Origin of the sequence: uncultured Actinomyces sp. (assembly GCF_963526355.1) — a bacterium.
In the GTDB taxonomy this organism is placed as follows: Bacteria; Actinomycetota; Actinomycetes; order Actinomycetales; family Actinomycetaceae; genus Actinomyces.
Genome location: NZ_CAUROW010000011.1, coordinates 1 through 57,671 on the forward strand (window position 1 = coordinate 1; position 57,671 = coordinate 57,671).

Consider the following 57,671-nt stretch of genomic DNA (forward strand, 5'->3'; position numbering starts at 1 on the left):
CGCGCCGCCGGGAACGACCCCGCGACGCCGAGTACGACCGCGCAGGACCCCGAGACGCCGAACCACCGGCACCCGCTCACCCCGACCACGCCCTCACACACGAAGAACCTCAAAACAGAGCGGCGGATGCCCGCCACACTTCCGCGTGGCGGGCATCCGCCGCCGGTCCGATCGCGCAGGATCCGACGCGTGCGTCCGACGTCTATCCGGCGACTAGGGAACGACGACGAGGACGTCGCACTTCGACTTGCGGAGCACCTGGACGGAGACGGCTCCGAAGATGCGGCCGAACAGCGAATCGACGCCTTTGGATCCGACGATGACGAGGTCCGCCTCGGTCTCCAAGGTGACGAGGGTGACGGCATCGACCGCCGTGCCCTCGACGACGACGCCCTGGGCGAGGGCGACGCCGCGCTCAACGGCGGTATCACGCGCCTTCTCGACGACGGCGTAGGCCTGGTCCTCGGTGAGCCGAGCCTCGACGACCCGCACATCGGCGACGGGGGCGAACTCGTTGATGCGAGCCTTGTCCCGCGCCGAGACGGGGTCGAAGCTGGCGACGAGGAGAAGAGCGGCGTCGCACAGGCGAGCCATCTCGCAGGCGCGATCGATGACGTGGGTGTTCGCCTCGACATCGCCGACTCCGGCGACAATGGTGGTATAGGTCACGGATGACATCCTTTCGTGGGGCACCCGGTCAGGCCACGGCAGTCTCAGTTGCGGACACGGCGGCGGCGCGCACCCGCGGGTCCGCGTCCTTGACGGTGTCGATCCACTCGATGAGCAGACCGGCGATGATGAGGAAGACTGCGACGAAGAGCAGGGCGTTAACCGGGTGATCGCCGAGCAGGTGCTTGTAAATGGGACCGAAGGTGAGGGTCTGGATGAACTGGGGGATGACGATCATCATATTGATAACGCCCATGTAGACGCCTCGGCGCTCCTTGCGGATCATCTCAATGGCCATGATGTAGGGTACGCCCGTAATAGAAGCCCAGGCCACACCAATGCCGATCATGGGCAGGTAGAGGACCGCGGTGTGGCCGGGGCTGCCGATGCGGGTGAGCAGGACCAGGCAGACGGCGGCGAGGCACAGCGCCGCGGTGTGGACGTGCTTGGGGCCGATGCGGTTGGCCAGTCGCGCCAGGAAGAGGGCGACGACCGTGCAGGAGACGTAGTAGACGACCATGAGCCCGGTGGCGAAGCCGGAGGCGTTGTTGAAGGCCTCGGTCTTGGCGTACCCCGGGTCGGACAGGTTCACGCCGAAGTAGGTGACGGCGCACATGAGGCCCAGGTACTGCCAGAAGACGTTCATGGCGTACCACTGGAAGAGGTAGACCAGGGCCATCTTCTTCAGGCCGCGGGGCATCTCGACGATGGCGACGCCGATGTCCTTGACGAAGCCGAAGGGGCCCTCCTCCCGCTTCTTGCGCTCGAGCTCGACCAAGCCCTCCGGCGTGGGCGGCAGCTCCTTGGTGGAGAGCACCGAGATGAGCACCGAGCCGATGGAGCACACCGAGCCCACCATGAAGGCGCCGAAGACCCAGTAGGGGATGCCGGCGGCGGTGGCGCCCGCCAGGGTCTTCTCCAGAACGACGAGGGTCCCGGCGGCCAGGGCCGAGCCGGCGCCGATGAACAGGGACTGGGCGAGGAAGCCCTTGGCGAGCTGCTTGGAGGGCAGGAGGTCGCCGATGAAGGCCCGGTAGGGCTCCATGGCCGTGTTGTTCGAGACGTCCAGCAGCCACAGGCACAGCACCGCCATCCACACGGCGGTGACGAAGGGCATGAGGAACAGGAACACGGAGCAGCCGACGGCCCCGATCAGGAAGAAGGGCTTACGGCGTCCCCACTTCTCGCTCCAGGTCCGGTCCGAGAGCGCCCCGATGAGCGGTTGGATGAGCAGGCCGGTGACGGGTCCGGCCAGATTGAGGATGGGGATCTCGTCAGCGGAAGCCCCGAGGAACTGGTAAATGGGCGACATGGCGTTCTGCTGCATGCCGAAGGAGTACTGGATGCCGAAGAATCCGACGTTCATCAGCAGGATCTGAGCAGTGCTCATCATGGGCTTGTGCGCGATGTCCGCCGCGCTATTCTGGGAAGTCTGTGCCATAGGTCATCCTTGTCCTGGGCCCTGTGGAACTCTGTCGACGCCGCCCGAGACGGACGCCGCGCTTCCTGCCCGAGAGAACGCTGTACGGGACGGCGGGGATCTCAGGAAGTCAAGCAGGTCAATGATCCACCCAACATGACTAACGTTTGACAGGTCTTTAGTCGCATTATCGGATCTCGCACAAGCCGGACCGGGTCATGACTCAGGCACGCAGAGCGATCATCCCACGATGCGCGCTGAGGGGCAACTCCAGAGCCAGCGCCTCACCGTCCGGGTCCCCGGTGGGCCCCGGTGACCTGAGGCCCGCCGGGAGACGCACGGTGCCGCCTCCCTCCTCGCCGAGCGCGACGGCGGCCACTCCGCCCTCGAACTCGCGCACCCAGGCGCCCGAGGTCCTCCGGGGCCGTCCCAGCGGGCGCCCCAGGTCGGCGTCGAGGGCGGGGAACCAGGGAGTGCGCGAGTAGTCGTCGTGACCGGTGGCCGTGTAGGCGCCCTCCCCTCCCCCGAAGACCCAGAAGGCCGCCAGCCCGTAGAGGCCGGGGGACGTGCGGGCACCGGACATGGAGCCGCCGCCCCCGCCGTCGGGCGTGCGCACGATGGACAGGCCCGGCCCTCGCAGCTCGTGAATCTGGGCCAGGGCCGTGGCCTCATCGAAGAGGTGATGGTCCCCCCAGCCCAGCCAGCACTCGTCGAAGCCACCACCCCAGGCCGAGTGGCGCTCCCAGCGGCCGGGTTCCCGGCGGGCCTCGGCCACGTTCGGGATGAGGATCTTGCCGACGCCGTTGAGGCCGGCACCGGCCTGGTCCACGAAGATGTTCAGCTCGGCGCGCAGGGCGGCGGTGTCGGCGATTCCGTCCAGGGGGAGGTCCAGGCCGTAGTAGTCGTCGAAGACGTCGTTGTCCGCCATGACGCCGTCGAAGGCGGTCTCAGCGGTGGCCTGGCAGACCTCCTCCACCCAGCGGGCGCGGTAGTCGGGGTCCCACACACGGGCCTGGAAGTGGCCGGGGTAGGTGTTCCACTCGACCAGGTCGCCGTTGTCACGCCTGGCGAGCCAACCGCGGCGGAGGGCCTCGCGGTAGGACAGCCCGGAGGCGCGCATGGAGTCCGGCTCGAAGTCTCGCGTGGAGGACAGGCACCGGTAGGCCAGGACCGTCATGTCCGGTCGCGCCTCCTTGAGGCGGGCTGCTGCCTCGGTCTCCCAGGGCTGGAGGATCGCGGCCCGGTAGTGGGCGATCGCGAAGTCCAGCTCCCCGGGCTCGAGCGGGTTTCCGTAACGGATCCAGGCGCCGACGCCGCCGGTGCTGCTCCTCATGCTCCTCCTCGGTCGGCGCGGGTACCGGTCTGCTCGCCGGCACCGCCCTGACGGTAGATCTTGTTGTAGGAGGCGTTGACCTTGACCAGGTCGTAGGCCGCCTCCACGCGGCCGCGGGCGTTGAGGCTCAGACGCTCGTAGAGATCGACGTCGCTGATGATCTCCTGGACCTTATCCGCCATGATGGCGGGTTCACCGGGCTCGATGATGATGCCGCAGGGGTCCCAGGTCTGCCCATCGTCGGCGACGATCAGATCCTCGACGACGGAGCGCACGGCGCCGACGTCGGTGCTCACCGTGGGGATGCCGGCCCCCATGGTCTCCAGGGAGACCACCGGCAGGCCCTCGTTGTAGCTGGGTAGGACGAACAGGTCGAACTCGGGCAGGAGCTCACGGACCTTGACGGTACCGCGGATGGTGATGACGCTCTCCAGACCCTGCTCGACGATGCGGGTCAGGCACTGCTCGAAGTAGGAGGGCATGTGCTCGGTGGGACCGCACACATCCAGGTGGATGTTCAGTCCCCGGTCCACCATGAGGCGCACCGAGTCGATCATGTCCAGCAGCCCCTTGATGGGAACGACGCGGGCGATGTAGACGAGCTTCCACAAGTGCCTGTCCGCGCCCTCCTTCTTGATCTCCTCAATGGCGGCCAGGCGGGCGGCGTAGGAGGCGTCGAACTCCTCGGTGACGATGCCGTTGGGGATGACGATGGCCCGCCCGGCGTCACCGCCGAGCTCAGTGGCCTCCGTGATGGCCCGCGGGTAAAGGTAGGTCGAGGCGTAGGCGTAGGGGTAGCACAGGCGCCCCATCTCCAGCCACCAGGCCATCCACATGCGCTCGCGCCCGGTGACGTCGAAGGTGCGGTAGTCGGAGAGTGTGACGTTGAGATCCAGCCTGCGTTCCAGGAGCGTGTTGACGGTGTCGCGCACGTAGAGGTTGTGCTCGGTCAGCAGCACCCGGGTACCGTGCTCGCGGGCGGCATTGACTCCCAGGAGCATGGCGTAGCCGGTGGTGTGGGCGTGGTAGACCGAGGCGCGCGGGACCGGCTCGGCCAGGACCGCGTAGGCAAGGGAGAAGAAGTCGCGCAGGCACCAGAAGACGTCGGTCATCGACATCCCCAGGTCCGGCATCATGTCGTGGTAGGCCTCCATGAACTCACGCGTCCCCAGGATCGCCCAGACCGGGTAGCGACGTGAGGCGCTCAGACCCTCGCCGATGATCTCCCACAGCGGCTCGGTGCGACCTTCCTGGGCCAGGGCGAGCAGGGCGCCCAGGATGCGTCGGGACAGCTCACGGCGCTGACGACTGTTCATGCGCAGGTCGCGGGGGCGGGCACGCAGGAAGTCATCCTGGTGCTCCTCCATGGACAGGTAGAGGACCCTGACCCAGGCGACATTGTCCGGCATGCCGTAGAGGTCCTTCAGCGGCGAGCGGGAGTCCCAGGTGATATGGATGATCCCGAAGGTGAGGTCGGGGTTTCCGGTGATGATGTCGTGGACCACCGCGGAGACACCACCCTTGAGGTAGGGGTAGGTCGACTCCATGACGATGGCGACGTCGACGTCGACGTACACGCCGTCCTCGGGGACACCGTCGGGTAGTACCTGGTCGTCGGGCTCCGGATCGGGGTCCTCGGGGAGCTGAACGAGCTCGGCCGCGCCGGCGGGAGACTCCCCGGTGTCGGGCTCCGGCTCAGCGGCCTGCTGGGACAAGGGCGACGCAGCGGCGTCGGAGGCGGCCGAGGCCACCGCCTCCCAGACGATGGCGGCGGGAATCACAGGTTCCGGGGAGTCTGCACCACCGAGGCCCGGGGAGGCGGAGGCACGCCCCTGCGGAGCCAGTACCACCTCCCGGAAGGGAGCGACCGGCTCCGTGTCGGGCGGCGGGGGGCTCAGGCCGGTCTCCGGGGCAAGATCCGCAGCCGTGCCAGAAACGGTGTCCGTCTCCGCGGCAACCGTTGATGACGGCGGGACGATGCCGTGGACCGACTCGGGGGGCATCGACTCCGCGGGCACGGCGTCCGGCGAGCCCGTCGGATCCGCCGACGACGCAGAAACAGCGAGACCCCTGGTCTTAGCCGTCGGCGCCGCCTCCGGCGGGGATGCCGATGGGGATGCGGAGCGGACGATCCCGACGATCGACGAGTCCAGGGCCTTGCCGCCCTCAGCCGGAGCCAACGGCTCCTGAGAACGGGGGCGCGGCTGGACCACGCCGTATCCTGCAGGGGCAGGACGCTGGACCACACCGTAGATCGGTGCGGGCGAAACCTCGGGGGTGGGCGCCGACTCCCCCGCGGGGCGAGTGATGCCAGAGGCCGCCCGCCCCGTGGACTCAGACCCGACGGCTTCGGCCGTACCTGATGTGCCGGGAGCGGCCGAGGCGCTGTGCGCACTGTCAGCACTGGGATCCGACGGACTGCTCGGAGTAGTGGACCCACCGGTGGTGACCACGACGCCGTAGCCGTCGGGACCGACCTTGACTATGACGCCGGTCTCCTGGCCCCTGTCGCCGATGCCCGGTGCGTCGTCGGGACTGGGCATGGGGGCATAGCCCCCGGCTGGGGCCGAGTAGCGTAACGGCAGGCTTTCCAGCCGGGCGCGGAAGGACGACGAGCTCACCAGGACATGGCCTTTCCCCAGAAGAAGGAGTACTCCGGCGCGGCCCACCGTTTGCGGTAGAGCAACAGTCCCAGAGCGCACAGCGCGAGGTCCACGCCGGCCAGTGGCAGGTAGGCGCCTGTACTGGCCACGCGCAGCAGCACGGCTGCAGCGATGGCCACGTGGACGCCGGACAGGAGCAGGGCGGCGGTCGAGTCGCCGATGTGGTCGATCTCGTAGCTCAGAAGCGTCAGCACCGTGAACAGGGTCGAGGAGCCGCACACCTCAAGAACTGTGAGAACCCGCTCCGGGGCGATGAGCGCCATGGAACAGATGACAACGATGACGCCGCCGATGCCTACGACGCAGGCACGGATGAGGCTCGCGTCCAGCAGCCTCCGCAGAATGCGCCCGCGGTCACGCAGGCTGGCCATGCCCTCACGCTTGAGGACCGTCTGGAACATGGCGATCTCGGTGTTGACGCGCGGTGCGGTGACTGCGAAGTAGTAGCAGTAGGCGACGACAGCGGGCTGGAGACACAGGTAGACCAGCGCCACATCGAAGTCGCGACCGGCGCCCAGGAAGAGGAAGTACTTGTCCGACCACAGCACTCCCCCCAAGACCGCCCCCCGAAGCATGTCCTGCACGAGGATGCCGGTGGAGACCGAGCGGGGACGCAGGACCTTACCCAGTGGCCGTCCCATGAACAGCACCTGGCTGAGGGCCCCCAGCAGCGGCGGCAAGTACCACCAGGTGGGCTCAACGACGAGTGCGACGGCGTAGAAGAGCCACCCCACCGACCACAGACGGCGCCGGCCTGAGACGTCGGCGACAATGAGTGACTGGACGAAGACGACGTGCAGAAGCAGCAGCGTCGTGTGCACACCAATGACGTGCGGGTTCCAGCCAGTCACGGCCGCCACGATGAGAACCTCCAGGGCAGTGGGGACGAGTGCCCACAGGAACAGGGCCGGCCAGATGGAGCAGTAGCGCTCCAGGACCGCCCGCGGTCCATGCCCGATCGAGTCACCCAGGAGGCGGTAGACAGGAGTGCCGATGATCTGGCTGAGCCAGGGCACCGCCACCGACACGCTCAGGACGATGACCGGCAGGCCGGTGCCGTCTATCGTGCTGGCGGCCATCTTCTGGGAGACGAAGGGGAAGCTCAGTCCCAGCAGGATCGCGGGAGACATGCCCAAGAGCATCGCGGCACCCCAGTGCAGGCGCGCCCTGGGGGCGATACCACCACGCTTGAGCGCCCTGGTAGGGGGTGCTGTGACGAGGCCCAGGGTGAGGATCGCAGCAACGACAAGGACGCCGACCGTTCCCACCATCGGCCAGGCGCCCCAGGCCAGCACCGCCGTGATGACACCGACGACGCTCAAGGCCACAGCAGTATTGGCTGTCCGCAGGCGCGGGAAACGGTGCTGATGAAAATGTCGCGGTTCGTAGCGGAGTTGTGTCATGGGAGTAGTGGCACCAAGGATGCGAGAGCGCGGGCGATCAGAACCGGACGTTCAGTACCGTGGGCGAGAAACGCAACGGCAACTCGAACGAGGACGAGCGGGTACAGAGAGGTACGGACGAGTACGGGCGGAGACGGTTGAGAAAGTCCACGTTGTGCGTAGAGTGACGACACCGATAACCCCTGTCCGAGGACGATTTTCGCCGGAGCATCACCCCACTGTATCGGGCGGACGATGGACATGAGACGATCAAACCAAACTCTCAGTCAGTTCTTCTGCATCACTCAGGTTTTATTGACTCTTCGGTGCGTGCTCCACCACACTCACGCCCCCTCAGCCTGCAAGCACTCACAGGATGACGCACTGACTCGTAAGAGGATGTCTCACAGCACATGACCGCTGTCAGAAAAAGCAGCCTTGAAGCAACTCTGCGCCATCCTCCCCACTGCAGTTGGCACCGAGGTGGAAGCATTGGCGAAAGGATGTACGGCGATGGGCCGCAACCCAGTGAGGGTTGCGGCCCATCGCATTGAACTGACGGGGGACTCGAAGCCCCGTCCCCATCAACACATCTGCTCAGCGCCCCGGCTCAGCGGCCGGCGAGGCGCCGCCGCTACGACCGACCGGCGTCGAGGGAATGCTCAACGGGGAGGAAGTGCCTCTCCTGGCACCGGCTGCCGCCTCCGCGGCCTCGCGCAGCGCGGCCACCTCGGCCTCGCCCTGCTCCCAGGGCTCACCGCGGAAGACGAACTCACCCAGGATGGACTCGCCCTCAGCATCAACGATGACCTTCTGGCCCCGCTCGATCTCCCCGAAGAGGATCTTCTCGCTCAAGGCATCCTCGATGTCGCGCTGGATGGCGCGACGCAGCGGGCGGGCACCGAGCACCGGGTCGAAACCGCGCTCGGCCAAGAGGTCCTTGGCTGCGTCGGTCAGCTCGATGGTCATCTGCTGCTCGGCCAGGCGCTTATCGAGGCGCACGATCATCAGGTCGACGATCTGGCGCACCTCCTCCTTGGTCAGCTGCGGGAAGACGATGAGATCGTCGACGCGGTTGAGGAACTCGGGCCGGAACTGCTGCTTGAGCTCGCGGTTGACGTGGGACTTCATCTCCTCGTAATCCATGGCGCCTGACTCGGTGGACTGGAAGCCGGTGGCCACTGACTTACCGATGTCCTTGGAGCCGAGGTTGGTCGTCATGATGATGACGGTGTTCTTGAAGTCGACCACGCGGCCCTGGGCGTCGGAGAGGTGCCCGTCCTCCAGGATCTGCAGCAGCGAGTTGAAGATGTCCGGGTGGGCCTTCTCGACCTCGTCGAACAGGACCACGGAGAAGGGCCGGCGGCGCACCTTCTCGGTGAGCTGGCCGCCCTCGTCGTAGCCGACGTAGCCGGGAGGGGCGCCGAAGAGTCGCGAGACCGTGTGCTTCTCGGCGAACTCGGACATGTCGAGCTGGATGAGGGCGTCCTCGTCGTCGAACAGGAACTCCGCCAGGGCCTTGGCCAGCTCGGTCTTTCCGACGCCGGTGGGGCCGGCGAAGATGAAGGAGCCGCCGGGGCGCTTGGGGTCCTTCAGACCGGCGCGGGTGCGACGGATCGACTTCGACAGTGCCTCGATGGCCTTGTTCTGGCCGATGATGCGCTTGTGGAGCTCGGACTCCATGTTGAGGAGCTTGGCGGACTCGGCCTCGGTCAGCTTGACCACCGGGATGCCGGTGGACATGGCCAGGACCTCGGCGATGAGCGCCTCGTCGACCTCGGCGACCTGGTCGAGGTCGCCGGACTTCCAGGCCTTCTCCTTGGCGGCGCGCTCATCGGCCAGGCGGCGCTCGTCGTCGCGCAGGGAGGCGGCGCGCTCGAAGTCCTGGTCGTCGATCGCGGACTCCTTCTCCCGCTTGACCTCGGCGATCTTCTCATCGATCTCGCGCAACTCGGGCGGGGCGGTCATGCGGCGGATGCGCAGGCGGGCGCCGGCCTCGTCGACCAGGTCGATGGCCTTGTCCGGCAGGAAGCGGTCGTTGATGTAGCGGTCGGCGAGCTTAGCCGCGGCCTCGATGGCCTCGTCAGTGATGACGATGCGGTGGAAGGCCTCGTAACGGTCGCGCAGGCCGGTGAGGATCCCGATGGTCTCCTCGATGCTGGGCTGATCGACGGTCACCGGCTGGAAGCGGCGCTCCAGGGCGGCATCCTTCTCGATCTTGCGGTACTCGTCCAGGGTGGTGGCCCCGATGGTCTGAAGCTCGCCACGGGCCAGCATGGGCTTGAGGATGGAGGCGGCGTCAACGGCACCCTCGGCGGCTCCGGCCCCGACGAGCGTGTGGATCTCGTCGATGAACAGGACGATGTCACCGCGGGTGCGCACCTCCTTGAGGACCTTCTTGAGGCGCTCCTCGAAGTCACCGCGGTAACGCGAGCCGGCCACGAGTGAGCCCATGTCCAGGGAGTAGAGCTGCTTGTCGCGCAGGGTCTCGGGGACGTCGCCGTGGACGATGGCCTGGCTCAGGCCCTCGACGACGGCGGTCTTGCCCACGCCAGGTTCCCCGATGAGGACGGGGTTGTTCTTGGTGCGCCGGGAGAGGATCTGCATGACCCGCTCCATCTCCCTCTTACGGCCGATGACCGGGTCGAGCTTGCCCTCGCGGGCGGCGGCGGTCAGGTTGCGGCCGAACTGGTCCAGGATGGCGCTGCCGGACGGCGTGCCCTCCTTGGAGGGGCCGCCGGCGTTGACAGTCTCCTTGCCCTCGTAGCCCGAGAGCATCTGCATGACGGTCTGACGCACGCTGGACAGGTCGCCGCCGAGGTTGGTCAGGACCTGGGCGGCAACACCCTCGCCCTCGCGCAGGAGACCCAGCAGCAGGTGCTCGGTGCCGATGTAGTTGTGGCCCAGCTGGAGGGCCTCGCGCATGGAGAGCTCGAAGACCTTCTTACCGCGTGGAGTGAAGGGGATGTGCCCGGTAGGGGCCGACTGGCCCTCGCCGATGATCTCGATGACCTGACTGCGCACGGCATCCAGGGAGATGTCCATGGACTCCAGCGCCTTGGCGGCGACCCCCTCGCCCTCGTGAATGAGGCCGAGGAGGAGGTGCTCGGTGCCGATGTAGTTGTGGTTCAAGGCCCGCGCCTCGTCCTGCGCGAGCACGACGACACGGCGGGCGCGGTCAGTAAAGCGTTCAAACATCAGTAGTTCCTCCTCGGCACGCACCCGGAGCGGTACCGCTCGTCCGGTGGTGACGAGGGATGTCGCGGCGCCGTGGAGAGATGGCGCCGGGGCACGTGCTGACAAGGCTAACCAGCCGGGTGCCCCGGCCATGCCCCTGTTCGCGGTAGGCGTGAGTCAGGCTTGAGCCGGGTCGGCTCAGGCCTGGTCACGCCTGCGCAGGCCCCGCATCACCCACCCCGGGTCATGAACCTGGCGACAGGGCGCACCGCCCGCACCACCGCCGTCGCGCCCCGGTGGGACGGGTAGCACTCCCGGATCCGCAAACGGCAGTGACTGGAGCCGTCATCATCTGCCCCGCTCCTCACCCCTACCAGCCGCGGTCGTGGAGTGGGTCGCGAGTGCGCACCCTCTACCCCTCGAACGGGAGGCATAAGGCGCGAACCGGCGAGCGACGGCAGGGGCGACATGGGCAAGGCGCGCCGATGCGGCTCAGTCCAGCTCGAGCAGGCCGCGACGCAGTGCCTCGGTGACGGCGGCAGTGCGCGAGTCGACACCAAGCTTGGAGTAGGCGCGCAGCAGGTGGGTCTTGACAGTCGCCTCAGTGATGTAGAGCTCGGCCCCGATCCGGCTGTTGGACAGTCCGTGCGAGGCCGCCTGGAGGACCTGCCGCTCGCGCGGGGAAAGGGTCACAGGTGTCTCCCCCTGGCGGCAGGATCCGACTATGCCTCCCCCGACCCCTCGCGCCACTCCCAAGAGCCGAGTCGACACGGTGGGGCTCAGAACACTGCGCCCCGCCGCGGCAGAGAGCACTGCGGCGCGGATGTCCTCGCGCGGGGAGTCTTTGAGAAGGTAGCCGATGGCGCCGGCCTCGACGGCGCGCAGGATGTCCCCATCGGTGTCGTAGGTCGTCAGAACCACAACGCGAGGCGCACCGGGGCGTGAGGAGATCCAACGAGTCGCCTCAACACCGTCGACTCCGGGCATGCGAAGGTCCATGAGCACCACGTCGGGGACGAGCTCAGTGGTCATGGAGATGGCCTCGGCGCCGTCGGCGGCCTGGCCCACCATCTGGATGTTCCGCTCACCGGAGAGCATCCCAACGATCCCGGAGCGCACCACCGGGTGGTCATCAACCACCAGGAGGCGAACCCGGCGGACGCTCGGGCGCAATGGCGGGCAAGGAGACGGACGATGAAGACCCGGAGGGCTCACTGCGGATGGGACGGCGCTGTTCACAGAGGCATTCTGGCTTCGACCACGGTTCCGACACGCCCGTATTCGTCAGGTTCCTGACGCGGATCGACGGTCAGCGTGCCACCGAGGGCCTCCACACGCGCCCGCATCCCGGTCAACCCCATTCCCTCCGGCGCCGCACCCGCGCCGACGCCGTCGTCGGCGACAGTGACGACCAGCTCGTTTCCCGCAGGGAACTGGAAGACGACGATGTCGACGTGCCTGGCGCGGGCATGGCGCACGATGTTGCTCATGGCCTCCTGAACGATGCGCAGGACTGTCACCTGCAGCGCGGCGACCATCATGACCGGCAGGTCCAGGGACAAGGAGATGTCCAACCCGTGTTGCTCCCGGGACTGGGCCAGACGACGCAACGCGACCTCCAGGCCGTCATCACGCAGGACACCGGGGGCCTCACCGGCCACCAGGGCCCGAGCCTCGGCCAGGTTGTCGCGGGCCACCGCCTCGATCTCGGCGAGCCGCCCGCGCAGAACCCGGGCCTCAGGGGAACCAGCACCCGGGAGATCGGCAAGAGCCGTCTGAGCGAGGGTGACCACGGAGATGAATCCCTGCGCCAAGGTGTCATGCACCTCGCGTGCCCAGTGCTCGCGCTCGGCGGCGATCCCCGCGGCGCGCTCGGCAGCGGCCAGCTCGCCCTGCGCACGGGCCAGGGCCGCGAACGCCTCTTCCTTGTCGGCCAGGGCATGGATGGCCTCGAAGCGGACGGTGTGGACCCAGGAGGCCCATGTTCCCGTCACCAGGGTGATGACGACCATGGTGAGGGCGTTGACCCACCAAACCTCATTGCCTTGGACATACTCGACGGCAGCGAAACCCAATCCGAAGACGACGTGCGCTACGACAGCGGTCCACCACCTGGTGTAGACCCACCAGATCATCGGCAGGATGATGAAGAATCCCACCAAGGCCAGCTCGGTGTAGTAGAGCAGTGCCAGGTCGGCGACCGCCAGCGTCCAGGTCAGAACGCACCAGACCCACCGGGGTAGATCGGCGTTGGCCAACGGGGGGTACACGCCTGTGGGGTGGTCTGTGCCCTCACAGACGAAACGCACCACCCAACGCAGGTCGCGAGGCTGGGCCACCAGCGACTGCGCCTCGTGAGTCATCTATCCACTGTATCGCGGCGGGAGACGACAACCGCCGCGACAACCCCGCCCACGAGCCAGGCGGCCACAACGGCCAGGCCCTTACCGGTCTCCCAGCCCCCGGTGGGTTCTACGGCGGCCGCGGAGGCGGGCAGGAAGGCCTCGCGCATGAGCTCGGCCGACCAGCGCACTGGCAGGACCGAGAAACCGTGGACCATCCAGCCCGGCAGCTGGGACAGGGGCAGGAAGAGACCGGAGACGAACTGGAGGATGATGATGATCGGCGTGAGGATGCCGGAGGCGGCGCGCGAGGAGGGGCAGGAGCGGCCGATGGCCAGGCCCAGGGCCGTGCAGACGCCGACCGTGAGCACCAGGGTCAGCGCGGCCAGCCCCCAGGAGCCGGCCGCGGCAGGCAGGCTCAGCCCCAGGGCGAGGCTGCCGCTGATGATAAGCACGACGATGTTGAGCACGGACACGGCGACGTTGGCCAGGCACTTGGCGGCCACGTAGGCCCAGGCCGGTACGGGCAGGACGGCCAGACGCTTGAGCTCTCCGTTCTCACGCTCGGCGGCCACGGAGATGGCCAGGATCTGCGTGCAGTTCATGAGCACCCCCATGGTGATCATGGCCGGCAGCATGTACTCGCCCATGGTGATGCCCCCGCTCATCTCCCCAGGGAAAACGGCGTTGAACAGGATGAGCATGAACAGGGGGTAGAAGAGCCCCATGATGAAGGCCATGGGCTCACGTATGAAACCGACCAGGCTCTTCCAGGTCAGGGTCAGGACGGCGGCCGATGCGCTGCCGGGGTGCTGGACCGTCCGGGCCCCCCGGGCGGCGGAGGTGTGCGGGTTGAGGGTGGCGGTAGTCATGAAGGCTCCTCATGTCAGAGGCTGGTGGACGGTTCAGGCGGTGTGGTGGTGGGAGACGAGCTCGAGGTAGTGGTCCTCGAGGCTCGGGGTGTGAACCCGCAGTCCGGGGATCTCGCCATCGGGACCGGTCACTCGGTCCATGAGGCCTCGAATGACGGCGGTGGGCGCGGTGGTGGGCTCGGTGCGCTCAACACCGTTCTCGATCCAGCTGACGGTGCACTGGCTGCCGGCCTGGCGTGCGAGAGCCTCAGGCGTGCCGTACTCGACGACGCGTCCTCCCAGGATGATGGCGACCTGGTCAGCCAGCTGGGCGGCCTCGTCGAGGTAGTGGGTGGTCAGCAGGACGGTGGTGCCGTCGGTGCGCAGGTCCTTGACCAGATCCCAGAAGACATGACGGGCCTCGGGATCGAAACCGGTGGTGGGCTCGTCGAGGAACAGCAGCTCAGGGCGGCCGATGATGGCCAGGGCGACGTCGAGACGGCGGCGGCGGCCTCCGGACAGGCGCGCTGCGCGGGTGCGGGCGTCATCGGAGAGTCCCACGCGGTCGATGGTCTTTGCGACGTCGGCCGGGTGTGAGAAGAATCGGGCCACATGCCCCACCGCCTCAGTGACAGTGAGGTCCTTGAAGTCGGCGGAGGTCTGGGAGACGACGCCGATGCGTGCGCGCCACGCGCGGGAGGCCCTCCCGGGGTCCTCCCCCAGAATGGAGACGGTGCCGCCGTCGCGGTGGCGCAGGCCCTGGAGGATCTCCACGGTGGTGGTCTTGCCGGCGCCGTTAGGCCCCAGGAGGGATAGGACGGTACCGGCTGGGACGGTGAGGTCCAGACCTTGCAGGACCTGTTTGTTCCCGTACGACTTGGTCAGGGCGCTTATCTGGACGGCGGGGAGCTGCGACATGGCTCTAGTTTGTGAGCCGGTTCGCGAAGCTGGTAGCGACCAATCGGGTCACCGGGCTGTCCACCGTTCGGATGACATGCATATTCCAGCACAAACAAGGCTAACGAGAACTCCGTGCCAAGAGCCCGGAGAAACCGGTAAGCAGCACCTGCCGAAGGCTCATGATGCAGCAGTGCGCTGGATACCCTCACCGGGGCCGGCGCAGCCTCGTGCGGCGCGCCGCCGTCCGGCACACCTCCACCAGGACGTCGATGGCCAGCGGCCGGGGCCTCTCGGCGCGGGCAACGACCTCGACCCGCCGGCGGTTGCGTGCCAGCGGGAGCACCCGAACCCCCTTGTGCCGGTAGGCACTCAACGCCATCCCGGGTAGCAGGGCCGCCCCCACCCCAGCAGCCACGAGCGCCTGCGCGGCCACGTAGTCGTCTGAGGTGTAAACGGTCTTGGGGGTGAAGCCGTTGGCCCGTCCCACGGCGATGAGCTCCTCATGGCAGCGCGCGCAACCGGACACCCACCGGCACCGGGCACCGTCGGCGATGCGTGTGATTCCGCCGGGGTGGGTGACCAGGTAGAGGACGTCGTCAAGCAGATGCACCGACTCCAGATCCTCACCGATACGGTCGTCGGCGTAGGAGAAGGTCAGAGCCGCGTCCACCCGTCCCCGCCGTAGCGCGTCGAGGGCCTGAGGCGGTTCGACATCAACCAACTCGACTTCCAGGCCCGGATGCTCACGGCCGATGATGGCGAGTACCCCCGGGAACGAGTGAGGCCACCGCTGACGGAAAGGCGGCCAGGCGCACCCGTCCCGACTCCGCGCGTGCCATGGAGACTGCCTCGCGCTCGGTGCGATCCAACAGGTCGAGAATCTCTTGGCCGTGGACCGCCAGCACCCGCCCCTCCTCGGTGAGCCGTACCCCGCGTCCGGCTCGCGTCAGGAGCACCGCGCCTGTCGCATGCGACAGGGCAGCGAGCTGGTGAGATACGGTGGACTGGCTAAAACCCAAGGACTCGGCGGCGGCCGAGACGGTTCCGAGCCGGGAGAGCTCCACGAGTGCCCGTAACTGCTGCACATCGATCACACCATTAAGTATGTCTCACAACGATGGATATACGTCAAAATATTCACCAGGTCGATAGCCCAGCTGTCATCGTCGAATCACGATCGTAACCGACACCACGACACCAGCACCCGCCGGCTCTCAGACCGATCTCGACCTCACCCCTCCCCTTCAGCGCACCTACGAAGCCGTCTCGTGCACCTCACCGAGCCTTCCCCACCATCACCGGCAACGTAACCCCGGCCCGCTGAAGCCGGACTCCACCCGTCGGACGGTTTTGGGGAATACTCCCCGTTGAGCCAGGTCAACCGGCCGCGAGAGACTCAGGTGAAGGTCGGGAAGCGCAGTCGGGGGCGCACACCCGACCTTCACCTGTTGACCCTGCTGGTGGTTCCCCATGGCATCCGTTGGCATCATGGCGACGACCACCGCCGCCCACAAATGCCCCGTCGTCTCAGCTCCCTTGGACCTACTCGGTTTCGGCCGCCGCATCGCAGCGTCGGCCTCCGCGGGGCCCATCCAGGCCTACTCCGCTTCCACGAGAATCGTCACCGGGCCGTCGGCCTCCATATCGATCACCATGTGGGCGCCGAAGCTCCCGGTGGCCACCTCCAGGCCGCGTCCGCGCAGGTCCTCGGCAACGGCCTCCACCAGTGGCTCGGCCACCTCACCGGGAGCCGCCTTGTTCCAGGTGGGGCGTCGTCCCTTACGCGTATCGGCATACAGGGTGAACTGGGAGACGATAAGCACCGGCGCACCGGCGTCGGACACCGACAGCTCGCCCTCCATGAGCCGCAGGTCCGCGATCTTGCGGGCCACCGTAGACACCTGCTCCGGGCCGTCGTCATGGGTAACCCCCACCAGGACCATGAGGCCGGGACGGCCGATCTCCCCGACCACCTCACCATCGACTCGGACAGCAGCCCTGTTGACCCGCTGAATGACCGCACGCATCAGCGACCAGGACTCCAGTCGCGCGGGCCACGGCCACTGCCACGCCCCGGTCGGCGCTGCGAGGCCCTCCCCGGGATCCGGATCGAGGAGCGCACCCGCACCGGTGCCAACGCCTGCAGCGCAGGACGCACGTCCGCCAGGTAGACAGCGCTGGCCACCACGGCCAGCAGGCCAATGAATGACACTCCCGTCGACGCCCCCGCGATGTACACCGCCAGGAGGGCCTGGTAGGCCAAGAAGATCCCCACCACGGCCGCCACCGCGTTAACGGCGACCCAGAAGTTCTTGCTGCGTTTGTCCGCCGCAGCGTAGTACTGAGCCGGCCTCAGTCCCGAGTCGATAAGCGCCCAGACCCCGAGGGCAGCAGAGATGACCTGCGCCGCGCACCAGAGCATCGCGACTGCAAGGGCGAGGTAGTAAGCAATGAGAAGAAGGACGCTCACGAACCCCAGGCTACCGGCCAGTGACGCCCGATCCCAGTGATACGGCCACGCCCAGCGAGAACAGTTGACGTCTCGTGCGCCGACGCTGCTGGCTGACCGCGAGGCACTCGGCCGCCGTGAACGACACAGCCCTCGGCGGCAGACGGGAACAAAACTTCGGCGCGTAGCAGACGGCATGGTTCCAGAGTGCCCGGAACCGCCCGCAAGGCAACCGGCCGGTCAGAGCCGCAGACCTTTGCGCAGTCCGGAACCGGGGCGCTCGACGGGACTGGCCTGGGCGCGTCCCTCGGGTGAGACCAGTGGTTCCTGAGCGGCATCGACCCGGCCGACGGCGACCATCTCGCCAGTGGCCTCATCGACCTCGGTGATCTCCACGGTCAGCTGCTCACCCGAGGGCACGGCACGGCGCAGCAGGGCCAGGGCGATGGGGCCGAGCTCGTGGTGGCGAGCCACGGAGGTCACGGCGCCCACGACCCGTTCCCCCATGCGCACGCTCGCACCCGGCCGGGGCAGGTCACCGCCGAGACCGTCGAGCTGAAGCACCGTCAGACGGCGCGGCGGCCGCCCCAGGTTGAGGGTGCGCGCGATCGTCTCCTGACCCGGATAGCAGCCCTTCGTCAGGTGCACCGCCGTGCGCAGCCAGTCCAGCTCGTGCGGGATCGCGCGGGCGTCGGCCTCGCGGGCGCGGCGCGGACGGCCGGCCTCGATGCGCAGCGCCTCCCAGGCCAGGGCGCCGGCCAGGCGATGGCTCGGCTCGGCGGCGAGGAAGGTTCTCACCACGGCGTCCACGCTCTGCGCGGGCACCAGGACGAGGCCCGCCCGGTAGCCCTCACCGGGATGCGACCGCTCCAGTCCGACGTCGTAGCTCGTGCCGCCCTCGACGACACCCGGCCACGGGTCGCGCCACAGACCGATGAGCGAGCCCCGCCCCTCGACGACGGCCGTCCCGGCACTAGCCGCCTCGGCGGTGTCAACGGCCTCAGCGGCATCGGCCTGGGGGCCCGATGAGTCGGGGGGATCCGGCGCGGTGCCGCGCGCCGTCTGCGCCAGGACGTCGACCCCCTCCCCGAGAGCGCCCAGCGCCATGACGTCGGGCCGCTCGGCAACCTCGACGCGCAGCATGAAGCGCATGGAGTCCAAGAAGATCGCGAGACTCTCACCGCCGCCGGCCTCGACAACGAGCCACAGCGTGCGGCCGTCGTCGAGGGCCGCGAGCGCGTGGGTGATGCGCCCCTGGGCGTCGAGGAGCAGCGACTCCGCGCCGCCGTCGCCGGGTTCCAGGGTGGTGAGGATCTGACTGGACAGCGTGGTCAGCCAGCTCAGGCGGTCCGGGCCGGTGACGGCGACGACGTCGCGCGCCAGGGCGCAGGTGGCCCGGCCTTCGGCCAGGGCGGCCTGCTCACGCCCGGGGTCGCCGAAGTGGGAGGGAACGGCCTCGTCGGGGTCACCCAGGGCGGAGGCGACGGCGCCGGGGCGGGTCAGCAGTGGGGAGGTGAGCATCAGGCGGTCGGCTCGGTGTCGTCGGAAGCGGACTCGGAGGACTCGTGGGAATCAGCGGGGGCGAGGCCGGAGCCGGGCTGGGCGGCGGGGTCACCAGGGTCGTCGACGCGACCGAGCCGACCGGAGGCATAGGTGGTCACCTCGCTCTGACCGAAGGCGGCCATGTCCTGGGTCCACATGAGGTCGCCACCCACGAGCCCGAACATGCGGGTCATCTCCTCCACGGGGACGGCGGTGCGGGCCCGACCCACGGCCTGAGTGCCGACCTGGGCGCGCGGTCCCTGGATCCAGCCCTCCCAGACGGCGACGTGGCCGGCGGGGTCGGCCGAGACGAGCTCGAGTCGGGTGACGGGGGTGATCGGGCCACCGGCGCTCTCGGCGTCGGCGGTGGAGTCATCAACGTCGCCAGGGATCTCGCCGGCGCCGTCGGGCTGCTCCTGGCCAACGGGCCGCCAGTAGACGGTCTCGGTGGACCAGATCTGGGCGGGGGTCAGAAGAGAGGCCCCGTGGAGGCCGGGCATCTCGAAGTCGAGGTTCTTGGAGCGGGTGGAGTCAACTGTCCAGACAGTAGTTGTCTGACGCAGGTAGGGGCCGCCATCGTGGTCGAAGGTCATCTCCTGGTAGACGGCCTGCTCGGGCACGGTCTCGCCGTAGGTGAGAATGCCGTAGCCGCGCCAGGTTCCGACCAGCCATGCCAGCGGGTAGAGCTCGGGGGCCAGGTCATCGGGAAGCGTGAATGCCATGTTCGCAGCCTACGACGTCACCTCAGCCCCGGACACACGTTCCACCGGCCACACGCAGCCCCGCCCGTTGTCGGAATCCCGACTCAGCGCGACAAGGCAGCCGCAGTGGCCGACGACATCGGCTCGCGCCCCTCGGGGCGAGGGGTTGATGAGACACCGCTCATCGTCCCCTTCATCCCCTCGGGGTCCATGCCCCGTCGCCCCAGCGACACACCGCTCCCCGCCGAGCCGGCTCAGACGCCCTCATTCACCGACGCCGCCCATCTCGCCACCCCTGACATCATCACGACCAAATTTTAAGGAAAATTAAACTAATGCGCTCATGACATCCAACCTCGGCCCTAGCATGCCATTTCGACATAAAACTACGATCACACCCTCGGTACCACACAATTTTTTCCAGTTTTGGGGTAGATTACTAATAAGCCATCCATCCGCCCGAGCATGAACAGGAACAACATGTCAGACCGCTACCAACTCTCCAGCAACAACAGTTCCACCTACAGTTACACCCCAGAAACACCGACAACACGTTCCAGGCAATCCGGTTCCCGAGCGTTCCTGTGGACACTCGCGGCCATCCTGGCGATCGCTAATGGCGCCTCAACCGCCAGCGGCATGAGCATCTTGGTCAGCGCCTCCCTTGGCGTACTCACCGTAATTTGCATCGTGTTCCTTGTCCGGAGCTACTTAAGAAAGAACCACTGAGGCCGCTCGGCGACCTAGTCCACACGACTCCCGGTGGATGCCAGGTGTCCAAGGAGGCTTCCTGTGCTCGATAAACTGTCGTCATTGCCCGCCCTGTTCAACCAACTAACCATCAGCAGCCAGGTCCCCGGCGCGCAATTCACCCTCTACCACAACGGACAGCTCATCGAGCTCGCCACCGGCGTGGAGCACATCCATTTGGGAACACCGGTGACAACGCGTTCCCGCTTCGCACTCGGTTCTGTATCCAAAGTCGCCACAGCAACAGTCGTCATGCAAATGCTTGAGGACGACGACATCAGCCTCGACGACCCAGTGGCGCATTACCTGCCCCGCGCCATCAACAGCCGCACGCACACCGACTCAATCACGTTGAGACAGCTACTGAGCCACACTTCAGGACTGATCGTCGACCACGACGAGGTTGACATGTCCGACTCCTCACTTCGCAAATCAGCCGTATCAATGCTCAGCAAGGACCTCGTGAGTCGTCCTGGTAGCGTCTTTTCATATTCGAACAGCGGGTACGCACTCATCGGCTACGTCATCGAAGCAGTGTCGGGCCAATCATGGTGGGACACCATACAGTCGTATCTGTTTGATCCGCATGACTTGGACTTCACGTTCATCAACGACCCCCGCAGCAATCCTCTTGCCAAGTCGATCGTTGCCGGCCACGCCGTGGACGCCTCGTCCAGCAGCACCGTTCCCGTGGATTTCTACTGCGAGCGCGGTATGGCACCCGCAGGAGGACTCGCGGCGAGCGCGACCACACTGGTCGACCTCGCCCGTTCGTTCATGGTCTCACCGGAGCATCGCTCCAACAACCCGGTGGCCGATCTGGAAGTGCTCAGGCACATGTGGTCCCCGGTGCCCGCAGTATCACCCTTCGGCTTGGCGGACAGTTGGGGAGCCGGCTGGGGGCTGCATGAACGTCGCGGTCGCCTCTGGGCCGGACACGACGGAACACTCGACGGCGGCACATGCCATGTGCGTCTCGATCCCGACGGAGGCACTGCACTCGCGTTGACCACCAACTCAACGAGCGGACTCACCATGTGGCCTCAACTGGTGGACGTGCTCGACAGCCTCGAACTATATGTCGGGAACTACCGGACACCCGACCTCAGCATCAGCCGCGGCTCGACTTCAACAGGATTGGACATCAGCGGGCATTACACCAACGGTGATCTCACCGTCACTATTGAGCCCACTCCGGACGGCAACTATCAGCTCAAAATGCCCAATGGTGTTCAGGGCGCCCTCCTGTTAAGCGACGGCCTGCAGTTCAACGTGAGAATCAATCAGTTCGGGGGCGATTTAGATTTTGTGGGAAGATTCAGCACCGGATTGAGCAACGGATCCACTATCGACGCCATCGAGTACAACGGACGCTACCTGCGTCGGGAAATGAAGGTGACCCCCACCTCCCCCCTCCTCCTGACCGCATAAGAGGACCCATCCCACCCCCTCCTTCCTCTTTTATCGATCCCTTTTCCACTCACTCCTACTTCAGTCTAGGGGAACTTCAGCATGCCTGCTTCTGCCAACTCAGCGACCTACCGCGAAATACTCGACGCCACAACGAGACGCCATCCGAAGTCCATCGCGATCGAGACACCGGATGCGCAACTCACCCACGCAGAGCTGACCGAGCGAGTTGCGAACCGAGCACGACGCCTCGCAGCCGTCGGCGTGGGCCGGGGCGACATCATCGGCATCTGCCTGCACCCCGGACTCGAGATGGTGGTCAGCCAACTGGCTGTGATGTACGCAGGTGGCGCATATCTTCCGCTCGATCCGAATTACCCCGCCGAGCGACTGAGTTACATGGTCGAGGACTCGCATACGACGACGGTTATCGTCGACAACGACACCCGGGAGTACCTTCCTGCCGGAATCCGATGCCTCAATGTGAACTCTCTGCCTGAAGCAGAAGCTGAGCCCGACTCCCCCACGGTGGACGATCTCGCCTACCTCATCTATACGTCAGGCTCCACCGGCATGCCCAAAGGCGTCATGGTGACGCACGTCGGCCTCACCAACATGATCGATGGACAGCGCCGGCATATGCAGGTCAATTCCGCCTCACGCGTCCTGCAATTTGCCTCTCCGAACTTCGACGCCTCAGTGTTTGAGACCGCGATGGCATTGGGCACAGGAGCCTGCCTCGTGATCCCACCGCGTCACGAGATGTTGGGTGACGCCCTTGTCACCACGTTGAAGAATGCGGGCATCACCCACGCGACGTTGCCTCCGGCAGTTCTTCCGGGTCTGTCCCCAGAGTCACTTGATGAACTTGAGTGTTTGATTGTTGCCGGTGAGGCGTGCCCCGGGCCCATTGTCGATCAATGGTCTCGTGGGAGGCTCATGCTCAACGCCTACGGACCAACAGAGACGACTGTGTGGGCGACAGTCAGTGGGCGCCTGTCAGGCTCCGAAGCGCCTCCGATAGGTCGACCGATCGAGGGAACGCGAACCCTCGTGCTCGATGACGAGTTGCGCCCGGTAGGCCCGGGAGGCATGGGCGAGCTGTACATCGCCGGCCCCGGCCTGGCCCGCGGCTACCACGACCGCCCCGGCTTAACGGCATCGCGCTTCGTCGCCGCGCTGGAAGGCGCCCCGGGCGAGCGCATGTATCGCACAGGCGACATCGTCCAGATCCTTCCCGATGGCCAGCTCACCTTCTGTGGCCGCAGCGATGATCAGGTCAAGCTTCGCGGTTTCCGTATTGAACTGGGAGAAGTGGAGGCCGCACTGCTCAACGTCCCCGGAGTGAAGCAAGCAGCAGCGCTCGTACGTGACGACCACGCGGCACGTCGCCTCGTGGCTTACGTCGTCCCTCAGGACGCGACGGCCTCCCTGACGCCGGAGGATGTCCGCTCCGGGGTCGAAGCCGTTCTCCCCTCACACATGGTGCCGACAGTCATCGCGACCATCTCGGAGCTTCCGCTCACACCGAATGGCAAGGTCGATCGAAAGGCGCTTCCAGCCCCCGAGACCCTCACGCCTCAGCAGGATTACGTTGCCCCGCGCAACAAGGCGGAGGAGATCGTTGCTGCTGCATTCGCAGAACTGCTCGGCATCGAGCACGTGGGCATCACGAACGACTTCTTCCAACTGGGAGGAGACTCGATTCTCGCAGTTCGACTTACGTCAAAGCTGGAAAGCATTCTTGGCGTCGTACTGGAACGTCGTAGCGTTTTCACGCACCGGACGCCCGCTGCGCTCGCCGAGGCGGCGTCAACCGCTGGCGCAGTTCACGGTTTGCACCGGGTTGATCGGGGGCGGCCGTTGCCGCTCTCCACTGCGCAGCGTCGGATGTGGTTCCTGTACCAGCACGATCCGCTCAGCGCCGAGTACTACACCGGCGCAGCATACCGGTTGACCGGCCCCTTATCCGTGGAATCCTTGCGCAAGGCCCTTCGCACCGTGCGATCGAAGCACGAGTCGCTCCGTACCCGTTACATGAGCACCGCCGATGGACCGGTCCAAATCATCATGGATTCGTCCGCTGACGCCTCGATGCTGCATACGAAGGATCTGAGGACGTCGTCTGATGCGGATAAGGACGGCGACCTGCGATCAGCACTCATCGCCGAGGTCGAGAAGCCCTTCAACCTTGAGCACGACGGTCCTTTCCGCGCGCTCCTCGTGCAACTTGAGGAGGATCAGCACATCCTCGTCCTCAGCACGCACCACATCGCGTGTGACGGATGGTCCCTTGACATCATCGTTAAAGATCTCGGAGATGCTTATTCTGCTGACGAATCGTTAGACGTCTCCAGCCGCATCGATTATGCCGACTATGCCGCATGGGACGGTCAGCGCTGGTCACTGGAAGTTCTCGAGGAACGCCAGAGCTTCTGGCGCAGCGAGTTGGAGGGTCTTCCTCCGTTAAGCATTCCGACCGACTATCCGCGCCCGGCGACGCGCTCCAGTGCGGGATCTATCGTGACGGCCGACCTCGGTCGCGAGATGTCAGAGATGCTCGACGCAACCGCACGGCGTTACGGAGTAACACTTTTCACACTGCTCACCACCGCTGCGCACCTCGCTCTGGCAGGTGCGTCAGGCACCTGCGATGTCGCCTTGGGAGCGGCCTCCGCGGGCCGCGATCATCGCGACCTCGATGACGTGGTCGGCTTCTTCGTGAATCCTGTTGTTGTTCGATCCTCGATCGAGTACGACGACAATCTTGAGGAGTTAGTCGGCAAAACAGATGCTCGTATCCGTCGGGCTCTCGACAAAGAATTGCCCTTCGAGCTCGTCGTCGACGCCGTCAGCCCGGACAGAGACCCTTCAAGAAGTCCGATCATTCAGGCTCTCATCGTGCTGCAAAACGCCCACACCGGTGAGTTGAGACTATCTGACGTCGAGGTTTCACAATTCTCCTTGCCTCGAACCAGCGCCCTGTTCGACGTGGTAGTGGAGTTCGCCGTGCGGGACGGCTCCCTGCAACTGTCGATTGAATACAGTACGGCGCTCTACACACAAAGTCGTATCGAGACGCTCATCGCCTCGCTGCGTTCTTGCATCGAAGCCCTGGTCGACTCTCCTCGCACAGAGGTACACGAACTCGACCTCCTTCCGCCTGCAGAGCTGCTCCGGCTCGATCAATGGGAGGGGAACGCTCCGCCAACGTCACGACGCTCTGTCGTTGGCTTGCTGATCGCCCAGGCATCACAACACCCGGACGCCCTGGCCCTCGATGGACCTTGCGGTGCGATGACCTATTCCGAGCTGGTCGGCCGGGCGGCAGCGCTCAGTGATCGGATCGTGGAGGAGAACGTCTCCGACGAGCAACCAGTACTGCTGATGATGGAGCGCGGCAATGATGTTATCGTCGCCATGGCAGCCATCCTCATGGCGGGTTGCGCCTATGTCCCCATCCATCCTGACGATCCCAAGGAACGGGTACAGGACATTGCGGCCGACCTCGGTGCCACGCTGGCAGTCATCGGCGGCTCCGGCGCCCCATACGTGCCCGAAGGGGTCGCAGCACTGACCATCGACGCGGCCACCGTCACCCCGGAGACCGCTGTGGGGCGCATTATGCGCAGATCCGACCGGCCAGACGGGCTCGCTTACATCATGTACACCTCGGGCTCCACCGGACGCCCCAAAGGTGTCTGCGTCGACCAGAACGACATCGTCGAACTCGCCGACGACTCCCACTGGCAGGGACACGACCGCGTGTTGTTTCATTCGTCACATGCTTTTGACGCGGCGACCTACGAGATCTGGGTCCCGCTGTTGACAGGCGGTACCGTGGTGGTTGCCAGCCCCGGCCATCTCGACGCCAACGAGTTCGGGGCGCTGACGCGGGATCACAACGTCACGTCCGCGTTCGTCACATCCGCCCTGTTCAACCTCTACGCCGCGGAGAACGCAACCTGCTTCAGAGGTCTCCTCCATCTCATGACGGGCGGGGAAGCCGCTAATCCGGATAGCTTTGACATTGTCCGACGCAGTTGTCCCGAGACCCTGGTGTCGAACATTTACGGGCCGACAGAGACAACGACGTACGCCACGATGCAGTCGCTTCCGGGTGATGAGCCTGTGTCGGCTGTTGTTCCCATTGGTTGTCCTTTGGATGGTGTGGTTGCGCGTGTGCTGGACGGTGCGTTGCGTCGGGTTCCGGTGGGGTGCGTGGGTGAGTTGTACCTGGGTGGGGCGGGCGTTGCTCGTGGCTACCTGGGACGGGCAGGGCTGACGGCGGAACGTTTCGTCGCCGACCCGTTCGCTGAGGGCTCCCGCCTGTACCGCACCGGGGACCTGGTGCGGTGGAACCACGACGGCCAGCTGGAGTTCATCGGACGCGCCGACTCCCAGATCAAGCTGCGCGGATTCCGGATCGAGCTCGGCGAGATCGAGGCCGCACTGCGCTCCCTGCCAGGCGTTCGTAACGCCGTGGTCGTGGTCTCGTCTCAGGCACCGGGCGGCGCCGCTCTTGTCGCCTACGTCGTCGGGGACGACGAGTTGGCCGAGTCCTGCGACTCCGAACTGCGTGAGTCACTGGTGGGACGGCTACCGGCTTACATGGTTCCCGCAGTGATCATGCCGCTGGAGTCACTGCCCTTGACAGTCAACGGCAAGGTCGACCGCCGAGCGCTCCCCGAACCGGAGTTCACCACGACCACGGACGCGGAGCTCACCGAGCCCCGCACCGACACAGAACGGGTTCTGGCATCGGTGTTCTGCGAGGTCCTGGGCCTGGAACGAGTCGGTGTCCATGACGACTTCTTCGCTCTGGGCGGGGACTCGATCCTGAGCATCCAGCTGGTCTCACGCGCCCGTCGCGAGGGCCTGAAGATCAACACGAAACAGGTCTTCTCCCACCCCAGCGTCGCTGCCCTGGCCGAGGTCGCCACCACCACCGCCACCCCCCGCACGAGCGGCACCACCGCGATCACCGGCCCGGTCAACCCGACCCCGATCATGCGTTGGTTCCACCAGAACCACCCCGTCGGCCCCGACCAGTTCAACATGTCGATCCGCCTCGAGCTGACCAGCGCCTTCTCACCCGAGCACCTCCCCAGGATCGCCCAAGCCCTCGCCGAGCACCACGACATGCTACGTCTACGGATCCTGCCCGACGGCACCCACCTCATCCTGCCGCCCGACCAGGCAGACCTACCGGTCGAGACCGTCGATCTGACCGGCCTTGACGAGGACACCGCCACCACCACCCGCGACCACCGCATCCACCACCTCCAGACCAGCCTCAGCCTCACCAACGGTCCAGTCGCCCGCATCGCACTGTTTACCGGCCACGGCCCAGACCAACTGTTCTTCGTCGCCCACCACCTCGTCGTCGACGGCGTGTCCTGGCGAATCCTCGTCGAGGACCTGACCACCTGCCACGAACAGGCCCGCACCGGCAAACCCCTCGACCTCGGCGCCCGCACCACCAGCTTCCAGGCCTGGGCCGACCAACTCGCCACCGCCGCCCAAAACGGCTACTTCGACGACGAGATCGACCACTGGCAACAACTCACCGACATCCCCACCGACATCCCCCGCGACCACAACCACACCGGCAACGGCACCGTCACCACCCAAACCACCACAACCACCCACCTCGACCCCGACACCACCCACGCCCTCCTGCGCGAGATCCCCAACGTCTACCGCACCCAGATCAACGACCTCCTCCTGTCCGCCCTCACCCGAGTCCTACACACCTGGACCGGCCACCACACCCACCTGATCGACCTCGAAGGACACGGCCGAGAAGACCTCTTCGACACCACCGACCTATCCCGCACCGTCGGCTGGTTCACCACCATGTTCCCCGTCACCCTCACCCACACCCCCGACTGGGACACCCAGATCAAGACCACCAAACAGACCCTGCACACCATCCCCCGCCACGGCATCGGTCACGGCCTCCTGCACCACCACACCCACCACAACATCCCCGCACCCACCCCCGACCTCAGCTTCAACTACCTCGGCCGCTTCGACCACAACGGCCCACTGCACTCCCAACTCATCTTGAACAACGGAAACGAGTACCACCCCGACGAGGAAAGAGCCCACCTCCTCGACCTCGTGGCCTACATCGACCAGGACGACACACTGGCCCTGTCCTGGATCTTCTCAACCACACTCCACGACCCCAAGACCATCAACCACCTAGCCGACTCACTACTCCACGAGCTCAAGGAACTCGTCACCTTCTGCCAATCAGAGCACGCCGGCGGCGCCACCCCCTGCGACTTCCCCCTCGTCGACATCGACCAAGCCACCACCGACCGCCTCGCCACCACAACCACAGCAGACATCTGGCCCCTGACCCCCATGCAGCAAGGCATGCTGTTCCACTCCCTGCTCCACAACGACAACGCCTACCTCGAACAGATCACCCTCACCATCGAAGGCCTCGACAACCCCGAACGCCTCGCCCACGCCTGGCAACAAGTCATCGACAACACCCCCTCACTACGCGCCATCCCCACCTGGGACAACCTCACCACCCCACTACAAATCATCACCACCCACACCACCATCCCCACCACCATCCACGACTGGCGCCACAAAGACCCCCACACCCGCCAAACCGACCTCGACCAACTCCGCCTCACCGACCAAAACACCCCCCTCAACCTCACCACAGCACCCCTGATGCGACTCAACCTCATCCGCATCACCGACAACACCACCACCCTCATCTGGACCTTCCACCACATCCTCCTCGACGGCTGGAGCCTGCCCCTCGTCCTCGACGACGTCTTCACCACCTACACCGGCAACACCCCCAACCCCCGACCCAGCTTCCGCGACCACCTCGCCTGGATCACCCACCAAGACCACCAACAAGGACTCACCTACTGGCACAACACCCTCGCCAACATCGAGTCCCCCACCCCCCTGCCCTACGACGGAGACCCCAGCACACGCAGAGAAGCACGCTCACACCAACGCATCGAAACAACCCTGAACCACACCCAAACACACACCATCCGCACATTCGCCCAACAAGAAAAACTCACCATCAACACCATCATCCAAGGAGCCTGGGCCCTCCTCCTCGCCGCCCACAGCGGACACACCGACATCATCTTCGGCGCCACCACCAGCGGACGACCCGCCGACCAACCAGACATCGAAAACGCCATCGGCATCTACATCAACACCCTCCCCGTCCGCACCACCATAACCCCCCAAACCCCCATCACCACCTGGCTACACAACCTCCAAAACCACCAACTCACCGCCCGCCAACACGACTACCTCCCCCTCAACCGCATCCAAACCCAAGCCAACCTCCCCGGCAACACCCCCCTCTTCGACAGCCTCGTCGTCTTCGAAAACTACCCCGTCGACCCCAACCACCACGACAAACACGGCCTCACCATCACCCACGTCACCGCAGAAGAAGCCACCAACTACCCACTCACCCTAAGTGTCTACAGCGACAACGACATCCGGTTGATCCTCGGCTACGAACCCACCTTGCTCGAGGCGAGCACAATCCACGGCCTTCTCAACGACTTCGAGCAGATCCTTGTCTCACTGACTCAGGACGGAGATCGGCCGCTTGCCCAGGTCACTGGTGTGTCCGACGACCGCACAGCCACCTTCGCCGATGGTGGTTGCACGCCCATTGCTCATCGCAATGTTGTCGCGCTTCTCAAGGAGCAGGTCCGCCGCACCCCCGACGCACCAGCACTCATCACCACCAGCGGCACCCTGTCCTATCAAGAGCTGTACGACCGAGCAGCCCGAGCAGCCCACGCACTGGCGGCGAACGGCTCAGTACCCGGCTCGAGAGTCATGCTGGCCATGGGCCGAGGCCCCCGCGTAGTAGTCGCCATGCTCGCAACACTGATGGCGGGCGGAACTTACGTCCCACTGCATGACGCAGTTCCAAGCGATCGCATCGCCCAACTCGCGCAGACACACGACGTCTCCATCGCGATCGTCGGCACGGACAGTGAAGATCGTCTTCCTCCCGATATGGCAGTCGTCGAAATGGCTGAGGACGGGACGGTGCATGGCACCTACGAGGACAGCCCGCTCATGGGCACCACATCTCACCCGAACTCACCGGCCTACATCATGTTCACCTCGGGCTCCACCGGTCGGCCGAAGGGAGTCGTGGTATCGCACCACAACATCGTTGCACTTGCTAGTGACCACCGTTGGGCCGAGGAGCACGAAAGAGTACTGTTCCACTCCCCGCACGCCTTCGACGCGGCGACCTATGAGATCTGGGTCCCCCTGTTACGAGGAGGGACCATCGTGATCGCCCCTCCAGAGGGACTGTCATCGCAGTCACTCAGCGAGCTAGTCACCCATCACGACATCACAGCAGCCTTCCTCACGACCGCACTGTTCAATCTGTTCGCTCAGGAGCACCCCTCCTGCTTCGCAGGCCTGCGCCAGGTCTGGACAGGTGGGGAAGCAGCGGATCCCCAGTCGTTCGTCCGTGTCACGGAGGCATGCCCGAACACCGTCGTACAACACGTCTACGGACCGACGGAGACAACCACGTTCGCCACCACCACCCGCATCACCCGGGATCAAGCCGCCACCGGCTCCTGCCCCATCGGAGTCCCCATGGACAACACGATCGCCCGGGTCCTCGACACGAGCCTACGGCAGACCCCGATCGGGGCGATCGGTGAGTTGTACATCGCCGGCGCAGGCAACGCGCTGGGATACGACGGCCGTCCAGACCTCACCTGCGAGCGTTTCGTCGCCGACCCGTTCGCTGAGGGCTCCCGCCTGTACCGCACCGGGGACCTGGTGCGGTGGAACCACGACGGCCAGCTGGAGTTCATCGGACGCGCCGACTCCCAGATCAAGCTGCGCGGATTCCGGATCGAGCTCGGCGAGATCGAGACCGCACTGCGCTCCCTGCCAGGCGTAGCACTCGCAGTTGCCTCGGTCGTCACCCAGCCGTCAGGAACCAAGGTCCTCATCGCACACGTAACGCTCGACCACGGGGACGACGCCGATACACAGGCCATGCGCGCCGCTCTGGCGGTGGACCTGCCTGAGTACATGGTGCCGACTGCAATCATCGTGACCCCCTCCTTACCTCTGAACGCCAATGGCAAGGTCGACCGCCGAGCCCTGCCGTCCCCGGACTGGGACAGCTTGGGAACAACCGACTTCGAGGAACCGGAGACGCCGACTGAGGAACTTGTGGCGGAGATCTTCTCCCGAATCCTGAACCGCGAGCATGTCGGCCGACATGACAACTTCTTCGACATCGGCGGCGACTCCGTGAAGAGCATCCAGGTAGCGAGCGAGATCCGCCAAGCATTGGACGTATCGATGCCAACGCGCGCCCTGTTCGACAGTCAAACAGTCACGTCCTACGCGGAGGCCGTGGAGGACCAACTTCTGAGCAACCTTTGAGAGACGTCTACCAACAGGAACCAGAGACATGAGCGAGATGCCAGGCAGAACCACCGACCGATCCGGAGTTCGGGACGAAATCATGCGCAGGCTCAAGGGCCGCGCAGAACGCCGAGACGAGGTAGCTGTCTTACCGCGTTCAGGCCCACTGGCACTGTCCCACGCCCAGCAACGTCTATGGGTGCTCGACCAGATGGAGCCCGGGCGCACAGACTACAACTCAGGATTCGCGCTCGACCTCAGAGGCCAGTTAAATGTATCGGCGCTCAGCCGGGCAATGACAGCACTGGATTACCGCCACGAATCACTGAGAACCACCTTCACAGAGGTGGATGGAGAGGCGTATCAGATCATTGGCACACCTTCACCAGTCGTTTTAACACCTGTGAATATCGAACCGTCCCAGGTCGCGGATGCCGTCGCTGAGGCCTACAGCACCGCATTCGACCTGACATCGGGACCGTTATGGCGCCACCATCTCTTCCGTACGGGGGATGACCATCACGTCCTGCTCGTCGTCATTCACCACATTGTCACCGATGGATGGTCGATGGGAATTCTCCAGCAGGAGCTGAACTTCCTGTATCGCGCTGCGATCGCAGAGACGGACATCGGCACCGCTGATCTTGCCGCGACCCTCCCGCCCCTGCCGTTCCAGTATGCCGATTATGCCGCTTGGCAACGCGCTCGTCTGTCCGGTCCGGCTTTCGACGCCTCGCTGCAGTATTGGAAAGACAAGCTCGCAGGGGCACCGACAGTTATCGATCTGCCACATGACCGCCCTCGCCGCAGCCCACGCATCGCGCGCGGCGCCAGCCACCGCATAAGAATCGGAAGTGACACGACAGCCCGACTACATGCTCTCGCAGAGGAGGAGAGCGCGAATACCTACATGATGCTCCTGACTGCGACATGGATCGTCATGTCCCGATGGTCTCGTCAGAGCGAGATCGTGCTCGGCACCGTCGCCTCCGGTCGCAATGACCCCCGACTGCAACCACTCGTGGGGTTCTTCGTCAATACGCTCGCCCTGCGAGGCATCGTCGACGAGTCGCAGTCTTTCCGCGAGAACCTACGTCGCACGCGCGAGGAGGTACTCGAGTATTTCGACCATGCCGATATCCCCTTCGATGCTGTCGTGGACGCGGTACTCGACGACCGGGATCCAGCTATCCCCCCGCTTGTGCAAGTAGCGCTCGTCCTCCAAAATGTTGGTGGCGTCACTCCTGAGCTCGGCGACCTCGACGTCTCAACCTTCCCCGTGCGCCGAGAGCAGTCCGTCTTCGACATCACAATCGAGGTTCTCGAGTCCGACGGCTGCCTCGACGTGTCATTCGAGTTCGATCTCAACTTGTTCGATGAGACCACGATCGGGAGGATGGCTCACGACCTTGAGACTGTCCTGCGCCAGGCTCCCGTCCCCTCCCCCCTACGAGCACAACCGCTCGGCACCGGAGGGTCCACCCCACTGTACGGACCCGAGGCACCACCCCCCGCCACCCTGACTGAGTTGTTTGCGGCTCAAGTGGCCGACTCACCGGATGCGCCAGCAGTCGTCGGAACCGACACGGCACTCACCTACTCCCAGCTCGATGAGCGAGCAGCCTGCCTCGCAGGCCACTTTCTGGCTCAGGGCCTCGAGCCCGGCGACCACCTCGGAGTCTGCCTACCGCGCAGCCCTGAGATACTCATTGCGTTCCTCGCCTGCCTCTACGCGAAGATCGTGTACGTTCCCCTGGACCCCGAGTACCCAGAAGACCGTCTGGCATTCATGACGGCCGACGCCCAGATGTCGGCGGTGCTCACATCTGACGACCTGGCAAGCAAGCTCCCACAGGACGTAGACCGCATCCAGATGGGTGAAGGTGCGCCGACACGCATGAGCAGCCAGGTGGATCAGCCCGCCTATATGATCTACACCTCCGGATCCACGGGTCGCCCCAAGGGTGTGCTTCTCGGTCATCGCGGCTTCGCCGCTGCGTCCGCGATGCAGCGGGACACATGGGGCATTGGCCCCGGCTCACGGGTACTGCAATTCGCCTCGCCCAGTTTCGATGCGTCGGTCTACGACTTCGTCATGACGCTGACTCGAGGAGCAACCCTGGTGGTTCCAACGCAAGCGATGCTCGAAGGGTCTTCCCTGCGCTCTACGCTCACCGACTTTGAAGTGACGCACGCGACTATCCCTCCGGCGCTCGTCGCGGCCCTGGAGGACGAGGATCTCGCCGGGGTCACCACGCTGATCCTGGCAGGAGAGTCCTGGGCCGGTGAACTCGTCGCCCGATTCGGCTCGACCCGTGCAGTCCACAACGCTTTCGGTCCGACCGAAGCCACGGTCTGCGCCTCAGTGTCGGCGCCCCTTCAAGGACTGTCCGGCAGCGATGTTCCGCCACTTGGTGAGCCGATACCCGGATGCCGCCTGCTTCTCCTGGACCGCTGGTTGCGCCCAGTGAGCGACGGAATCCCCGCCGAGCTGTACATCAGTGGCGGCGGTCTCGCCCTGGGCTACTGGGACCGAGCCGGCTTAACGGCAGAGCGTTTCGTCGCAGACCCTTACGGTCCGCGCGGGAGCAGGATGTACCGGACCGGCGACTTGGTGCGGCGCCGGCCCGATGGAACGCTCGAGTTTCTGGGACGCACCGACGACCAGGTCAAGATCCGCGGTTACCGCGTCGAGCTGGGCGAGGTCGAGGGCAGACTGTCCTGCCTCGACGGAGTCGACCGTGTCATCGTCACTCTGGCTAGTGGCGCCAGCGGCAGTCATCAACTCGTCGCTTACGTGCTGCCATCACATGACAGCGAGGTCGCCCCCGACTCTCTGGCGGCGGCGGCCGCCACGATACTGCCCGACTACATGGTCCCCACGGCCTTCGTCGTTCTATCAGAAATACCATTGACGCCCAACGGCAAGGTGGACAAGAAGGCACTTCCAGCCATCAACTGGTCAGGACTCGACAGCGAGGAATTCATAGCACCGTCAACCGACACCGAGCGAAGGTTGGCAGCGGTATGGTGCGATCTGCTGGGCCTTGACCGAGTGGGGACGCAGAGCAACTTCTTCCGAATCGGAGGAGACTCCGTCACCGTGGTGCGGTTGGTCGCGAAGATCACCAAGGAGTTCGGGGACCGGCTCCCGGTGCGTGCGATATTCGACAACCCGACGATCAGCGAGATCGCCGTTCTGCTGGAACAACGAGGCGACGCCTGTGCCGAGTCGACGCCCGCCCTCAAGCGCGCCGACGACGCCGAGCACCACCCCCTCTCCGCCGCTCAGCGCCGACTGTGGTTCATGCAGATGCACGACCCCGACGACGTCTCCTACAACTCAGGCACCGCGCTTCGATTGCGCGGTCTGGATCCCCTCGTGCTCGAGAAGGCTCTGCAAGGCCTACTCGCTCGACATGAGTCACTACGGACAGTGTTCACCAGCGACAAGAGCGGTCGCCCCTCGCAAGTCGTCCTGCCCGTGCCCACGAGCGCGATTCTCCAGCACACCGACCTCAGTCACTTAACCGCCACCAATCGTGACGAAGCCGTCGCACGTCTTGTCGAATCGTTCATGTGCGAGCCTTACGACTTGGCCACCGGCCCTTTGCTCCGTTGCCTGCTGGTCCAGACGGCACCCCAGGAGCACGTCCTCGCCATCGGCATGCATCACATCATCATGGACGCTTGGAGCTTGTCAGTCATCACGCGCGACCTTATGAAGTTGTACGCGCTGTACCGCGATCACGACACCTCCCTCACGCTGCCGCCCACATCACTGAGTTACGTCGACTACGCCGCTTGGCAAGAGCAATTCATGAGGTCGCCGAAATTTGACGAAGGGATCAAATTCTGGCAGGAACGGCTCGTCGACCTCGATCCCCTGGAGCTCCCGACCGATCATCCCCGCCCCAGCGTCCGCGCAGGCCGAGGAGGGACTCATGTCTTCAACATCCCAGTCCCGACCGTCGCAGGCCTGAAAGATTTGGAGCAGGAGTCGGGAGCCACACTCTTCATGCTTCTGTATGTTGGAACGCTCCTGACCTTCGCGCGCCACTCCGGACAGAAGGACATTGCTCTTGGAACCGTGACCTCCGGCAGAGACCACGTTGAGCTTGAGCACTTAGTCGGCTTCTTCGTCAATACGATCGCGCCTCGGGTATCAATCCACGAGGACGAGGATGTGTGTACCTTGGTCTCAAGAGTGCGCGATCACCTGCTAGATGCGTTCCACTACGCCGACATTCCGTTCGACGCCGTGGTGGACGCAGTATCACCTAAACGTGACCTATCCCGCCCCACATTGGTACAGGCCCTTGTCTCCCTGCAAAACACGCCGGCGGAAGAGGGCTGGGTCCTGGACGGCGTTGATGTTGAGGAGTATCCAATTCCTCGAAACTACTCCTTATTCGATCTCAGCGTCGACTTCATGGAAACCAACGGAGAACTCACCGGCGTCGTCGAATATGACGCGGACCTGTTCGACCTCGAGACGATCACTGACTTCGCAGAGCATCTTGTAACGGTTTTACAGGACATCTCCGCACACCCGGAACGACAGGTTCGCAATGTTCCTCTCATGTCCCAGAACAACACAGCAGATGTTCTCGCAGCCAGTTCCACTCCAGCCACCGAGGACACGTCACCTCTTCCCGATCTCCTCCTTTCACGATGCGCCGAGGAGCAGCCGGACAAGCCCGCTGTGACAGCCAATGGAGAGACGGTGTCGTTCAGCGATCTCACTGCACGCGTCCGTCGTGTGGCCGCCGGGCTCTCAAGGAGAGGTATCGGTCCCGGCGATCGGGTCGCAACCGTGATGTCACGCTCTGTCGACGCGGTGGTCGGCATCTTAGCCGTTCTGCGGGCCGGAGCAGCATACATACCCGTCGACCCCAAGGGGCCTGCCGATCGGGTGCACCACATCCTCAGACAGTCTAGAACAGGTGTTGTACTCACCGACGTGAACGACCAGGTGGTGCGCGCACTCGTTGGTGGTGACACGTGTGTTCTGCATGTCAGCCGGCTTCAGAACGAGGAAGAGGATATTCCGGCCACGACGCGCCGGCCACTCCCCTCCGACGCCGCGTACATCATCTACACGTCAGGGTCGACCGGCAAGCCGAAAGGCGTCGTAGTCACCCGAGCCAATGTCGCCGCCATGCTCGCAGCGTATCGCAGCGCGATCCTCGATGAGGTTGACAGTCTCGACCCGGACCGTGAGCTCACCGCGGCTCACCTGTCGTCCTGGACCTTCGATGCCTCCTGGGACCCACTGGTATGGCTCCTCAACGGCCACCACCTCCACGTCATCGACGAAGACACTCGAACCGACCCCGAGGCGCTGTGCGCCTATCTAGATCATTCCCGCATCGACTACTTCGACACCACCCCCTCGTACCTGGGGCAGCTCGTCAACGCAGGACTTCTCGACCAGGACCACCACCGTCCGACCGTCCTCACCGTCGGCGCTGAGGCTCTCGACAGCGCGCTATATCAAAAGCTCGCGTCCACCGGCATCACCGCCGTCTTCAACTTCTATGGGCCGACGGAGAGCACAGTCAACAGCACTGTATGGCGAGTGACCGGAGGACAGAGACCACTGATCGGCCGTCCCGTATCCGGCCTCACAGCCTATGTACTCGACGACCAGCTCCGGCCTGTGCCGATCGGCGTCCGCGGAGAACTGTACCTACATGGAGCCAGTGTTGCCGCGCACTACGACGACGCACCACGATTAACGGCAGAGCGTTTTGTTGCGTGTCCATGGGCGATAGGTGAACGCATGTACCGCACAGGCGATGTTGTGCGCTGGACAAGAGAAATGCAGCTCGAGTTTCTCGGGCGCAATGATGACCAGGTCAAGGTCAGAGGATTCCGGATCGAGCTGGGTGAGGTCGAGAACGCGTTATCGACGTTGCCAGACGTGGCGAGGGCGGCAGCAATGGTGCGTGAAGACGTCCCAGGTGTCCAACGCCTCGTGGGATACATCGTGCCGGCCCCTGGAAGTTCTCCAGAAGTCAGCGAGATGAAGAGGGCGCTACGTGAGATCGTGCCCGAGTACATGATTCCCCATGCACTGATGAGTCTTGACTCCATCCCCTTGAACTCCGCCGGAAAGACTGCGCGAAATCTGCTTCCCCCACCGCCAGATGCGGCATTCGACACCAGTGCGTTCGTCGCCCCCGAAGGCGAGACGCAGACCCGACTAGCAGCCATCTGGGCAGAGCAGCTGGGGATCAGCCGTGTCGGAGTGCGGGACAATTTCTTCGACCTCGGAGGCGACTCCATCCTGAGCATTCGCCTGGTGTCGCAGATTCGCGCCGCAGGCTGGGAGGTGACCACCAGAGATCTTTTCACCAATCAAACCATCGAGTCACTCGCCGCCATACTTGACGGCCGCTCTTCAGCTATACCGAGCAGCACAGAACATGAGGAGGTCAAAGGCCCTGTGCCCGCGTCACCGATCAGCCATTGGTTCTTCGACACGCATACACAGGCCCCGCAGCACTTCGACATGTCCTTACGTTGCGAACTGGCGGACGGTCTCAACACCGAGCGCCTGCAGGAGTCCCTTCTGAAACTAGCCCACAATCACGATATGCTGCGAATGCGCGCCTATCGAGATGATGACGGTTGGCATCAGCACCTTGATGGTCCCGCAAGCCAGACATTGGTGAGCATCATTGACATTGGTGAACATTCTGCTGATGACGTGGCACGCGAGTGCGCGATGAGAGAGCGTCGCCTGGACAGACTTGAGAGCGGGCCCTTGTTCGAGGCATTCATCCTCGTTCATGACAGGCACCCCCGCGAGCTCATCCTCAGTGCTCATCATTTGGTGGTGGACGCCGTCTCCTGGCGGATCCTCCTGGACGACCTTCAAGAGATATACACCAACGGCACAACCGGACACCCGCCAACCACATCGTTCTCCGCATGGATGGAACATCTTGTCAACCACACGCGCGCTGGAGCATTCGAGGACGACGTTGACGACTGGGTCGACATCGTCGATCGAGTCCAGCCGATTCCCATCGACATGGACGGCGGACCACATGATGTCGCCTCCGAACGCACTATCACTGCATCAGTCCCACTGGACACGACCGATCATCTTGTTCGAGAGGCACCAGGAATTCTGCGCTGCAAAGTCGACGACATCTTGTTGGCCGCCCTAGCCCGCGTAATAACCGAATGGACACAAAGAAAGGAAATAGTTATCGAGAAAGAAGGTCACGGTCGGATCGATCTATTCGATGACGTCGACCTGTCCTGCACAGTGGGATGGTTCACAACACTCTACCCACTCGCCATCGAGCTGCCGACCTCCGAAGCATGGCGCGACATCGTCAAGAGCGTGAAGCGACAAACCAATAGGACTCCAGAAGGAATCAGCTACGGAGCCCTGCGCTACCTACGGGACGAGCAAGATCCCGCTCTCATTCCTCAGACTCCCATTCCCATCGCATTCAACTACCTGGGACGTTTCGGCGGACAAGATCAGGGGGATGGGATCGTGACCCGAATGCTGCCATCACCGGGATTCGACCACGATCGAAGTGAAAGGCGATCGAATCTTCTCGACATCACTGGCGCGCTCACCGATGGCGCTCTCATTTTCAACTGGACCTACTCGGCATCCCGCCACCACCAACGAACGATCCAGCGCCTGGCTGACGACTACGTAGCGGCACTGACCGAGCTGGCCGACTACACAACCGCCCTACGGCGCCCACGGAACCAAAATTGACCCACCCGACACAAGAAGGAAGTACCACATCATGAGCACCAACCCATTCGAGAATGATGACGCTCTCTACCACGTGCTGGTCAACGACGAGGGCCAGTATTCACTATGGCCGAACTACGCTCCCGTCCCCGCAGGGTGGAAGCAGGTTCTGAGCGACGCATCACGCTCCGACGCGCTGGCCTATGTCGAGGAGAACTGGACCGACATGCGCCCGAACAGTCTGATCCAGGCCACTATGGAATGACCCCACCATCCGGGCAGTGGGGCGAAGGATTGACATCCTCCACCATATCCCTGGCCCACGAATCCAATCGCAAACGGTTCGTTGTCACGCCCCAGGGACACCGTGGGATTTCCCGCCGAATCAAACGGCTGAGCCTCCACCACACCCATCAGGCCCCCGGCCACCACGCCACCTGCCCCGATTCCGCCTACCACTCGTCCTGCCCCCTGCGGCCACCTTTGATTGCTTCACAGCACATCACGACGCGACGTTTTCATATCTCATCCGAGATACGTCCCCACCATATTCAGCCTGTGTTCCGGGTTGCCGGTTCCATCAGCATCAACGGCGACATCACTCTGGAGAAGAAGTATGGATATTCATGTGAGAGCCGAGAATATCGTTAAGACATTCGGCAGCACGCGCGCCCTCAATGGTGTCGATCTCACGGTTCCCAGCGGATCCGTACTGGGCGTACTCGGCCCCAATGGCGCCGGTAAGACAACGCTGATCAGAATCTTGGCAACACTGAGCCGACCAGACTCCGGAACAGTTGACGTAGCTGGGTGCGACGCCCTGAAGGATCCTGTCGCAGTACGAGCCAGGATCGGGCTCACCGGACAGTACGCCTCCGTCGACGAGGAACTGACTGGACGAGAGAATCTGACTCTTATCGGCAGACTGCTAGGGATGAGATCCGCCGCATGTCGAGCCCGGGCCGACGAGCTCCTCGACAGGTTCGGCATGCAGGAGGCCAGTGGACGAGCCGTGAGAACCTACTCAGGGGGAATGCGACGCCGTATCGATCTGGCCGCGAGCCTTGTAGGCAGCCCCGAAGTGCTGTTCCTCGACGAACCAACAACTGGACTCGACCCTCGTAGCCGCGAGGAGCTCTGGTCGGTCGTGCGCGAACTGCGTCGCGAGGGAACAACGGTGTTGCTGACCACCCAGTACTTGGAGGAGGCCGACCAGCTCGCCGACCGGATCACCGTGGTTGACCACGGTGTCGTCGTTGCCGAGGGGACTCCGCAGGAGCTCAAGCGTGACACCGGCACGCAGACCCTCGTCGTCAAACCGAGCGATCCGGGTCATGTCAACCAGACGATGCAGATCCTGCGCGACGCGCACGGGACCGAACCGGTCCTGTCCGCTGATGGAGTCACCGTCACGGTACTGACCGATGACCCGCTGATGCTGTCGATGGTTGTCAGCCGCTTAGCGACCGCCGGCATCGCGGCCGACGAGATCTCCCTCCGGCTTCCCAGCCTCGATGACGCCTTCTTCGCACTGACTGGAATCACATCACCTGATTCCTTATCCGAATCTCGTTCCGCCACAACCAATATCGAGAGTGCTTCCGCATGATTCAGCAGCAAGATAAATTCGCGGCCAGTACAGACGCAGCATCACCGGACCGGCGGCGTCGTATGAATCGACCCCAGCGCCCACCTTTGTCCAAAGGGCCACTTTCGGCATTTACGGAGAGCTTCGTTCTCGCCGGACGGAATCTTCGTTACGTACTTCGGACCCCAATGACATTGATTGACACAGTGATTCAACCCATCCTTTTCCTCGTCGTCTTCGTGTTTCTCTTCGGAGGGGCGATAGCCGGAGGGTGGCGGGCCTATCTTCAACTGATCGTGCCTGGATTGATGGTACAGATTATGATGTACGCCTCGATGGGTACCGGCACTGCACTAAGCACCGACATCAGTAAGGGAGTTTTCGACCGATTTCGCAGCCTCCCAATCAGCCGCTCCGCCCCCTTGGTTGGTGCGGTTCTAGGCGATGTGGTACGTTACGTTGTCGCCCTCGCAGTACTCCTTGGCCTCGCGTTCGCGCTTGGATTCCGAATTGACACAGATCCACTGTCCGCACTGCTGGCATGCGTGCTAGCGATTATCTTTGGAATCACTCTTTGTTGGCTGTCCGTGCTCGTAGGCATGATCGTCTCAAGTCCGCAGGCGGTGCCAGGAATAGCCACCGCAGTCATCCTCCCTCTTACCTTCGGTTCCAATATTTTTGCCGACCCGTCCACAATGCCGGGCTGGCTCGAAGCGTGGACCAAGGTCAATCCTGTCACATACTTTGTGGACACTGTCAGGGCACTCATGCTTGGTGGCGAAGTCGTGCATCCTCTGTCGATCAGTCTCGCCGCAGTCCTCGTACTTCACCTGGTACTGCTCCCGCTGGCAGTGCGTGCTTACCTGCACAGAGTACGTTGATGGACCGTCGCACTCGGAGGTAGGTCACGGGAGCGGGGCAGGCCGTGAGAGGTATTCGCAGGCATGTCGGCCATCTGCGCACACCCAGCTCGAGCCTGTTTCAGTGGTCGGGCACCGCCGGATGATCAAGACGGAGACCCGCACTCAGCATCTGCTGGAAGGAGTGCCACCGAGCCTTGCTCCCACCATCCCGTCCTCAACCACAACGAACCACCCCGCACCGCTCTGCGGCTCTCAGAGCGGGCGGACCACTGCGCGCGACCGGCATGCTCACGCCGCAACCCACTCGGGCCCCCTGTAACGCAGCCCTGAATGCTTGCGACCCGCTCGAGGAGCTTAAACGTCGCATAGCGGCTGGCCGACGCGGGGCACATCGAATAGGGGATGATCGCTTCTACCCGGAAATTCGACTGAGAAGCAGTTCAACCACCATCACCGGGAGCACCACTCGGTGCATCAACCAGGTCAGGTGCGTCGTCGAACAAGTAGAAGTCAGCACCGTGGCATGGGCTGCCCTCCGGAGGGACTGGCACCTCGATGAAATATTCCTACGAACCATCACATCCACCCTCAGGACATGCGTAGACGTTTCCGCCCCTCTAATAATATTTAATAAATCAAATTCATTACATCAATCCACATCCACTCTCCAAGAAACTCTTCCACAACCTTCAGCACCTCCATGATAGGCTGCGTATCATGCTGAGCGAGCACCGTTCACCTACTGATGCACCTCAGGGTGACCGGCAGCGGTTACCTCACGGACTCTCTTCTCCTCCTCTCGAATATCGCGAGGGGATGGCTCGTGCACTCACGGCGAAGGGGCTCTGTGCCACTGACGCTCCTCAGCGACTGCTCCTGCCTGAACGATGGTGCAGACCTTCCCAGTCTCCTCCGGCACGTCTGACGGCACTCCGGGGTGCAGCGACCGGCGTCCCGGAACCCGCTGCGCTGCGGCACCCGGTCCTGACTCAAACGTGACCCGGGATCGCCGTCCCACCGAGGAACAGGAGCTGCACGACGTCACACGTGTGAGGGTTCTTGGCCCAGTTCACGTGCTTGATACGGAGGGGGCTCCGGTTCCGTTGTCGGGCTCCCGCACGGTTGCGCTGATCGCCCGACTAGCGCTCACAGCAGGAGCCTGTGTACCCGCGGAGGTACTCCTTGACGATATCTGGGAGGGGCGGTTTCCCGAGGGAGGTGTTGCGACACTACGCAGGCTCGCCTCGCGGACCCGCACACGTCTCACAGAGCACCACCTGGACATCGGCCCCATCCCCGACGGCGGTGGTTACCAACTCATGCTCGAACCGGAGCAGGTTGACGCGCTCCGGTTCGAGCGTCTTGCGGAGGAAGGTGCTCACCTTTTGCGGGAGAACCTACCGACACGGGCGTACGACACGCTGACCCAAGCGCTGTCGCTGTGGGTGGGAACGCCACTTTCCGGGGTTGAGTCGGAGTTCGCCCTGCGTGAGGCCGCGCGTCTGGAGGAGCTGCACCTGCAGGTTCAGGAGGACCGTCTGCTCACGGTGTCCGCCCTTGAGGGCCCTGATGCGGCGGTGAACGGCCTTCAGTCCCTTGCACACTCGTTCCCGCTGCGTGAACGCACCCACTCTTTGCTCATGAGAGCGTTGCACGACTCGGGCCAGCGCGGCGCCGCCCTCGCCGTCTACGACAAGCTGCGCCACTCACTCGCGGAAGAACTCGGTGTGGCTCCCGATCAGCGGATCACCACGCTGCGAACGGAGATCCTACGTGACGACCAGGCCGCACCGTCAGGCTGGAGAAGCCCGTACCTCACGCAGGCAGTGGGCAGGGACCGTGAGATGGGCCAGATCCGGGAGTGTTTTGAGCGCACCCGCCTGGTTACCCTGACCGGCACCGGCGGCGTCGGGAAAACACGCCTGGCCGCCGAGTACGCAGTACGCATCACCGAGGGCCCCCCGGGGCACGATCCCACACGGCGCGTCTGCTTCGTCGAACTTGCCGCCCTGCAGCATGGGGATAGCCTCATCGAGGCCGTGAGCGCCTCCCTCAGTACCCATGACGCGTTCCTGTCGTCGCGTTCAAACACCCATGTCGCCCGCATCACCTCAGCATTGTCCAGTACACCGACGTTACTGATCCTCGACAACTGCGAGCACATAATCGAGCCGGCCGCCGTCCTGGCTGCCAAGATACTTGCAGCCTGCCCTCATCTACAGATACTGGCCACCAGTCGGGAACCCCTCATGACACCGGGTGAGGCAGTGCTCAGGGTGCAGCCGCTTCCACTGACCGATGGGGACGAGGACGGCGGCGCAGTCGAGCTCTTCGCGCAGCTCGCAGGTCTGTCGGACCTGGACTTCCGTCTTCACAAGGGCAACCGCGCCCTCGTGAAGGACATCTGCCGACGTCTCGATGGGCTCCCACTCGCAATCGAACTGGCAGCCGCTCGCGCCGGCTCAATGGGGCTTGAGGGTATTGCCAACCATCTGGATGAGACATTCCAACTCCTGTCGTCGACTCGGCGCACCGGTTCATCTCGCCACCGTAGTCTCAACGCGGTTCTGGACTGGACATGGAATCTGCTCAGTCCTGAGGAACGGGTGCTCGCACGGAGGGTCGCCTGGCTTCCCGCTGGCGCGAGCTCACAGACCGCGAGGCACGTCTGCGCGAGCCACGGCCTTGCCGAGGAGGAGATCCCATTCCTGCTCTCATCCCTCGCGGACCGGTCCTTGCTCACAGCATCGACCTCGGCCGGGGCTCCATCCGACTATCGACTGCTCGATACCACACGGAGATACCTACTGCGCCGCCTCGACGAGGCGGGCGAGACAAGCCTCACGGCGCGGTCTGCTGCGGAATTCTTCCAGGCAAAGATCCAAAACGCCTTCCAAGGCCTGTTACACAGTCACCAAACCGAGTCGCTCACCTGGTTGGACACCGAGCACGACAACATCGTGGAGGTCATGCGCCATCTGGACCGGGCAGAGGACCTGGTGCCATTCGTGCTCCCAATGTCGTGGTACTGGATCATCCGAGGCCGTGTCGACGAGATGTCGCGGTGGCTGCGCGAGCTCATGTCGGCACGAGACACGTTGCCAAGTGACATCGTCGCCATCCTCGATCTCATCGCGTCGCTGTGCCCAGGCGAGAAGCCTTCGACCGAGCCTCCTCCGTGGTCGGCCATCAACGCGGATATGCTCGGCATATTCCCACCCCTGGTCATGATCGCGAGTAAGTTCGCCCTACTCGCCGACGACACCGCCACAGTCGCCTGGCTGGTCGACATGACTCAGGACCACGAGACCGCGTGGGTCAGGGCCGCCGGTCACGCGGTCCGCTCCCTCGCGGCGGAGCGGTTGGGAGACACGGAGTCGGCCGAGGAGCACGCACAGGTGGCGGCGAACGAGTTCGACAGAATCGGTGAGCGCTGGAGCGCCAGCCACATGGTCACCCTGATCGCGGGACACCGCTCACGTCGCGGCGACCTGGAGGGCGCCATCGACGCCTTGCGCGACGCCGTCGCGATGGAGGGGCACTCGGGAGTCGTCACCTCCTCGGCCCAGGTCGAGTTGGGCAGGCTCCTGGTGCGAGCCGGTCGGACTGAGGAAGGCCGACACGAGTTGTTGCGTACCCTTGGGCCCGCCCGCAACACCTCGACCGAGTATCAGATCCTCGCCTTCGTAGGACTGATGGACGCCGCTTTGAACGCCGGAGACACTCACGCTGCGGAGAAATGGCTGGATAAGGCCCGCGAGGTGATGACTCGGCCGGTCGTCGATCCAGGCTATCTGAAGGCCGAACTGGAACTCGCCATGGCACGGCTGTATCTGCGACGCGGCCAGACCAAGCTTGCCGAGGAGGCCACCCACCATGCGGCCACCGCGGTTGATGGCATCGGGGATCCCGCCCTCACAGCCGAGGTCGTCGAGATGACCGCTTCTGTTCTCGATGCGGTCAGGACATCACAGGCGGGCATCACTGGTCCCGGTCCACGCGCGGTCGAGGAGTAGACCGCACGCGTCTGGACCGGAGCCGACCTACGTCCCATCCTTGTCCAGTCGTTGTCCATAACCTCTTGCTATGTTGTATGCGTCACGAGCATCACCTTCGTTGAGGAGACTGCCTTGATGATGCGATCGTCCCGTTCACACGATTCTCACACCTCCTCCCCCACCGCGGCGCTGGAACTCATAAAGACCACCAAGATCTACCCATCTCCGGGTGGGGACGTGCACGCGCTGCGGGGCATCAGTCTGCGGCTCGAACCAGGCACCTTCACCGCTGTCATGGGGCCGTCCGGATCAGGAAAGAGCACCTTCCTCCACTGCGCCTCGGGGCTGGACACCCCCACCTCAGGGCAGGTCATGATCGGCGGTCATGATCTCTCGGGCTACTCCGAGCGCCGTCTTACGCTCTTCCGCCGCGAGCACGTGGGATTCATCTTTCAGGCGTATAACCTCATCCCCACGCTCACGGTCCAGGACAACATCACCCTGCCGCTGCGTCTGAGCGGAAAGCCCGTCGACCATCAGTGGGCGCAAGAGGTGATCGGCCAGGTCGGCATGGCCGACCTGCTGCAACGACGTCCGAGCGAGCTCTCCGGCGGGCAGCAGCAACGCGTGGCCATCGCCCGCGCGCTCATCGGACGCCCCGATCTGCTCATGGCGGACGAGCCCACCGGCGCTCTGGATCTGACGACCGGAACACAGGTCCTGGAGCTTCTGACCATCGTGACGTCACGCATGGGGCAGACAGTGGTGATGGTGACGCACGACGCCCGCGCGGCGGCCTATGCCGACGAGGTCCTCTTCCTGGCCGACGGGCAGGTGGGGGGCAGACTGTCAGGCGCTTCGGTCGAGACCATCGCGACCCGGATGACCCACCTGGGGGATAAGTCGTGATCTCGCTCGCACTCTCAACCGTACGTGGCAGGATATCCGCGTTCACAGGCGCCCTCATCGCGCTGCTGTGCTCGGCAATCCTTGTGTCGGCAGCGGCATATCTCGCTGAGTCGGGTCTCCGGTCAACAACACAGGCTCAACGTTACGCCAACGTTGACGCCGTCGTCGTCGGGGACCAGACCATGCGGATCCCCGGCAGCGACATGCTGTCGAGCGTCCGGCTGCCCGAGACCGTGCGAGTTCCTCAGACGGTCGTCGAACAGGTCGAGGCGCTCCCGGAGGTCGGCTCAGCAGTGGTGGACGACCGGGTCACCATGCGGGTGACGGGCAAGGCCGCCGGAGCATCAGCAAGTAGCGACGGCATCGAGGCACGCCGGTGGTCCACGGCGTCCCTGGGAGGTTTCCATGTCACCGAGGGCAGAGAACCACAGGCCGACCATGAGCTAGCGCTGACCACTGACGAGGCACGTAGTCGTCACCTCGCCCTGGGGGACGTGATCACTGCGTCAGTCAACGGAGTTCCCCAGGACTACAGCATCGTCGGGCTGGTCGCGATCGACGCCGCCCAGGATGTTCCCACGGCATTCCTCACCGAAGCGCAGATGGACTCACTGCTAGAGGACTCCTCCACTCACGACGCCCTTCTGCTGAGCGCGGCGGACGGCGTGAGCGTCACTCAGATGGAGACCGCGGTCTCAGGCATGCTGTCTGATGGCTTCGTCGTCGGCACGGGCCAGCGAGTGGCGGATGCCGAGCACCGGGAGGTGGCGGAAGGCCAGTCATTGCTCCTTCTTCTCGCCACCTCGTTCGGCGGCATGGCCGTCCTGATCTCCTTCTTCGTCATCGCCTCCACGATGGGCCTGGTGCTTGGCAGCCGCCGGCGCGAGTTCGCCACCTTCCGTACACTCGGCGCCACGCCGTGGCAGTTGATCTCCATGGTTTTCACCGAGGTGAGTCTTCTGAGCCTGGTGGCGGGCGCCATTGGCGCACCCCTGGGCATCTGGGTCGCGTCCTTGCTGCGGAGCGCTTTCGTGGCGATGGGGGTCGTGCCATCGTCCCTCCAACTGGTGGTGACACCGTGGGCTGGTGCTGCCGCCGTTGCACTCATCGTGCTCTGCGCCCTGGCCGCCTCATGGGCAGTCACCTACGGGGCTGCGTTCATGAGCCCGGTCTCCGCGTTACAGGACGCGGCTCCGAGCAGGCGCCCAGTGGGCGGCTGGCGTCCAGTGGCAGCAGGGGTCACGCTGATCCTGGGAGCCATGACCACGACCGTTCCCCTGTTCCTGCACGACGACATCGGAGCAGCAGGCACCAGTAGCGCCGCCCTCGTACTGGTCGTCGCGGTTGCCATGGCCGGTCCTTACCTCCTCGGGCCAATGGTGCGCGTCATCTCGGCACCCATACGACGCATGGGTGCCAGCGGGTTCTTGGCGGCCGAGTCCTCACGCGCCGATGTTCGCCGTATGGGAGCAGTGGTCACCCCTCTGGTCCTGGCCGTGGGCTTCACCCTGGCGATGGTCTACAGCCAAGCGACCCTTGCCAGAGCCGTCTCAACGCAGGTGGAACGCGGCGTGGTGGCGGACGTGGTCGTCGTCGGCTCCGGCGGCGACCCGATCGACTCCCAGGTGTCCTCAGCGGTCCAGAACGCACCCGAGACCGACAGCGTTGTGGGTGTCAGCGACAGCAAGATCTTCGTGCCCGTCACCCTCCTCGAAGACGTCGAGGTCGCCGAGCTCAGTACCTCCATCCTCTCCGGCCAAGACGTCGACAAGGTGCTCGACCCGGATGTGGTGGAGGGATCGTTGTCGGACCTGAAGGGTGAGACCATTGCCCTCGACCGTTCGACCAGCACGACGCTGCGTCGAGGGGTCGGGGACGTCGTCGAGGCCAGGCTCGGCGACGGCACATCCGCACAGTTTCGGGTCGTCGCCTTGTACGAGCGTGGGCTCGGCCTCGGGCAGGCACTACTGCCGCAAAGCGCGGCCCAGGGACACGTGTCCCCACCGACGCGTCTCCTCGCCTCGGCCGCTGAAGGCCTCTCACAGGAGGATGCGGCCACGGGGGTGAGCGCGTCCCTCGCGAGCTACCCCGCGATGACGACGACGGACAGTTCAGGATTCGCCGCATCAGCGCGAGCCGAGGCGACAATGGCCGCTTGGGTGAATCTCCTCGGTCTGCTGGTGATCATGGGCTACCTCATCATCGCAGTCGTCAACAGCCTGGTAGTCGCCACTCATGTGAGGCGCCGCGAGATCGCACTGCTGCGGTTGGTCGGAGTGACGCGGGCACAGCTCCTACGCGCCATGCGCTGGGAGGTTCTCATGACGATCGTGTGCGCCGTGCTGCTCGGCACAGTCGTCGGAGGTCTGCCCCTGGTCGTCCAATCCATCGGTTTCCTCGGATCGGTCATCCCAGCGGGCTCACCACTCATCTACGTCGCCATTGTCGTTGGTGCCGTTCTGGTCAGTGTGCCCTCGGTCATGCTGCCGGTCAGACTGGTGCTGCGGAGAAATCCCGTCAGCCTGATCGGGCAGAGAGAATGACGACTATTCACCTGTCACCTCTGACGAGTGCTCAGTGACTGCAGTCCCGGCTGACGTGCTGCAGGGCCGCGCCCCTGCCACTGGAGCGGTCCTGCTCCAGGTCGGCGCACCAGTCCTGTGCCAGCCCCCGATGGGTACGACCAGGGAACTTGCAAGGATACCGTCGACGCAGTTCCACCGTCCCGCGTACCAAGCGCGTTCCACCCCGGGGGTCCTCACGATGACGCCGAAGGCACCCTCCGGGTCGATCGTGACATCGGCGTCCTCGAAACCGAGCCACACCCCCTCTCTGGGAAACCACGCCTTGTACATGCTCTCCTTGATGGAGAAGAGCAGGCAGTCGAAGTGCACCCCCGGGTGCTGAGCGGACAGAAGGGCACACCTGCGGGCCTCCTCGGGCGACGCCACCAGCCTCAGTACATCGTCGGAGAGTGGAGCATTGGGCTCGGCGTCGATGCCGATCGCGTCTACAGCTGCGTCCAGCGCCACCGCCACCGCCCGGTAACCGGCGCAATGGGTCATGGAGCCGACCACGCCCTGGGGCCAGGCCGGTTCACCGCGCGGGCCCGGGACCTGGACCGGGCGCGCATACCCGAGAGCACCCAGCGCCCGTTCGGCGCAGTACCGCACCGTAGTGAACTCTGCGCGCCGCTTGCGCACAGCCCGGGCGATATAGTCCCGCTCGGCCGGGTATAGGTGCCCCTGGATGTCGGATCCGGTCTCAACCACCACCACCGACGACGGCACGATCGAGCTCAGCAGCCGCAGCACCGCTCCCATCAGGTCTCCACCAGGTTAATGACGGGTTCGTCGGTCTCCGCGTCGTTCATCGTGCGGGTACCGAGTCTCTCGGCGCTCACTTCCAGATGGCACGCGCAGCCATCCGCAACGGTCAGCAGTTCGAGCAACGAGGCCGCCCTACGGGGACGATGAGCGCGCCAGCCACACCCATGGCACTCGGTCGGCTCCCCTATGCGCATTCGGTACGCTCGGCCGGGCGCAGAAAGGCGCCGAGGAGCGCCCGCGGCCCCAGAGCACCGGCAATGACACGTACAACCGCCCCGCTCCCCGAGCATACGGTCAGGATGACACACAACGACATGTCTCCATGATGGTCACTTCCCCACCCTATCCGATGAGGTGCTCCCCCACCGCTCAGCCGCTCCGCTCTGTGCATCTTCTGACGTGTCGCTGAGCGCCGAAGGGGCTTCCCCCCTTGTCAGTACGACGGACCGGACCGCAGCCCGGCACCCGGGCACCGCGGCAGCACCAGAGCCGGCGGGCAGTCGTCATGATCAAAGACCGCCCCGAACCACGGTCTGCTCGCGCGTGATCCTGCAACCTCAAGCGCGCACCGTGAAGTACGGTCTCGTGGGCCCAGAGGGCTAGGCGCTCCTCTTCGGATACGACAACGGGCACCGGGGTAGCAACGACCGTCATCCGGCGAGGAAACCACCCATGAGCCGGGCGATCGAGTAGACCGGGACTCCTACCGACAGGATCGGCACGAGCGCGGAGGCCACTGCCGCCCGCCCACCGGGCACCCACCGGTGGGTCCACAGGACCCGGTTGCCGGCCGCCATGAGTACCCCGGCCACGAAACCGACGATGACACAGGCAACGGCGCTTTGCAGTGCCGTCGTCGTGCTGATGTGGGACAGCCCGAAGAAGCCGGCCGCGGCCAGCACGTAGCCGGCGCCGCCGGCGAGCAGCGCCGGGAGCGTGACGGTGAGCGCCTCCAGTATCCGTGCACGCACGTTGAGAACGGTCAAGATGGCACCAACGAACAGCGCCAAGCAGGTGGGCACGACGACGGCGGGGTCGGCCAGCCCCGGCTCCAGAGCGCACCAGGCCGAGCCGGAGACCACCACGAGGCAGCCCGCGACCGTTGAGGACAGGTCCTCCACAAGGTCGTGCCGGCCGTCGCGCCGCAGCATCTGGCCGACGAAAGCCACCAGGATCGAGAAGGCCATGACCAGGCCTGCCATCCCCATGTCGTCACGGAGGTGGACACTGGCTGCGGCGGACAGTCCACTGATCGTCATGACGATGGTGGCCCCGAGATCGTGCCGGGCACGCACGAGCGCGGGCCAGCCCTGGGCGGCGACCGGAACCAGGACGATCATGAGGATCATCCTCACCCAACCGGGCAGGACCGAGCCGACCGCCAGCAGTAGCGGTACCAGCCCCGCGAAGGCCAGCCGGGTCCAGGCCGGGTCCACCAGGCCCGGATCCTTAGGCCGATTGGAGGCCCGGCGGGTGGCATAGCCGAGATCCTCGGCGATGTCGAGGGTGTCCTGCGAATCTGCCGAACGGGCCGAAGCCGGGGTGTCGGGAGAGTCGGCCGAGTCACCAGAGCCGGCCGAACGGGCTGAGCGCGCCGAGCCGGCCGACCGTGTGGAGCCACCGGAGTCGCCCCCGCCGATGACGCCGGCCCAGTCCATTGGGCCACGAACGTCCACGGCCGTCGTCGGCACGACCGCATCACTGGGATCAACGTGAGAGTGGCCGACGGCCCCGCGGGTGCGCGCGGCCGGCTGGGCTCGTCGGTGGTCGGTAGTCACAGCACGCATCGTCGCACACCCGGGCGGCGGGTGACCTCCGGCTCCGACGTCTTCCTATCCGGTCAGTTCTCACTCTGAGGATCTCACCTTTGGCTGGGTGTGGTTGACTTACCCCCGACAGAATCGCCGTTGCTCAGTATCGTCTGCACCGGTGAGACCGGTCGAGAGCCCCGGAAAGGAGCAGCCATGCGGATCATCATGTTCACTCATGACAACGATGCCACCGACGTTCTTCCCGCGGCCTCCTTCCTCGACTCCCAGGTGGAATGCCTTCCCCCGATCCCGGCCTCCTACGTGGAGGTGGACAACGCCGACGTCGTCATGATCGATGCGCGTGGGGACCTGACTCGGGCTCGAGCCCTGTGCCAGCTTTTCACCGGCCCCATGGATTGCCCGCCCATCATCCTCATCCTGGAGGAGGGCGGAGCCGCGGCGGTCCAGATCGACTGGGGAGCCGCCGACTTCGTCATGTCCAACGCCGAGCCCGCAGAGTTGTCGGCCCGGCTGCGGCTGTTGCGCGCCCACGTCCCGGTGGTGTCCGAGGCCGACGACGACCGCATCGACATCGGTGACCTCGTCATCGACGTCACCGCTTACACGGCCCGTCTGCGCGGGGCGATCCTGGACCTGACCTACAAGGAGTTCGAGTTGCTGAGGTTCCTGGCCGCCAATCAGGGACGGGTATTGACCCGCGACGCGCTCCTCCACCAGGTATGGGGCGAGGACTACATCGGCGGCTCTCGCACGGTGGATGTCCATATTCGCCGGCTGCGAGCCAAGCTCGGCACCGAGCACGACCATCTCATTGGCACGGTCCGCAATGTCGGCTACCGGTTGGACGCCCCCGAGGAGACCTGACAGCACTGGCCTCGGAGAAGACCGGGAGCAGGACGGGTCAGGGGCCAGGTCTCAGGCGGATGAGGGGCACCCGACCCTTGGACGGAGACCGGCGCGACCGACATGGAGCGGACCTGTACACTTCTTGGCGACGTCGGGTCGTGACGGGCCCCGGGCTCCAACTCAAGCCGCCGCGAGCGGCATTCGCGCCGACTGGCGCTCTCCGGCCCGACGTCCTCACCTCCTCCTTGCCCCACCCTCGACGCCGAGCCGGGCATCTCTCGCGTGACCGGGCGGAAAACGGTAGGGCTACGCCAAACGCGACCGGCTCGGCGAGAAGGCCGGGAGGGCTCAGCCGAAGCGGCCGGAGATGTAGTCCTCAGTGGCCTGCTGGCTGGGTGCGGAGAAGATCTTGTCGGTGGAGTCGTACTCGACGAGGTGGCCCGGCTTGCCGGTGGCCTCCAGGTTGAAGAAGCCGGTCATGTCGCTCACGCGTGAGGCCTGCTGCATGTTGTGAGTGACGATGACGATCGTGTAGTCCGTCTTGAGCTCGGAGATGAGGTCCTCGATGGCGAGCGTGGAGATGGGGTCCAGGGCGGAGCAGGGCTCGTCCATGAGCAGGACGGCGGGCTTGACCGCAATGGCTCGGGCGATGCACAGGCGCTGCTGCTGGCCGCCGGACAGGCCCAGTCCGGGACGGTCCAGGCGTTCCTTGACCTCGTCCCACAGGTTGGCCCCGCGCAGGGAGGCCTCCACCAGATCGTCGGCGTCGGACTTCTTGATGCGGCGGTTGTTGAGGCGCACCCCGGCCAGGACGTTCTCGGCGATGGACATGGTGGGGAACGGGTTGGGCCGCTGGAAGACCATGCCGATGGCTCGGCGCACCTGGACGGCGTCGACGCCGGGTCCGTAGAGGTTGACGCCGTCAACGATGACCTGGCCCTCGACGCGGGCGCCGGGGATGGTCTCGTGCATGCGGTTGAGGGTGCGCAGGAAGGTGGACTTCCCACAGCCGGAGGGGCCGATGAGGGCGGTGACGGACTTGGGCTCGATGACGACGTTGACGTCCTTCACGGCCAGGAAGTCGCCGTAGTAGATGTTCTCGCCGATGACGTCGATGCGCTTGGACACGTCGGTTCCTTTACCTGAGGTGAACGGTGGTGGGCTCTGGTGGCGCTGCGGGCTCGGTGGGCCCGGCGACTCCGGCGGGGCTCAACGCCTACCGCCCTTGGGGCTGAAGTACGTGGAGATGAGGCGGGCCGCGAGGTTGAGCAGCATGACCAGGATGATGAGAGTCAGCGCCCCGGCCCAGGCCCGCTCCATGGCGGCGGCCTCCCCGCGGGAGTACTGGTCGTAGACGAGTACCGGCAGGGTGGACATGGAACCGTCCAGCGGGTTGGTGTTGGTGCGGATCGTCAGACCCACGGTGATGAGCAGCGGGGCGGTCTCGCCGATGACGCGGGCGATGGCGATCATGACGGAGGTGGTGATGCCGGCCACCGCGGTGCGCAGCACGACCTTGACGATGGTGAGCCACTTGGGCACGCCCAGCGCGTAGGAGGCCTCACGCAGGTGGGAGGGGACGAGCTTGAGCATCTCCTCCACGCCGCGGATGACCACCGGCGTCATGAGGACGCTCAGGGCGACGGCCCCGATGATGCCGGCCTGGTAGCGGGGGCCGGCCGCGAGGAGGAAGATCGAGTAGGCGAACAGCCCGGCCACGATCGAGGGAATACCGGTCATGACGTCGACGAGGAAGGTGATGGCCCGGGCGATCCAGCCGCCGTTGTACTCCACGAGGAAGACGGCGGTGAACAGCCCCAGGGGTACTGAGATGAGGGTGGCGATCCCGGTGATCTGGAGGGTGCCGACGATACCGTGGTAGAAGCCGCCGTTGGAGGCGTCGGCGCCACGCATGTTCGTGGTCAGGAAGTCGTAGCCGAAGCGGGCCGAGCCGCCGGACAGGACCATCCACACCAGGGAGACCAGCGGCACCATGACGATGGCGAAGGACAGGTAGATGAGGAGGGTCACCAGGGTGTTGCGGCCCCAGCGATCGCCCTCGCGCACCCAGGAGACGGCCGTGGCACCCACCACCCACACCAGGGCGGTCAGGGTGACGACGGCGGCGATGCTCCATCCGGCCAGCAGGCCGATCCCGCCAACGACGACGAACGCGGCTCCCAGCGCCGCCCAGATGAACCAGTCGGGCAGGCGGTATGAGGTCAGGGGCACGCCCTCGATGGAGGGCGGGTCGGCCAGAGGGTCGACGGGAGCGGCCGGGGCCTCGGCGGCCGCGAGCGCTGCCTTGAGGGACGTGGGCGCGGGGGCGCCGGAAGCGCCAGCGGAACCGGCGGCCGAGTCGGGGTGGGAGGCCGCGCCGTCGGAAGCGGCCTTGGCGGTGGGCTCGGGCGTGTTCGTGGGCGTCATGTCAGCTGGCTCCTGAGAACTCGGAGCGGCGTGCGATGATCCACCGCGCCAGGGAGTTGACCGCGAAGGTGATGATGAACAGGACCAGGCCGGTGGCGATGAGCACGTTGACGCTCAGCCCGTAGGCCTCGCGGAACTGCGAGGCGATGTTGGCGGCGATGGTCTGGTGCTGGCCGGCCTGGAGGACACGGAGGTTCAGCCCCATGCCGGGCGAGAGGATCATGAGGACGGCCATGGTCTCACCCAGAGCGCGCCCAAGCCCCAGCATGGAGGCGGAGATGATGCCGGAGCGGCCGAAGGGCAGGACGGCCTGACGGATCATCTCGTAGCGAGTGGCGCCCAGGGCCAGGGAGGCCTCCTCCTGAAGCGTCGGCGTCTGGAGGAAGATCTCGCGGATGGTGGCGGTGATGATCGGCAGGATCATGACGGCCAGGACCAGCGAGGCGGTGGTGATGTTCTTGGCCGGGGCCGTGTAGTCGGCGAACAGCGGGATGAAGCCGAGGGTGTCGCTCAGCCAGGTGTTGATGGGGTCGAGCAGGGGCACCAGCCACAGGAAGCCCCACAGGCCGACGACCACCGAGGGGATCGCTGCCAGCAGGTCCACCATGTAGCCCAAGGCCTGGGCCAGACGCCGCGGGGCGAAGTGGGAGATGAACAAGGCCACCCCAATGCTCAGCGGCACCGCGACGCCCAGGGCGATGGTCGAGGACAGCAGCGTGCCGAAGACGAGTGGGGCCACGTAGCCCCACAGGCTGCTCTCGCGCATGAAGGAGACCGACTCCAGCGTCTCGCGCGAGGCCGTCAAGGCAGGCAGGGCCTCCCGGATGAGAAAGGCGGCCACGAGGGCGAGCACCACCATGATGAGGGTGCCGGCCCCGAAGGACAGTCCGGTGAAGATCCGGTTGCCGGTCTGCCCGGGGGCCTTCCCGGGCTGGATGGCGACGTCGTCGGCGCTGCTGGGCGCGGTCGTGGCACCGGGCGGTGGGGCCGACGACGACGGTGCGGTGGTGCTGGCCACGGCTGACCCTCCTCGGGGTGTCTGGGGCGGCGGCTGGGTGGGTGGATGCTGGCTGGACATGTGCGGTTCGGTGCGGCGTCGTGGCGGTTGGCCGGCCGGCTCAGGCGCCGATCCTGTCGATGGCGGCGTTGATCGTCTCGCGCATCTGGCGGGTGATGAGGGCGCAGCCGGTGGCCTTGGACGAGGCGTCCTGCCCCTTGGTGGAGGCAGCGAAGCGCAGGTACGCCTTGACGACGGCGGCGACCTGGGCGTCGGTGTAGCTCAGGCGGGCGGCGAGGTAGGAGACCAGGACAATGGGGTAGGCGCCGTCGGCGTCGTAACTGGGCGTGTAGAGCAGGCGGGTCTCGTCGGCCTCGGCGCCCAGGGTGGCGGCGTCGAGGGCGGTGGCCGCGGCGTCGGCGGAGACGGGCACGTAGGCCCCGTTGCTGCCGACGGCAACGGTTCCCAGGGTGGCGGGGACCTTGGAGGCGTCGGCGTAGCCGATGGTGCCAGTGGCCGCGGAGACGGTCTGGATCATGCCGGCCGTGCCGTCGCCGGACTGGCCGCCGCGCAGCGGCCAGGTCTCCTCGGGCTCGTGGGCCCACACCTCGGGGGCGACGGTGGCCAGGTAGGTGGTCAGAGCCTTGGTGGTGCCGGAGTCGTCGGAACGGCCGACGACGATGATCCGCTGATTCGGCAGGGCGGCACCGGGATTGAGGGCCGTCAAGGCGGGGTCGTTCCAACGGGTGATGGCGCCGGAGAGGACCTTGGCGAGGACCTCGCCGGTCATCTTGACGTGAGACTCCCCGGTGAAGCCGGGTAGGTTGTAGGCCACGGCGATCGGGGAGATGTAGAGGGGCAGTTCGACGACGCCGCCGATCCTGCTGATCTCGTCAGTGGTCATGGGGGTGTCGGTTCCGGCGAAGTCGACGGCGCCCTCGACGAGCTTGGTGCGTCCGGCCCCGGAGCCACCGCCGGCGTAGTCGACGGTGGCGCGCAGGTTGGCGCCCATGAAGGCGTTCATCCAGGCGTCCTGTGCGTCGGACTGGGAGGTGGCGCCCGCGCCGCGGATCTGCCCCACCAGGTCGCTGGAGGCGTTGGGGTCGGCAGCACCGGCGTCGCGCCCGCAGGCGGTCAGCACGGTCAGGGCGGCCGCGCTCAGGGCGCTCAGGACGCCGCGACGGGTCAGGAGCACAGGCTCTCCTCGCTCAGTCAGAAGGGGTCGAAGGGGTTCAGTCGGATACCGGGTGATTGTCAGGCAGCGGTCACGATAGGCGCCCCGGATGAAGGTTCCGGGTGACCGGGGTAAACGGTTGGTAAACACCCTCTGTGAGGAGCGTCACCATTTGATACGGTGCGTGATAGGCGGCAACTCACGAAAAGGGATATCAGCATGGCGCACGACAAAAGCCTCACTATCTCTTCGCGCACGGCGTTCTTCTGTGCGCTCACAGCGCTCAATGTCGCAATCATCAGCTTCTACGTGCTGTGGAGCATTGCTGACAGCATTACGGTCAACCGTGCCGAGGAGCATGGTTTCGACCCCAATCAGTTACTGCCCCACGCCATTCCGCTCTGGTTCGCCGCGCACGCCTCGCTGCTCGGCCTCCTGGCCCTTGACGTTCTCGTCTTCATGGCATGGCGCAGGCCCCGCTCGCAAGCGGAGTGACCACGGCATGCCCCTGGGCATCGGTCAGCGGCCCTCGGACAGGACGGGGCGCTGCTTCTCGATGGCGACGGCGCGGATCCTGCCACGAGGGCGGCGGGCCATGTGGACCACGAGGATCTCCCCGGTCTTGAGCCAGGGGTCCCTATCAGGCACGGAGCGCAGGAGCTTGCCGGGGGCGTACTGGGAGACGACCTCCATGATGGTGGGCAGAACGGGCCGGTGAGTGCACAGCGCCGTCGGCTCCTCGCGCACGCTCAGGACCTTCTTGACCACGGAGCGCACGCCCTTGGGGTTCTTCGCGTGGGCCATCTCGGTCAGGGCACCGGCCTTCTCCAGCGTGAGGCCTGAGGCCTTGGCATAGGGGGCGACCGTGTCCATGCAGCGTTTCCAGGGGCTGGTGATGACGCGCCCCGCCCCGTAGGCGGACAGGATCGGGACGAGGGCACGGGCCCGGGTCTCGCCCTGGTCGTGGGTCAGGGGGCGGGTGGCCTCGTCGGTCTCCTTGTCCCGCTCCTTGGGACGATCC

At 65.1% G+C, this 57,671-nt stretch carries 36 protein-coding genes (1 of these 36 running past the window's edge); 12 read left to right on the forward strand and 24 right to left on the reverse strand.

Annotated elements, in window-relative coordinates:
- Positions 1–213: 213 nt before the first annotated feature.
- The 16 genes from RWR81_RS04415 to RWR81_RS04490 form a co-directional block, all read right to left on the reverse strand.
- A complete protein-coding gene (locus tag RWR81_RS04415; RefSeq protein WP_075405747.1) occupies positions 214–669 on the reverse strand; it encodes a universal stress protein in 456 nt (151 codons plus the stop codon).
- A gap of 28 nt (positions 670–697) precedes the next feature.
- Positions 698–2,110 (reverse strand): MFS transporter, encoded by a 1,413-nt coding sequence (locus tag RWR81_RS04420; RefSeq protein WP_314454991.1) that lies wholly within the window; start codon positions 2,108–2,110, stop codon positions 698–700.
- A 202-nt stretch (positions 2,111–2,312) separates the two neighbouring features.
- On the reverse strand, positions 2,313–3,422 hold the full coding sequence (locus RWR81_RS04425) for a putative glycoside hydrolase (protein WP_070659720.1): 1,110 nt from the start codon (positions 3,420–3,422) through the stop codon (positions 2,313–2,315).
- A complete protein-coding gene (pelF, locus tag RWR81_RS04430) occupies positions 3,419–6,046 on the reverse strand; it encodes a GT4 family glycosyltransferase PelF (protein WP_399498017.1) in 2,628 nt (875 codons plus the stop codon). The genes RWR81_RS04425 and pelF overlap by 4 nt, the downstream gene beginning before the upstream one ends.
- The gene (locus RWR81_RS04435; RefSeq protein ID WP_314455000.1) at positions 6,040–7,488 is read right to left on the reverse strand and encodes a hypothetical protein; all 1,449 of its coding nucleotides are present in this window, start codon (positions 7,486–7,488) and stop codon (positions 6,040–6,042) included. Before RWR81_RS04435 ends, pelF begins: the two co-directional genes overlap by 7 nt.
- 576 nt (positions 7,489–8,064) lie before the next feature.
- Positions 8,065–10,665: an ATP-dependent Clp protease ATP-binding subunit gene (locus RWR81_RS04440; RefSeq protein WP_314455003.1), complete on the reverse strand. Its 2,601-nt coding sequence runs from the start codon at positions 10,663–10,665 to the stop codon at positions 8,065–8,067.
- A 471-nt stretch (positions 10,666–11,136) separates the two neighbouring features.
- The gene (locus RWR81_RS04445; RefSeq protein WP_314455006.1) at positions 11,137–11,817 is read right to left on the reverse strand and encodes a response regulator transcription factor; all 681 of its coding nucleotides are present in this window, start codon (positions 11,815–11,817) and stop codon (positions 11,137–11,139) included.
- A 62-nt stretch (positions 11,818–11,879) separates the two neighbouring features.
- The gene (locus RWR81_RS04450; protein WP_314455010.1) at positions 11,880–13,007 is read right to left on the reverse strand and encodes a sensor histidine kinase; all 1,128 of its coding nucleotides are present in this window, start codon (positions 13,005–13,007) and stop codon (positions 11,880–11,882) included.
- The gene (locus RWR81_RS04455) at positions 13,004–13,858 is read right to left on the reverse strand and encodes an ABC transporter permease (RefSeq protein WP_314455014.1); all 855 of its coding nucleotides are present in this window, start codon (positions 13,856–13,858) and stop codon (positions 13,004–13,006) included. The genes RWR81_RS04450 and RWR81_RS04455 overlap by 4 nt, the downstream gene beginning before the upstream one ends.
- Before the next feature lie 33 nt (positions 13,859–13,891).
- Positions 13,892–14,755 (reverse strand): ABC transporter ATP-binding protein, encoded by an 864-nt coding sequence (locus RWR81_RS04460; RefSeq protein WP_314455017.1) that lies wholly within the window; start codon positions 14,753–14,755, stop codon positions 13,892–13,894.
- Between the two features lie 187 nt (positions 14,756–14,942).
- Positions 14,943–15,458 carry a LysR substrate-binding domain-containing protein gene (locus RWR81_RS04465; protein WP_314455020.1) on the reverse strand — a complete coding sequence of 172 codons (516 nt, stop codon included), beginning with the start codon at positions 15,456–15,458 and terminating at the stop codon, positions 14,943–14,945.
- Positions 15,459–15,480: 22 nt separating this feature from the next.
- Entirely contained in the window at positions 15,481–15,831 is a 351-nt protein-coding gene (locus tag RWR81_RS04470) for a LysR family transcriptional regulator (protein WP_314455023.1), read from the reverse strand.
- Positions 15,832–16,335: 504 nt separating this feature from the next.
- Complete coding sequence (gene dtd, locus RWR81_RS04475; RefSeq protein ID WP_314455027.1) at positions 16,336–16,764, reverse strand: D-aminoacyl-tRNA deacylase; 429 nt, start codon at positions 16,762–16,764, stop codon at positions 16,336–16,338.
- Complete coding sequence (locus RWR81_RS04480; protein WP_314455029.1) at positions 16,764–17,207, reverse strand: DUF2516 family protein; 444 nt, start codon at positions 17,205–17,207, stop codon at positions 16,764–16,766. Before RWR81_RS04480 ends, dtd begins: the two co-directional genes overlap by 1 nt.
- Positions 17,208–17,426: 219 nt before the next feature.
- Positions 17,427–18,707, reverse strand: a complete 1,281-nt coding sequence (locus tag RWR81_RS04485) for a glycine cleavage T C-terminal barrel domain-containing protein (RefSeq protein WP_314455032.1) — start codon at positions 18,705–18,707, stop codon at positions 17,427–17,429.
- The gene (locus RWR81_RS04490; protein WP_314455034.1) at positions 18,707–19,450 is read right to left on the reverse strand and encodes an FABP family protein; all 744 of its coding nucleotides are present in this window, start codon (positions 19,448–19,450) and stop codon (positions 18,707–18,709) included. Before RWR81_RS04490 ends, RWR81_RS04485 begins: the two co-directional genes overlap by 1 nt.
- Positions 19,451–19,555: 105 nt before the next feature.
- Here RWR81_RS04490 and RWR81_RS04495 point away from each other — a divergent pair, with 105 nt between their 5' ends.
- The 10 genes from RWR81_RS04495 to RWR81_RS04540 all read left to right on the forward strand — a co-directional run bounded on the left by RWR81_RS04495 (position 19,556) and on the right by RWR81_RS04540 (position 48,648).
- On the forward strand, positions 19,556–19,750 hold the full coding sequence (locus RWR81_RS04495; RefSeq protein WP_314455037.1) for a hypothetical protein: 195 nt from the start codon (positions 19,556–19,558) through the stop codon (positions 19,748–19,750).
- 471 nt (positions 19,751–20,221) lie between these two features.
- Positions 20,222–21,610 (forward strand): serine hydrolase domain-containing protein, encoded by a 1,389-nt coding sequence (locus RWR81_RS04500; protein ID WP_314455040.1) that lies wholly within the window; start codon positions 20,222–20,224, stop codon positions 21,608–21,610.
- 81 nt (positions 21,611–21,691) lie between these two features.
- A complete protein-coding gene (locus RWR81_RS04505; RefSeq protein ID WP_314455043.1) occupies positions 21,692–31,033 on the forward strand; it encodes a non-ribosomal peptide synthetase in 9,342 nt (3,113 codons plus the stop codon).
- A 28-nt stretch (positions 31,034–31,061) separates the two neighbouring features.
- Positions 31,062–38,768: a non-ribosomal peptide synthetase gene (locus tag RWR81_RS04510; protein WP_314455046.1), complete on the forward strand. Its 7,707-nt coding sequence runs from the start codon at positions 31,062–31,064 to the stop codon at positions 38,766–38,768.
- Positions 38,769–38,799: 31 nt separating this feature from the next.
- Entirely contained in the window at positions 38,800–39,012 is a 213-nt protein-coding gene (locus RWR81_RS04515) for an MbtH family protein (RefSeq protein ID WP_314455050.1), read from the forward strand.
- A 351-nt stretch (positions 39,013–39,363) separates the two neighbouring features.
- The gene (locus RWR81_RS04520; RefSeq protein ID WP_314455053.1) at positions 39,364–40,356 is read left to right on the forward strand and encodes an ATP-binding cassette domain-containing protein; all 993 of its coding nucleotides are present in this window, start codon (positions 39,364–39,366) and stop codon (positions 40,354–40,356) included.
- Between the two features lie 62 nt (positions 40,357–40,418).
- A complete protein-coding gene (locus RWR81_RS04525; RefSeq protein WP_314455106.1) occupies positions 40,419–41,216 on the forward strand; it encodes an ABC transporter permease in 798 nt (265 codons plus the stop codon).
- Positions 41,217–42,517: 1,301 nt separating this feature from the next.
- The gene (locus RWR81_RS04530; RefSeq protein WP_314455057.1) at positions 42,518–45,214 is read left to right on the forward strand and encodes a BTAD domain-containing putative transcriptional regulator; all 2,697 of its coding nucleotides are present in this window, start codon (positions 42,518–42,520) and stop codon (positions 45,212–45,214) included.
- 117 nt (positions 45,215–45,331) lie between these two features.
- Complete coding sequence (locus tag RWR81_RS04535) at positions 45,332–46,105, forward strand: ABC transporter ATP-binding protein (RefSeq protein ID WP_314455060.1); 774 nt, start codon at positions 45,332–45,334, stop codon at positions 46,103–46,105.
- Positions 46,102–48,648 (forward strand): FtsX-like permease family protein, encoded by a 2,547-nt coding sequence (locus RWR81_RS04540; RefSeq protein WP_314455063.1) that lies wholly within the window; start codon positions 46,102–46,104, stop codon positions 48,646–48,648. Before RWR81_RS04535 ends, RWR81_RS04540 begins: the two co-directional genes overlap by 4 nt.
- A gap of 3 nt (positions 48,649–48,651) precedes the next feature.
- Here the strand turns inward: RWR81_RS04540 and RWR81_RS04545 are convergent, their stop codons facing one another.
- From RWR81_RS04545 to RWR81_RS04555, 3 genes are all read right to left on the reverse strand, one after another.
- Entirely contained in the window at positions 48,652–49,428 is a 777-nt protein-coding gene (locus RWR81_RS04545) for a 4'-phosphopantetheinyl transferase superfamily protein (protein ID WP_314455066.1), read from the reverse strand.
- Positions 49,428–49,556 (reverse strand): hypothetical protein, encoded by a 129-nt coding sequence (locus tag RWR81_RS04550; RefSeq protein ID WP_314455068.1) that lies wholly within the window; start codon positions 49,554–49,556, stop codon positions 49,428–49,430. Before RWR81_RS04550 ends, RWR81_RS04545 begins: the two co-directional genes overlap by 1 nt.
- A gap of 528 nt (positions 49,557–50,084) precedes the next feature.
- Positions 50,085–51,221: a hypothetical protein gene (locus RWR81_RS04555; protein WP_314455071.1), complete on the reverse strand. Its 1,137-nt coding sequence runs from the start codon at positions 51,219–51,221 to the stop codon at positions 50,085–50,087.
- Between the two features lie 177 nt (positions 51,222–51,398).
- Between RWR81_RS04555 and RWR81_RS04560 the strand changes: the two genes are divergently transcribed.
- Positions 51,399–52,070 (forward strand): response regulator transcription factor, encoded by a 672-nt coding sequence (locus tag RWR81_RS04560; RefSeq protein ID WP_314455074.1) that lies wholly within the window; start codon positions 51,399–51,401, stop codon positions 52,068–52,070.
- A 330-nt stretch (positions 52,071–52,400) separates the two neighbouring features.
- Here the strand turns inward: RWR81_RS04560 and pstB are convergent, their stop codons facing one another.
- From pstB to pstS, 4 genes are all read right to left on the reverse strand, one after another.
- Positions 52,401–53,180, reverse strand: a complete 780-nt coding sequence (gene pstB / locus RWR81_RS04565; protein ID WP_314455077.1) for a phosphate ABC transporter ATP-binding protein PstB — start codon at positions 53,178–53,180, stop codon at positions 52,401–52,403.
- An 81-nt stretch (positions 53,181–53,261) separates the two neighbouring features.
- Positions 53,262–54,479 carry a phosphate ABC transporter permease PstA gene (gene pstA / locus RWR81_RS04570; RefSeq protein ID WP_314455080.1) on the reverse strand — a complete coding sequence of 406 codons (1,218 nt, stop codon included), beginning with the start codon at positions 54,477–54,479 and terminating at the stop codon, positions 53,262–53,264.
- Between the two features lies 1 nt (position 54,480).
- Positions 54,481–55,497: a phosphate ABC transporter permease subunit PstC gene (pstC, locus tag RWR81_RS04575; RefSeq protein WP_314455083.1), complete on the reverse strand. Its 1,017-nt coding sequence runs from the start codon at positions 55,495–55,497 to the stop codon at positions 54,481–54,483.
- A gap of 100 nt (positions 55,498–55,597) precedes the next feature.
- Entirely contained in the window at positions 55,598–56,671 is a 1,074-nt protein-coding gene (pstS, locus tag RWR81_RS04580; RefSeq protein WP_314455086.1) for a phosphate ABC transporter substrate-binding protein PstS, read from the reverse strand.
- Positions 56,672–56,869: 198 nt separating this feature from the next.
- On the opposite strand from pstS, the gene RWR81_RS04585 reads away from it, so the two are divergent.
- Positions 56,870–57,145, forward strand: coding sequence for a cell surface protein (locus RWR81_RS04585; RefSeq protein ID WP_314455088.1), 276 nt, complete (start codon positions 56,870–56,872; stop codon positions 57,143–57,145).
- A 24-nt stretch (positions 57,146–57,169) separates the two neighbouring features.
- On the opposite strand, the gene RWR81_RS04590 is transcribed toward RWR81_RS04585, so the two are convergent.
- A protein-coding gene (locus RWR81_RS04590) for an NUDIX hydrolase (protein WP_314455091.1) crosses the window boundary here: on the reverse strand, positions 57,170–57,671 show its end. It continues 527 nt past the right edge of the window; only the last 502 of its 1,029 coding nucleotides appear in the window; its start codon lies off the right edge, out of view; it ends in the stop codon at positions 57,170–57,172.

Coding starts and splice junctions, on each gene's coding strand:
- RWR81_RS04440 (WP_314455003.1), bottom strand. CDS start 10,665: ATGTTTGAACGCTTTACTGACCGCGCCCGCCGTGTCGTCGTGCTCGCG.
- RWR81_RS04455 (WP_314455014.1), bottom strand. CDS start 13,858: ATGACTACCGCCACCCTCAACCCGCACACCTCCGCCGCCCGGGGGGCC.
- RWR81_RS04510 (WP_314455046.1), top strand. CDS start 31,062: ATGAGCGAGATGCCAGGCAGAACCACCGACCGATCCGGAGTTCGGGAC.
- RWR81_RS04520 (WP_314455053.1), top strand. CDS start 39,364: ATGGATATTCATGTGAGAGCCGAGAATATCGTTAAGACATTCGGCAGC.
- RWR81_RS04560 (WP_314455074.1), top strand. CDS start 51,399: ATGCGGATCATCATGTTCACTCATGACAACGATGCCACCGACGTTCTT.
- RWR81_RS04530 (WP_314455057.1), top strand. CDS start 42,518: ATGCTCGAACCGGAGCAGGTTGACGCGCTCCGGTTCGAGCGTCTTGCG.
- RWR81_RS04450 (WP_314455010.1), bottom strand. CDS start 13,007: ATGACTCACGAGGCGCAGTCGCTGGTGGCCCAGCCTCGCGACCTGCGT.
- RWR81_RS04535 (WP_314455060.1), top strand. CDS start 45,332: ATGATGCGATCGTCCCGTTCACACGATTCTCACACCTCCTCCCCCACC.
- pstA (WP_314455080.1), bottom strand. CDS start 54,479: ATGACGCCCACGAACACGCCCGAGCCCACCGCCAAGGCCGCTTCCGAC.
- RWR81_RS04425 (WP_070659720.1), bottom strand. CDS start 3,422: ATGAGGAGCAGCACCGGCGGCGTCGGCGCCTGGATCCGTTACGGAAAC.
- RWR81_RS04525 (WP_314455106.1), top strand. CDS start 40,419: ATGAATCGACCCCAGCGCCCACCTTTGTCCAAAGGGCCACTTTCGGCA.
- RWR81_RS04435 (WP_314455000.1), bottom strand. CDS start 7,488: ATGACACAACTCCGCTACGAACCGCGACATTTTCATCAGCACCGTTTC.
- RWR81_RS04460 (WP_314455017.1), bottom strand. CDS start 14,755: ATGTCGCAGCTCCCCGCCGTCCAGATAAGCGCCCTGACCAAGTCGTAC.
- RWR81_RS04555 (WP_314455071.1), bottom strand. CDS start 51,221: ATGCGTGCTGTGACTACCGACCACCGACGAGCCCAGCCGGCCGCGCGC.
- RWR81_RS04515 (WP_314455050.1), top strand. CDS start 38,800: ATGAGCACCAACCCATTCGAGAATGATGACGCTCTCTACCACGTGCTG.
- RWR81_RS04545 (WP_314455066.1), bottom strand. CDS start 49,428: ATGGGAGCGGTGCTGCGGCTGCTGAGCTCGATCGTGCCGTCGTCGGTG.
- RWR81_RS04490 (WP_314455034.1), bottom strand. CDS start 19,450: ATGGCATTCACGCTTCCCGATGACCTGGCCCCCGAGCTCTACCCGCTG.
- RWR81_RS04420 (WP_314454991.1), bottom strand. CDS start 2,110: ATGGCACAGACTTCCCAGAATAGCGCGGCGGACATCGCGCACAAGCCC.
- RWR81_RS04505 (WP_314455043.1), top strand. CDS start 21,692: ATGCCTGCTTCTGCCAACTCAGCGACCTACCGCGAAATACTCGACGCC.
- dtd (WP_314455027.1), bottom strand. CDS start 16,764: ATGCGTGCGGTCATTCAGCGGGTCAACAGGGCTGCTGTCCGAGTCGAT.
- RWR81_RS04485 (WP_314455032.1), bottom strand. CDS start 18,707: ATGCTCACCTCCCCACTGCTGACCCGCCCCGGCGCCGTCGCCTCCGCC.
- RWR81_RS04585 (WP_314455088.1), top strand. CDS start 56,870: ATGGCGCACGACAAAAGCCTCACTATCTCTTCGCGCACGGCGTTCTTC.